The organism is Deltaproteobacteria bacterium (genome assembly GCA_021737785.1).
In the GTDB taxonomy this organism is placed as follows: Bacteria; Desulfobacterota; DSM-4660; order Desulfatiglandales; family Desulfatiglandaceae; genus AUK324.
Map to the genome: position 1 here is coordinate 57,672 of JAIPDI010000006.1, position 57,671 is coordinate 115,342.

Below are 57,671 nucleotides of genomic sequence, written 5' to 3' on the forward strand. Positions count from 1 at the left end.
TTCCCTTTACTCAGGCCGGACACATCAAATCCAGCGTCGTTAATGACCTGAATATCCGAGGGATGAATCTTGACGTGGATCTCCTTCTGGTCGCCCACCTTTTTGAATGCCTCCCGCAACACCCGGAAGATGGTGGCATGATCTACAGAGACTTCATGACACACGATTTTTCTGGCTATCCTGAGGCCAAGTTCCACTGCCTCCCTTTCAGCATCCTGATAAAGTTCTTTTTTGGCAGCGTCGAGTTCCGCCAAAACCATGCGTAACGCCTTTAGGGTTTCTTTCAATTTTTCGTTTTGGGCTTCCTCGCCGACCTTCTGTCCCTCCACAAAACCTTTTGCATAGGCCTGTTTGCTGATCTCCTCTGATCTTGCCTCAATCGTCTCGATGGGATCTTCCGTATCTGTATCCTCATCCTCAGCCGGATCAAACATCGAAGAAAACCCCGGCGCTTCAGACATGGCCCCAAAATTGAATCTGAATCCATCTTTCTCTGGCGTATCTGACTCCAGGTCTTTGGACGGGCCCACCGGCAGGCTGGGAAAATTGTAGGAATCGGTTCCGTGCTCATCAACCCATCGGCTGTCGTTAACAGTTCTATACAATGAGCTGTTCTCCTTTCCGACCACTGATAACCACCTCACCCTGGTCTTCCATCTCCTGGATGATCCTGGTTATGGCATGCTGGGCATCTTCCACATCCTTCATCCTGACCGCCCCCAACATTTCGATCTCTTCGGTGACCATCTGAGCGGCCCGTTCAGACATGTTTGAGAAAATCTTTTGCTTTACTTCATCGGACGCAGCCTTTAAGGAAATCGCCAGTTCTTTGGACTCGACCTTTCTCAGAACCTTTTGCAGACCCTTGTTGTCAACCAGTATCAGGTCTTCAAATGTAAACATTCTTTGCTTGATCTGTGCTGCCAGTTCTGGATCAAATTCCTCGATTTCATCCAGGATCACTTCACCGGACATGGCATCGATCTGATTCAATATGTCTGCCATGAGCCCGGCCCCGCCTTTCACATGGCTCATGGAATCTTCGTTTTCCCTTAATACATCAGCGAAGATCTTTCCGATCTCATCCAGCATTCCGGCGCCGACCTTATCCAGGGTGGCGATCCTTCTCCCCACATCGGCCTTGATTTGGTCGGATAAATTGGACAGCACCGCGCTGGCCACCTCCGGGTTGACATGTACCAGGATCATAGCGATGGTCTGAGGGTGTTCCTCTCTCACCAGTTCAAGGAGATGGTCCGGTTCCAGGGCTCTCAAGGCGGAAAGGTCGGAGGTCTTTCCGGTGGGAACATCTGGCGCTTTTTCATCTGGTTCTGACGCGGGTGCCACGGGCGGGCGGCCGAGCCGCGGCGTCTTTATCCGTTCCGAAAGCTGAAGAAACTCCTCTGCGACCTTCTCCACCAGATCGGGAGATATTTCTCCCATCTGGGCGAGATGGTCTCTTACCAGCTTTCGCTCCTCGTCTTCCAGCCTGCCTAGGATTTTTTCCGACATAACATTTCCAGCAGACTGAATGAGTATTGCCGCCTTGATCGAGCCTGGCAGGTTTTTAGGGTCCATAAGCACCTGTTAATTTAAAATTTTGAATAATTAGAAACTATCGGAGCTGAGTCGTCTACGCCTTTTCTTCGCTCAACCAGCGGCGCACCAATTTGAGGGAATTCTCTTCATCCGAGGCGATCAAATTTACCGCCTTATCCTTGCTGGACGGGCTTGTTCCATATTCGTTTTCTATCTCCGAAAGGGTCTTGGGAAGCTGCACCAACATCCTCTGTTTCGGTTCGGTACCGGCGGTAAGCCACCGCAACAGGGGTCTCACCACAAACAGGAAAATGCAGAAGAGGAGCGTAACCAGAAAAATGACTTTTGCAGAAGGACCATATTGTTTTGCATATGCAAACCAACGGCCTGCGGATTCATCCTGTTCCCCTTCTCCCCACTCAGGATCAACCTTGCTGAATGGGATGTTGATCACTTCAATTTCGTCCCCCCGGTTGGAATCGAAATTCACCGCCCTCTTGACGATTTTCTGAAGCTTGGTCATCTCCTCATCAGATCTCGGCGAATATTTCCACTCGCCTTTCCCGTCCTTCCCCTCACTATAGGTACTCACGCCGTCAACCATCACGGCAGTCGATACCCTGACGATCTTTGGATAGGGTTCCACTGTGTGACTTGTCACCTTGCTGATCTCATAGTTGACGGTTCGTTCCTTTTTATTGAACGTCTCGCCGCCGGAGGATCGTGACTTTTTTTCCTGGGCCAGCGCCGCCTGTCCCTCTGTGGTATTGGAGAGAAAGCCAGGCACCCCTTTTATGCCCACTTCGGCGTCACCTGTGCTTTCATTGAGGATCTGTTCGCTTCGAACCGCCTTATCATCGGGATGATATCTCTCTTCAGTCTTCTCCTGTTTTCTGAAGTCCAAAGCGCAAGATATTCTGGCTATGGCCTTGCCTGGGCCCAAGGCTGTTTCCAGCATGGTGCGCACGCGGCTCTCCAGACCTTTTTCCATCTTTTCCTGCAATGCCAGTTGATCGGAATTTATCGGTCCCTCCGAAGCGCGATCCTTCCGTCCGGCCAGCATTTTCCCGTAATTGTCAACCACCGTCACATTTTCCGTTTTGAGACCGGAAACGCTCGATGATACCAGATGGACGATGGCTTGAACCTGGCCGTTATTCAACGTCCTGCCCGGCGCCAGTTTGAGTATGACCGATGCCGTCGCCGGCTCCTGATCTTCTACAAACAGCGATTTTGAGCCCATTACGATGTGGATTCTCGATCCCTGGACCTCATCAAATCTATCTATGGTTCGAGAAAGTTCTCCCTGCAACGCCCTTTGGTAGTTCACATTTTGAACGAACTCGCTCATCCCCAGTTTGGCATTATCGAAAATTTCAAAACCGACACCGCTGCCGAGAGGAAGGCCCTGGGACGCCAATTCAAGTCTGATTTCATATAGCTGGTCGCTCGGCACAAGAATGGCATCCCGGTTGGTCGAAACCTTGTAGGGGATCTTTTTTTCCTTCAATCGGGTCAGTATGGCCCCCGCATCCTCGGGGGTTAAATTGGAGTATAGAGGTTGAAAATCCGACTCCCCCGACCAGGTGAGCAAAAATACAAAGCCCACTATGGTGATGGATATCAAGGCCAACAGGGTAAACATCTTGGCGGGCGTCATACTCCCGAGCAGTGTCTTCAATTGCGCGGAAATCTCGTTAATGGCCATCTTTATCCTCTGCGCTATCTCTATTTAGTACCCGAACGGAAACCCGAAAAATCAAGAAACAGTAAACCATGAGAAGAGGTTCTGTTAATGTAAAATTTGTTCCATCAATTTTCACTTTTCATTTCTTGAATATTCAATGGTGCCTGAACGGTGTTTTCGTTCAGGCACTGCTATTTAGACCTGTGTTCGCATAATTTCCTGATAGGCGGCAATGACCTTGTTGCGCACCTGCATCATTAACTTGAAGGAAATGCTGGCTTTCTCCATGGCAATCATTGTCTTGTGAATATCGGTTTCTTTGCCCGAAGCAAAATCGCTGATGGCGGTGTCAGCCGTCTTTCGGAGCCGGTCTGTCCCATCTATGGCCTCTGAAAGCATACTCCCGAAGGACGCACCTTGAGAAGGTACAGGCTGCTTTCCGTATACTCCCAGGGGAATGGTTGTCTCCAGCCGATTCTTGATGGTGATATCATTCATAATCTGCTACCTCCCGATCTCCAGTGCCTTTAATGCCATATCCTTGGTGGCTTTGATCGCGGTGACATTGGCCTCGTAGCTTCGAGTGGCCGACATCATATTTACCATCTCTTCCATGAGGTTGATCCTGGGCACCTGTATATATCCTTTGTTGTCTGCATCCGGGTGCTGAGGGTCATGTTTTGAGATCGGCGGCCGGGGGTCCTCTATTATTTCGGAAACCTGAACCCCCGCCAATTTACCGGACATGGATGATTGAAGCGCATTTCCGAATGAACCGGGTAACGACTTGCTTTCAAAAACCACGTCTTTTCTTCGATAGGGTCCGCCGCCCTGGGTCCGGGTCGTATTGATATTCGCCAGATTAGTGGTGGCGATATTCATTCGAAGCCGTTGGGCAGTCATGCCCGAAGCACTGATGCGAAATGCATTCAAATAGTTCATATCTATGTACCTCCCTTGATAACTTCTTCCAATCCTCTGAATTTCCGGGAAATAATCTGTGTTAAAGCGTCATAGAGCAGATTATTCTCAGACAAATTGGCCATCTCCCTGTCGATATCGACGGAATTGCCATCCCCCCTCAAAGAAAACGCCGCTTCTGTCGCACGGCCAATCTTTCCGGACATCTCCGAGGAACGATTTTTCGAAAGGTGCGCATCGTCTGTCCTTTTCAAGGGGGGGGCCTCCCCCGTATCCGTGGATTTGGCCATCTCCTCTTCAACCATGAGATCAAAGGCCTTGTAGTTGGGCGTATCCTTATTGGCGATATTGGATACGATGAGATGATGCTTCATGGACCTCAGGTCCAAGGCCTTTTCGATAATGGGGAATGCCCCTTTGAAAAGTCTTCCCGATTCCATCGTCTGTCCCTCCTGTTCTCACGAATCCATAAATTGTGTCCGCAGGCAACCTGCCGCATTCCGGCAGCACTGATGGATATACCGAACACCGGACTCTTTAATTTCTCCGTCCTCTTATTAATCCATGGACCCAGGCAGGCCTTCCTCCTTGTACTCTCGCAATTTATTGCGCAATGTCCTGATGCTGATACCCAGCATCTCTGCCGCATGGGTCCGGTTATCATCCACTTCCCTTAATGTCCGGAATATCAATTCCCTTTCCATCTCCCTCACTGTCTGGCCAGGCCTTATCTGATTTGACCGAGGTCCTATATCTGCCGCACCTTCCGGAAACAGATGTTCAGGTAGGATCGTATCCTCTTCCGTTAAAAGAACGGCCCGCTCGATCGTATTCTCCAGTTCCCTGACGTTTCCTTTCCATGCAAGGCCCATCAGCAATGAAAGTGCCGAATCGGATATCCCTTTTACCGGCCTTGCGTAGAGTGATCCGTATTTTTCCATGAAGTGTCGGGTCAGAAGGGGGATATCCCCCTTTCGCTCCCGCAACGGGGGGATGGTGACGGGGATAACATTGACGCGATAAAACAAATCTTCCCTGAATTTCCCCTCTTTCACCGCACTTTTGAGGTCCCTGTTGCTAATGGCAATAACTCTCACATCTATGGGAATGGCCCTGTTCCCGCCGACCCGGTCCACCGCCCTTTCCTGGAGCACCCGTAGCAATTTGGCCTGAATCGGCATGGGCATTTCACTGATTTCATCCAGAACGATCGTCCCCTGGTTGGCAAGCTCAAATTTACCTCTTTTTTTATTGATGGCCCCGGTAAACGACCCCTTTTCATGACCGAACAACTCGCTTTCGGCCAGACCTTCGGGGAGCGAAGCGCAGTTTATGGCGACATAAGGTCTGTCATCCCCCCCACAGTGTCTGTGAATAAATGAGGCCAAGACCTCCTTCCCGGTGCCACTTTCTCCCTGGATAAGCACAGTGGCTTTACTCGGCGCAATATCCTTTGCCAGTTTCAAGATCTTTAACAACTTCGGATCCGTGGTCACCATCGTCTTGGATGGCGCATCCATCTTCTGGTACAGGCGGTCGGGACTGACCCGCATCTGACCATTTGATTTTTTGCAGGCATTCTTGACCACCATCTCTAATGTTTCCGGGGAAAACGGCTTCAATATATAATCTGAGGCCCCCCGTTGCATCGCTTCCACTGCATTTTCAATCGTTCCATCGGCTGTGGTCATGATAACGGGCACATGGGGAGACACCCTTTTCAGCTCGATCAGGACTTCTATCCCGGACATTTTCGGCAACTTCATGTCGGCGATTACCAGACTGAAGTTACCCTTTCCGAATTCGTCGAGGGCCTGCAGGCCGTTTGTTGCAGACACTACCGAGTACCCATTACTGCTCAGTGCGCGGGTCAGCGATGACCGCATGTCAGCTTCATTATCGACAATCAGTATGGGATGCGACATTCAATTGCTCCTTGTCCTGCCCGCCCCCGTCGAGAACCCAGGCCCTGCATCGGACAACTCCTTTCTACACGATAGATGATCGCCGATCTCGTCATACTCAATGGGCGTCACGAAAATACGTCTAAGATTGTCCAATACCGAGGTATTCCGGAGAGGCACGCAGATCAAATCTGCAAGACCCATGCCGTCATTTTGTACGGACAAGGCTGGAAAGAATAGGTGCTTGAACAGTGGCAATGTTTCTGCTCACGGCTGTTTGATTTGACTTCAGCGGATTCTCTTCTTCAAGGAGTGAGGCACCCCCAGCCCAGCATAGACGGAGGCCCAAGGAAGCCCCTGGGGGGCGAAAAGCAACCATACTCAGAGGGCAGGTTGGATTGGAAAGGTTGGAAAACCGGAAGAATGGGGAGGTATTCCGCGGCTCCCCCCTCCGCTGTTCCCGCCCGTTGTCCTTGCCGGAATGATTCACCTTATTCGAGTCCCACTGGAAGGGGTGGGTTTCAGGAAAAATACGGTGAAGCTCGGCGGGCGCCATGTCAATTTGTGACTGTCGGGCGTCACTTCCTTGACAGGCCTTTGATCAAATTAATCTATTGAGAGAGTGGTTCCAAGAGGTTATGTCTCTTTATTTTTTCCACAAGCGTTGTCCTGTTGAGCTGGAGCAGCTTTGCAGCCTGATTCTTTACCCAATTCGTGCGCTTCAACGATTCTAGGATAAGGGCTCTTTCGTACTCCGTCACCGCGGAATTCAGGTTAATCCCATCTTCTGACATGGATATGTTCGCCGGTTCGGAGCAATGCGTTTCTTTCATGAGCTTCTGAGAAAGATCCTGGGATTCAATCCATCCTCCCTCTTTCAGTACCACCATCCGCTCCACAGCGTTTTTAAGCTCTCTCACGTTTCCGGGCCATGAATAACTCTGCATCGCCTTCAGGGCATCCTCAGAAACCCCTTCGACCCTCCTGCCGTTCTTTTTGTTGAACTCATGGAGAAAATGAGAGATCAGAAGCGGGATGTCGGACTTTCGTTCACGCAACGCAGGGACCTTTATTGGAACAACATAGAGCCGGTAAAACAGGTCTTCTCGAAATTTCCTCTTCACCACCAGTGATTCCAGGTCCGCGTGGGTCGCAGCGATGATTCTTACGTCAGCGTGCAGGGTTTTTGAGCCTCCCACCTGTTCAAATTCTCTTTCTTCCAACACCCTCAGGATCTTTACCTGCAGGTTGGTGCTCATATCCCCGATCTCATCTAAGAAGACGGTCCCACCTTTCGCCAACTCGAATTTTCCGGGTTTGTTTGAACTCGCACCTGTAAACGCACCCCGAACATGGCCGAACAGCTCACTCTCCAGGAGATTTTCCGGAATAGCGCCGCAATTTATGGTAATCAGCGACCTCTCCCGTCGATTGGACCTGCTATGAATCGCGCGCGCAACCATCCCCTTGCCGGTCCCGCTCTCTCCGGTAATGACCACGGTACTTTCGCTGTCAGCCACCTTCTCGATAAGGCTGTATATGGTGCACATCTCCTTGCTGCAGCCGATAATGTCACCATATTTATGAGAGCGCGCAGGATCATCCGCCGCTTGGCATGCAGCGGTTGCCGGGGGTGGATGTCCTGAGTCCTTCACCTTCAATGCTGCGTTCAGCAATTGTGTCCCTCCCGTTTGGCTGGGTGTCTAAATTATTTCGTCATTATCGTCCGCTATGTTCCTTGGGGAACACTCCGCCGCACTTAAGTCGATCATCCCGATTATCGATGCCTTTGCAGATTCAAGCATTGACCGGGGAAGCGCATACCCTGTCTTCCGGCCATGGAAAAAATGCCTGCCCAGAGGGCTTCCGTGTTAATCTCAGCAAACCCCGTGCCAGATGCGACCCAGGACCTCAAAAAAATAAATTTGATAGTGATTAGAATAATATGGAGAGATTAGGAAGACTCAAAGAATGCCTGCTTTAAGGCCGGATTTTTGCAGAACGAGAAACCGATGCAGGTGCCCTTTCTGCACAAAAGCAAGCCTGCTTACACATCAGTGGCAAACCCTGAGGCCAACACACAGAAATTAATATCCGATAAAAATCCTTTCAATTTGGTGAGTTAGGCACGAAGACCAAGGGATTTTCGGCTTTCGCCCTATCCGGCTGAGGATGAAAAAAGGTAGAAACAAAGATTGGGATACCCCAGGGGGGGGGGGCATTTGCAATCTGCAATTATACATTCGCATTTTGCAAGGCGTTCTGAGGGATCCCATATTTGGCGATCTTTCGATATAAGGTGCTCAGATTTATGCCGAGCAGCCGGGATGCATCGGGTTTACTTCCCTTTGTTTCAGCCAATGCCCTTCTGATGAGGGCGACCTCGTTCTCTTCCAGATTAAAGTTTCCTGCTCTGGCATTAACATCTCTACCTGAACCTCTGACAACAGGGGGTAGATCATCCATCCCGATGGTCTCGGCTACTCCAAGGGCGAATGCCCTCTCAACGGCATTCTCGAGTTCTCTTACATTTCCCGGCCAGTCGTACTCCAAAAAGAGACTCAAGGCTTCAGGAGATATTTTTTTCACGATCTTTCTCTTGTTCGTTTCTCCGAATCTGTTGATAAAATGATTGACCAGGGGGGGGATGTCTTCTTTTCGCTCTCTCAGTGGAGGGATCTGAATAGATACCACATTCAGGCGGTAATAGAGGTCGCGCCTTAGCTTTCCGGTCTCCAGTGCCTCACTGATGTCTTTGTTGGTGGCCGCAATGACCCGGGTATCCACATATGTTTCCCGGGTATCCCCGACAGGCCGTATCTTCCTTTCCTGTAGGGCCCGGAGGAGCTTAACTTGTAAAGGGGGGGGCATTTCAGCGATTTCATCCAGAAAAATAGCGCCTCCTTCAGCGGCCTTCATAAGTCCCTCTTTGTTGCGGATAGCCCCTGTAAAGGCGCCTTTTACATGGCCAAAGAGTTCGGTTTCCAGCAGACCTTCAACCAGGGCGCCACAATTTATGGAAATAAACGGGCCGTTTTTCCGGTTGCTGTTATTATGGATCACCTTGGCGAGGACTTCCTTCCCTGTCCCGCTTTCCCCCTGGATCAGAACCGTAGGGTCATCCATACTGATTCTGTCGATGATCTCATAGATGTCCTGCATCCCCGAACTCAACCCGATGATATCATCGTAGCGGTACCTTTCTTTCAATTTATATTTCAAATGGAGGTTTTCTTGTTTCAGCCTCTTCTTCTCTAAAATCCTGTCAATCAGCAGTTTCAGGCGATCCAGGTTGATCGGCTTCTGCAGATAGTCGTATCCGCCCAATTTCAGGGCCTTGATTGCACTCTCAATGGATCCATATCCGGTCACGATGATGACTTCGGTTTCGGACTGGATTTTTTTTACGGCCTTGAGTAGTTCAAGACCGCTCAGTTGGGGCATGTTGAGATCGGTAATAACCACGTCAAAATTGTCCTTTTGCGCCAGTTCAAGTGCGTTTCGTCCGTTTTCTGTAACGACGACGCCGTAGCCCCTTCGAGACAAATATGTCTTTACGATGGAAAGCATATCTTTCTCATCGTCCACAAAGAGGATTTTCGATTCCACATACTGTTGTTTCGTCATCTCTCTTTCGGCCATCATGCCCCGTTTCTCAAACCGCCTATCGTCATCGCAGCCATCCTAGGTTATTCGCTCAGTGTCCTGATCCGCTCCATTCGGGTGACTACCTCGGTAATCCGGATCCCATATTTTTCGTGGTCCACAATGACCGACCCCTTCGCGATCAGTTTGTTATTCGCATATATATTCAGGTCCTCGTTTTCAACATTCGACAGAATAACCGGGGCGCCGGGTGCAAGTTCGCTGACTCTGCCGATCGTCATCCGGGTCTTTCCCAATTCCACACTGATCTCAACCGGTATATTGAGAACAAATTCGAGATTGGGTGAAGCCTCCTGCAAACCAATTTCCTGCGCCCCAACCTGGGGGTGTGCACAGTCTTCGGCGGGTATTCGTCCTGAAACGCCTGCTTCCTGTCCAACAGCAGCCGCCTCTGCTAATGGCCCGGGCAGGGACGTCTCATCAACAGAGACCCCGGCATCATCTGCCTGGGCCTTGGCCTGAGCCACAATCTCATCGATTGTTGCGGAATTTAGTTCGTCATTGATCGAAGCCTTTGCATTTTCATCAATTTTCACACAGACCTGTACAAAGATATCATGTTCGTAGAATCTGAACGCAAACTGCTCATATCTGGCCATATTGAGGGTTTCGATTCTGAAGTCATCACCGATGGTAATGGAGGGCGGCGATATCTCACATTTCAATCCCGAGTCGCAGAAACCGGACTTGAGATTCCCTGCTACGATATTACACAGTTCCCCGATCACATCCTTGGTTTGTTCATCGCCGTCCACCTCTTCCAGGGGGATGCCCATCATTTTGGAAGCCACAATCCTCGAAAATGTCTTGCCTAACTGTATATTGACGCTACCCGCGACCTCCCCTGCGAAATTAACGGCCCCTACCGCTCGAACCCCTTCAATGTGCTGCCCGTCTTTTGAATCTGACAACTCCAGCTTCATGGACAGCATCAGATCAAACAACTCTATAACCGTATCTCCGGCAGATGAAATGATATCCAGTCTTTCAAACTTGTTGATATCGATACTTGTTAACTTTCTCAATGCCTCAGGGGGTGCATCTTCAGCGAGTTTCAAACATACTTCCACCAGAAAGTGGTGCTCCTGGTAGCGGAAAGCAAATCGTTCATATCTTGCCATATTGAGGGTCTCAATATCGAAGTTCTTCCCCAACGTCACCGTGGGGGAAGAGATAACGCAGGAAAGACCGCTGTCGTTCAAGGCTGACTTGAGGTTTCCACCCACGATATTGCACGTTTCAAGGATGACATCTTTTATCTCATTTTCTCCCTCGATCTCCTCTAAGTCCATCCCAAGCATTTCCGAGGTCATCAAGCGCGCGAAGGCATCTGTTGTTTCGACTTTTATGGCGCCGATAATCTCTCCGGCAACACTCACGGATCCTGCGATCCGGGGCGAGTCCCATCCTGAGAGATTTTCAGGATCGCACGGTTCAACCTCCATAGAGAGCATGGTATCAAATAAATCCATGACAGATGCGATCACCGGCCCCTTTATCTCAAATGTGGTAATCTCTTGCATAGGTTCCTTTTTCTGACAAAACAGTTTGGCCGCTTAAGGGTATTTCATAATTCGCGACCGATTCACCCATCCAACGGTTTAATTTCTTGCCCACGACCCTGCCATCTGTTCACTTTGGATTCCCTCAATCCCCGATAGGCATTCTATGAACCCTGATCTTCACCCAGACTATCGATTGATGGCTTTTTTCAGAGTCTCAGACGTAACGCTCCGACGATCTACTCCTTGATATATTCTTTGACCAGGCCCAGCATTATGCTTATTTTGGTTGGCTTTGACAGGACAGGATATCCATATTTCCTGACCTCGTCATCCAGCGCATCTTTCAACGGTCTCACTCCGAAAAAGCCGCTGATGTAGATCACTTTTATCGTGGGATCTTTCTCCCGAATCTTGCTTATAAGTTCCAACCCATTCATCTTAGGCATGACGATGTCTGTAAAAACAAGGTCCGGTTTGAATTTCAGATACGCCTTGTACCCTTTATCCCCATCCACAGCGACTCTCACATCATACCCTTCCATTTGAAAGACATCCCTGAGCGTCTCCTGTAAACCGAATTCATCTTCCACAACCAGTATTTTCTTTTTTGCGGAGCTGGATTTTAGATTATCCTTGCTTCGAACCAATTCTACAAGGGACCTGTCATCCACGGATTTTAGACTTTCATTCAATCGATTGAGCTTCTGCTGGAGCTGTCTTGCCTTGTCAGCGTTTCCAGGATTCAGATCCGGATGATATACCTTGCTCAGCAGGCGATAGCTCGATTTTATATAGGATATCGCCGATCTCTCGCCAAGTTCGGAACAGATCTCCCTGGCCTTTTCAAGGAGCCCAAGCGCAGACAGATCTCTTTCCAATACGTATAATTTCTTCATATTCAAGCCCCTGAAATAACGGATGATCAATAATCAAAAGGTATCCAACCCACTAAATAGTGCCTGAACGAAAACCCTGTTCAGGCACTATTGAATATTCAAGAATTGAAAATTGATGGAACAAAATTTACATTAACAGAACCTCTTCTCATAGTTCACTGTTTCTTGATTTTTCGGGTTTCCGTTCGGGTACTAAATATCAACTGCCCGAGAATGCGGGCATCCATTTAAAGCAGCCATGGGCTTATCGTTGATCGGATATCACACCACTATAGCAAGCCCATCGGGGTAAATCCTTTAATTGCTGAAAAATCTCTGCATGAATCATGCCCAAGCATGTATATCAAGCCCTTTGGTTCCATGGATAGGTACAGAACATATTAGAGAGAAAAGAAAGAGGGAAACAAGAATGGATGTCACTTCCCAGCGCGTGTTGAACCGACGATAGAGGCCCTTTAGCATATTTTCAAGAATGCAGCCTCCCACCCTCAATGGGCTCCGCGTCAAAACTTCGACGACATAAGGGCTGGGTTGACAGGCTGGGCACCTCTTGGCGGTATCATTGGGAAAGCCGGGAGTTATTCAAGTTGGGAGCATCTGAGCACCATTTGAATAACTCTCCACAAAAACACTCGACAATCAGAAATACAGGCACTAAACTGTAAACCAGTCTTGCGGCCGTTCACAATGACCTGGCTGAAACAACGACTCAATGCCAATATTTCAGCAGAAAGTTTGAAACGACATCAAATGCGGACCGAAGATATCATTAAAGGCCTGTTGAATCTTACTCGAATTTCAACTCAGAATGGCGAAGAGCAGATTGAAGAGGCTAAGATTATCGATGTCCTGGATGCCCTGCTCGCCTCAGATGATCTGGCTCTCACAGAGCTGATCCCCATATTGCTGTCGCTCTTTGCACAAAGCGGTTTTTCCATGGACCTGACGCCTCTCTTTGATAAATACGGGATAGGGAGTCAACAGGGGGAGACACTGCAGAAATTTCTTCTGATCACCCTCTCTATGCTAAAGGAAGAAAATCTTCCGCTCCCAGCCGATTGCAGCAAACAAGAAACTTTGCTGAAAAAGAGGTGGGGGGATCTGGCATCGACCGATATACTTGAGTTGGGAGATGGGATTTCACTGCAGATGAACCGTCTGAGAGAGGTCTTCAGGCGATATACCAGTCAGCTGCATGCGGTTCAACCAATCCGGAGCAAAGAAGCGCAAGGAGACTCTACGTCATCCCCCCCCCGGTTTCATCGGCAATTGAGGCTTCTTTTCCCAGCAAAACAAGAAGAGCTGATTCTGAAAAAACTTAAAGGAGACCCCTTGACCAAGACGGAACGAGAATATTACTCTCGGGTAGTAAAAAAGAAGTTGAAAATGTTGGCAGACAAGAACCTCCAGGAACTTGCGGCAAGGCTTATTGCGCGTTAGAATCTGCGCATCCATGATTCCAAATCAGGCAGGTTCCTCCAGGACCTCCGACATAATATTTTCCACGGACTCCCCGATTTTCCTCTGTAACAGAGTCACTTCTTCCTCATCAATGTCCAGGAACTCGATAGCTTTTTTATCCGCCGCGTAAAGCATATCATCAACCCCAATACCGTATCCACATCTTCTGGCCATAATATCGGCCAGGTGAACAACATACCCCAATGCGCCGCTTGACGAGATGGGGCGATGGTGAGTTGCCACAGATTTCATTAAAGTCAGGGGAAGGCCCCATTCCCCGAACATTTCAGCACACACCTCGGCATGGTTGATCCCCAAAATTATCTTTTCCGCTTGCAGGAGTGTATGAGACCCATCGCCCATAATCTCGTCAAATGCGGCTTTTCTTTCAAAAATATACGGGTCCAGCATAATCATACCGGCGTCATGAAGAATTCCGGCAGAAAATGCATCTTCGGCGAGTTCCGGACATTTCTTGGCGGCAAGTAGTTTTGAACCCACGGCAACAGCCAATGAATGACGCCACAGGATCCCTGAATCGAGACCATAGCCCCTCAGATTTTCTCCCAAAAAACCTCTGGCGCCCGCCATCGTAATAATTTCTCCCAGAATTTTATTCCCGAGGAGAACAGAGGCATGGTTTATGGAGGTCACCTTTCCGGACAGGCCATAATAAGCGGAGTTGGCGACTCTCAGTGCATTGGTCGTGATCCCCTGGTCCGTCTCGATCACCTCCGCCAATTCTCTCAATCCGGAGAAAGGGTTCGACATCACCATTTGCGCCTTGGCAATAACTTGAGCCACCGGCGGAATAAAACCCATCAGGCACATCCGGATTTTGCTGGTGAGCGCCCGTACTTTTGCAGGATCGTGTTCTGCAGGCGCGTGAACGCTCGGATCTCGAGGCGCTGAGACGTTATCATCAGGAACCATCGGGGAAGTCCCCTTTTCCTTCTCCTGGGGCCGGGCGAACCGGATCTGGCAATTACATTTTTTGCACTTAAACGCAACCGTCTTGCTCTGAGGCAATAATTCCTCGGGGATTTGATAGGTGGACTTACAGCCCGGGCAAACTATTCGCATTGAAATTTCCTTATCCCTGTTGTGAACACACAAGAGTCACCGCAACATCTTCTGAAAAAAAAGGTGTCGACATTTTATAGACCCCTTTTTGCCATGTCAATCGCCCATTTACCTAACCCTTTTTTTGTTCCGGCAAATGCGATAGCGATGCATAAGGCGGCACGAATATTGCTTCATTATATCACCTTGACTTTGTGATAAACAGGACATCGGATGTTGGGTTCATTCCAGCTAGATAGAGGAATATGTGGGCGGTTCCATATGATTTCCATCCAAAATCCGGCCGACCTAAAGGCGAAGAACGCCCATAACTTCAGATCTCTCGGAGGCATTTTTCTTGACACCCATGCATATCTCTCTTAAGCTTCATCTGCTGACGCTCAGGATGAGGGATATTCCTCCCGAATGTAAGAACTGGTTTTGGTGAATTCGAAATGAAAGATAACCGCGGCCATAGAAAAAAGACCAAAACAGCGACCGTCCCTGTTTTCCCATCTCACTCCTGCAGCCGCTTTGGCCGGCCAGGATTATGGATGCCTGTCTTTGCCTGTCTGATCCTTCTTGTCTTTACCGGAAATGCCGCTGCAATATCATTGAAACTCAAGTTGGAAATGCTGGGTTACAATGAAAATGAAATACGGGCGATTCTTTCCGGAAAAGAACGCCGGGCAGACATCGACAGGAAAATCCGGATGAAAATGTTGTGTCTTAATGTTCCCCCGCGCCCGTTGTCTGCGAATACGGTCAATTATGGGCTTGAAAAAGGTTACAAAGAGAGCGCCGTTACCCCGGATCTTGAAAAACAAATACCTTTGCCCGGCATTGAGGGGTTGCCCACAAAACGACCTAACCTTCAAGAGAGGGAGAAACAATATCTCCCCATCATCCGAACCGCGGCAAAAAATGCCCGTCTTGACGAAAGCCTCATTATGGCGGTGATCAAGGTGGAATCCAACTTTGATCCGGAGGCCGTCTCCCCCAAAGGCGCCATCGGCTTAATGCAGTTGGTGCCTTCCACCGCAGACTTTCTCGGAGTGACAAATCCTTTTAATCCCACACAAAATATCCATGGCGGGGCTAAGTACCTTTCTCAATGTATCGACACATTCCAGGACATGGAATTGGCCCTGGCCGCATACAATGCCGGACCGCATCTGGTCGGTCAATTAAAAAAGGTCCCTCCCTACCCCGAAACCCGGAATTTTATCAAAAATGTCTTTTTGTACAGAAAGATGTATGACGGATTGCTGTAATTAACTCCCATGCCCTCGCCCCCGAGTCTTTTTGCACCCCTGAAGAGGTCCCAACCTGTTTGCCATTTTTTGATATCTCCAGGTGATATCACCTTCTCGCCGTTAATACTTTTCCGTGACAGATGCGTCCCAAGCTTCGTGTAAAGCCTGGCCAAATCTCGCCCGTGAGGTTCATCCCGAGGTGAACCCCTTCGAACTTCTGGATGGGTAAAGCCATTCCTTGCCCCAAGGGCAACTTTTTCCCATATGCAAAGGATATCACAATTTATCTAACTAAATGGAATTATTCGACTTAAATCAAACGACGCCGCGTGGCATAAACTGTGCATCAGATCTCTACCCAAAGACAACTTCAGTGAAGGAGAACAGCCCATGACCCAAATGCTACTTCTCATCGCCGGACTGGCGATTTTTTCGCTCTTTATCGGAAATGTGGTGGGGGATCTATCCGACATGACCAACCTGAAGAGCTACCTCCTTGTTTTCGGGGGGACCCTGATTTGCGGCTTCATGGCATTTCCCCTCAAGACATTCAGAGGACTCTTGAAGAGCCTCCATCAGGTTTTCCGGCATGACGAAGGGGACAATAAGACCTTGCTGTATGAAATAGAAACACTTGCCCACGTCAGATGGCTGTACGGGATCAGAGAGCTGGAAAAAGAAGGGAAAAGGGCCGGCAACCATTTTCTTCGCAAAGGAATTGAATTTATAGTAGATGATTACCCCCGGGAGGAAATTGATGAGATCATGGATAGGGATTTTGACATCTATTTATCAGGGAAAATGGCACAGGTCAATATCCTGAACACCCTCGCAAAGCTTGCGCCGGCTATCGGTTTTGTGGGTACGATCATCGGTCTGATCAGCGTGCTCAATAACATGCAGAATCCAGACGAAATCGGTAAAGGGATGTCTCTTGCGTTGCTGACCACATTATATGGATCATTGCTCTCCCACTTTCTATTTGTCCCGCTGGCCAAGAAGCTTTCCGAATACACAAGAACCGAGTGCATTCAGCTCAGCATCATAAAGGAAGGGGTGATGGCAATTTCCGATAAGAAGAATCCCAAAGTCGTTTCTCATCATCTGCAGTCCTATCTGACAACTCATTCCCTTCAGGATGCACGGAGTCCTGACACATTGTCCCCTTCAGGAAACCTTCCTGAAAAATCTTTTTTCCAGAGACTGCTCATGAAAAAGGAAACCGGTTAACCGAGGTTTGAAGTGATGGACAATCAATTCCTCTTTTCCAGGCAAAGAGACACCACAAGAAGCGATATACTTAGGGCGGGTTCCGTTGAGGAAGACACGTTTTCATGGGGCCTGGCAGATCTTCTGATGCTTCTCCTGATCTTTTTTATATTCCTGTACGTCCAATCTTCAGGTCAGATACTTTCCGGCGCCCCCACTTCACCTTCTTCAACCGCCGCCGCATCTGTAGCGGCGGTTCATCCGGGGCCTATCCCCCTTCATCGGATGGAATCCCCCATCTTTACACCCATTTCCAACAAACCGAACGAGGTCCCCACCCTGAGGGATACACATCCCTCCAAACCCATGAACACAGCGCCGGTTGTTTCCAATTCGCCGGCAATTCCGGAACCACCGCAGAAACCTCTGGAAACGGAAATTTCCAGAGGATCATGGTCCGAAGGTTCCATGGAGGGCCTGCGCCAGGAGGCCCTAAGCGCCATACATGAAACCGAGGAATCGGCTTGCTCCATCAGATGGAACCAGAATAGGCTTGTCTTTGTTTTAGGCGAGCGATTCACCTTCCCTGTTGGCGAAGCGCATTTATTGGCGGACTTCGAGCCGACGCTGAACCAGATTGCCGGCCTTATCGCCGCCAAAAAAGAATACAGAGTCATGGTCTCAGGTCATACCGATGACACCCCCATCGCAACGGATCAGTTTCCCTCAAACTGGGAGCTGTCCGCGGCCCGGGCAATCACCGTTGCCAAATCCATCATTCGAAGCGGGGTTGATCCACGCCGGATAACCATCCAGGGATACGGCGAGTTTCGTCCCCTCCACGAAAATTCATCTCCTGAAAACAAAGAGGCGAATCGAAGAGTCGAGATCGCCCTGTTCAAGGAAGATTACAGAGAACAGGATTCTGAACCCCTCTATTGAGCTTTGCAGGTGAAACCGGTCCTGGGTCGTCGTTGCAGGGAAACTGTAATCTTGTTTCGGGACCTGTTGCGGGATAGCGGTCGAAGCGAAATGCAGATCCTGCAGGTTGCGTGACCCTCGGGCAACCCCTCCATCTATTCAATCGATAACCCGAAGACCATCCCTGTTCATTGCCATACCACCGGCGCAATAGTCCCTCACCTGTCAACGGCCGCTCGGCCCGATCAAACACCTCATATATGGCACACATTATATTTTTTTTATTTTTTTTAAATAGTACTAAAGTTTTAATCCCTGACTCCCGATAACAGGATAAGAGGGATAAAAGGTTCAGTCGAAAACAGAATAGGAAGAGGAGGTTTGCCATGATTGATTCTGCAGCCGCAGGAATGAGCCTGAATGAACAGCAACTGAATCATCAGAATGTCGTCAAGGCCCAGGTCCACTTTGTTCAGGAAAATAATAAACTTAAGGAAAACCGTCCGGTTGAAGCTGCTGAAAACAGCCCTGAGCCCGATATGAAGGGGGAGGGGGAGACACGGACAAAAACAGTCATAGATGAAAATAACATGGTCGTCGTGGAGAAATATAATGAAGAGGGGGAGTTGGTAAACAAGACCCCGCCGGGGTATGTCCCCCTCAGCGAACTGCTTTAACACCAGCGCAAAGTCTCTTTTTTAGAATCCGCATCAATGACCGTATGCCCTGCGGGTGAAGGCCGGCCAATTGATCCTCTAACTCATGCACCTGCAGGGATTTCTTTGTCCTGAAGAAGCCTTCCCCGAACAGCTCTTCTTGGAGTTCTCCCGGTAGCCCTGCTGATCATAACCGCTGTTGCACTGCAAAATTTTCCCACTGAATTCAAATGTCGGACGTTGGACGTCCGGATCGTCAATACTATGCCCCTCTCGCGCCGGAAACCCAACCGGAATCGTCCAGACGTCACCTCTTTATGGAGCCGTAAAAACCATCTCTTCGTGCAATTCCAGACAGTTAATCCCAATGTGCACGGCTCGGATCTCAAAAATAGCGTATGGATGTCTTCCAAACGCTTTTTTGCATGGATATTGCATAATTCTAAAGATCAGGAGACGCATAAACCGCATGGCACCGGGGACGAGGATGAACGGGACTCACACGGCCTTAAGAAATCGACACCTTGTACCGATACATCAGATAAGGGCCGCAAGAGAATCCACTGTTGATTGATTTTGAGAAAGGATAACAATAACCATGTATCTTACCGCCAAAAACGGCTTGAGCATTCATGACATCCAACAGATTTTCTTCGAAGATCAGTGTCTTTTTGACAAGACCATCGCAGCCCTGAAACAAAGAAAATACATTGACAAATTGAATGCCGGTCAACCTCAACATCCCTTAACTGCACCATATGATGGCGAAGGCCGCCAGAGGCTATAATTCAGCAGGGGGGCTTTGAAACGTCATCTATGTTTCGCTCCCCCCACCGGCATGGCTATATGTTGCCGGTCCCTGCGGATGAATCCGCGAGTGCAGCAAAAAATGGCGGTCACACTCAAGCGACTGTTCAGATTCAGATAAAGTTATGCGGCGGTGTTGACGATAATATGGGAGGTACGATTCCATCTGAAAAGAGGATAGAGCAATGTTAACTCTTCCATTTATAGAAAAAGCTATCGACTTTCTTTCCACTAAACATGGATGCGACAGAAATCTGTTGGGGTATGTAGGCACATGGGAATTTCCTGCCAGAGAAAAAAAACTGGTCTTATTTAACATAGAAGATCCGGCCAGCCCATTGTTTAGGTCCACTGTGGCTTATGAGATCATGTATGCACATTTGGGCGGATGATATAGCGCTTTCTGATTTTGCACTAACCCATCGAATTAATAACCTATTTTTCGTTTCCTAAAATATGCCGCCTTGGCCGGTTAGGCCTTGGCGGCAGATTTTATCGTCCACAAAGCATCCCCCGCTCTTGGCGTTGCACAAAAATCTGCATAAATTTGAGTTTGACAACGGTCTTCCGATTTCCTATGTTATTTATATTGAGGAAAAATAGAAAAGATTTACCCCCCAAGAACCGTGGCAGACGCGTCGTTTTCAGCGTTGATTAACGTCAAAGCAGGAATCAAAGAGAGCGTTCCGTCGTCGATTCTCAAATCCCTTTGAATGGGTTTCCCGAAAATGGTCGTTGCAGACGCCTTGATGCCGATAGATAGTTTTCTCCCTGTGCCCATAGGGGCTGATAATCGTCCGGGCATGGAATATCGATATCTCCCGGCCCGATCCAGGGAGCCGGTGGTATTTGAGGTGTGTTCCCCTGCCCAATCATCGTTCGTTTACGGATCCGACGGACAGGAAGTGATCACCCCCAAAAGGGGGCAGTTCATAGACTGCTATATTTGATCTCCCGCGTCATCCGCCCGGAGAATTTTCGAGGCGTGTTTTAGGCCCTTATTTCCTGGTCTTCTGTCATGAAAAACAAGAAAATATGGCCATCCTTCCACTGCGCGCTTAGCCCTCCGTCATTCCGGCACGTTTCTAGCCGGAATCCAGAAATACGGCGGAGTGGATTCCGGCTAAGGGCATGCCGGAATGACGGGACAGTACTCAGGCGTTTTGGTTGCGGGTATCCGCTTTAGCAAACTCCCGGGGTAGAAATCCTTACACATACCCTCTCGACAGGTTCTTCGTCAAACTTCGGTGTTAATCGCCCCTGAAGGTTTGGCGTGTTGGGTTGGGAGAAATAATCTGACGACGTTACCCGTAGCTTCCGGGTGACTGAGTTCAATTCGTCCCCTGTGGGCTTCGATGATCTTTCTGGCCAGGGGAAATCCCAAACCTTGGTCAAAGGACTTTCCGGAAAGATTCGAATCCAACAGGAGGTTTCGGATCGTCTCCAGAATAGGGGCCCCATCATCGGAAATGGTCAGGGCCACTTCATTCGTTAAAGCAGACGGCCGTATGGATAACACTATCTGACCGCCGGTTTGATCGATCGCCTCTGCCGCGTTTTTGATAAACTGCCGCATTACCTTTATCATGCCATCCCTGTCCATCGGAATCTTCAAGGTTTCACGATAAAAATCTCTAATGACCCTGACGTCCCTTTCGCGAAACAGATCCGCAAGCTCATCGACGACCTCATTAACGAGAGGAATCAGGTCCCTTTCGGAAAAAGAGGGTTCATAGATCTGTGAATAATCGACAATTTCCCTGAGAATCCGCTCTAACCGTTCGGATTCCTTTGCAATAATTTTAGCGTATTCTTGGGCGCGATTTCTTTCGGAGGCATGGCGCGACAGTCTTTCGGCAAAGCCCCCAATGGCCAGAAGCGGATTGCGAATCTCATGGGCGACCGCGTCCAAAGTGTTGTTGAGGGTCTCCTGGCGGCCAAGGTCAGCCGCTTGCGAAATCTCGACCAGCGACTGATCGTAGGACTTGACCTTTGCAACGAGCCCCTGGATCGACGTATCCAACGAAGCCGTGAGCCTGGCTAAGGCGAGGTTTGCCTTTTCCATGACGGCAATGATATCCTTTTCCGAATCAATCTCTATTCTGAGTTGTTCTCCCAGTTCTTCCACCTTGCCGAAAGTCATCGACAGGATGTCGTCCACCTGGTCCTTATCGAGAAAAAAAAGTTCCCGGGCCACTTTGTGGAGCTCGTACAGGGTGTCTGTCGACCCAAAAACGATTTCTGTCGCCCTCCTCGCCAACTCCACGATCCTGCACAGGGTCGGCCTGTCCGACGACAGGGCCTCATCCCCGAAATATCTCTGGCACTCCACCAGGTCTTCAGAAAACCGCCATCGCTGAAGGACAAGCGCCCCCACCTTTCGATGGTGAATCCCGAACTTTTCCTCCTCCGATGAAATAAGTGCCTCCAGGGGTTCATCTCCCCTGAAAAACGTTTCCTCCGGGTCGGATATGGCACTGTGGAGCATGAGCTGACCGACCTCCAGGAGCAGACCACCGACAAAGGCCTCTTCCGGGCGCAAATCAACCAGCCTCGCAGTCGAGGTGAGTTCCTGAGCAATCAATGCCCTGTAGAGGGAGGTCTTCCAGAAGCTGTTGTAATCCACACCGCCTTTCCGGTCAGCTGGAAAGGTATCTCGGAGGGAAAGGGTTAATGCCATGAGGCGCACACGCTTGAAACCCAACAATACAATGGCTTGAGGGATGGATGTGACCCGAGCCGGCCGGGAAAAAAACGCACTCCCCGTCAGTTTGAGAAGCCTCGTGGCCAGGGCAGGGTCCTTTTCAATAATGTCAGCCAGGTCCCGTGCGCCCTTTCGGTCGTCTGTGGCCAGTTCGACTAACCGAACGGCGAGAGGAGACAGCCCTGGAACGCCATCACTTTGTACGATCTTCTTAAGCAATTTTGCCTTGCGCTGATCTCTCATAGTTATATTATACCATAATGGGTTTCAATTTACCAAAGGGTTTCTTTCCGGGGCATCCGGGTAACATTGAGATCACTCGCGGGAAACAGTTTAATGAACTACGGTGAAGGAGAACAAAATTTTCGAAGAAAGGAGAAGTCAGGGTACAGAAAAAACGACGCTTCAGCCGGGTTCGTTTTGGAATTGAGGCTCAACTGATGGTGGATAAAAGCGTCAATGGAACCGGCGAGGTGATGGATCTCGGTGTTGGTGGATGCCTTCTCGGGATTACTGCAGATCTGAAGCCGGGCACCGCCTTTTCCCTGAGATTTGTTCTAGGCAGTGCTGACGCGGGGCCTGAGTCAATTCCGATGAAATATCGGGCAAAACTCACCTCAATGACTTGAAAAATTGGCATACCTCCTTCCTGGCACATTTTATGCTTACAAATATCATGCATCTTGATGGTTTTAACGGAACCTTTTCTCGGGGCCAAGACCCAACATGCCCGGAACAGTCATAATATAGGTTCCATGGATAAAAGGGCCTGTGAGAAAAATTGACAGCGCGTTGCATGGATGAACCGCTCTTCATTGAAATTGAGGCATAAAGCGATGTCCCTTATCCTCAAGAGGGGTCACAAAAGGCGTATCGAGATCTTCCAGACGGAGCTGCATATTTCACATGTGTTATAAATCAATCAGCTGCAGCGGCGACGAACCTGCTTGAGGAGAGTTCCATTTCTTATGGATATTAGAATCTTACTCATCGCAATGGAGGAATGGGAGAGAAACGTATATTGTGAATCGATCAGACGGCTCGGGGTCACCGTGAATGCAGTTCCGTCGCTAAAAGGCCTGGATGCCGATGTGACGGATCTCTATTTCGATGGCGTCGTCATTGACATGCCCACGAAAATATATGCTCTTAAAAATGACAGGGAATTCATCTACAGTACACTAAGAAAATTTCCAGCAGCACATGTGAGCCTTGAAAAAGGAAGCAGGCAGATACGGGTGTTTTATCCCGGCCAGAAACCGGGCGCGACACTGCTCGATTTTATCAACGGCAAATGCCGGCCCTTCACGCCGCGCCGGCTGGGTTACCATATCAGAAAAGAGATCCATTTCAACGTCATCCTGTCCAAGGACAAGGCTTGTGGAATCTCAAATTCCGAAAAAACGGTAACCGTGGATGTATCTGAAAAAGGATGTTTTCTCTTTTCAGTCAACGACTGGGCCCCCGGCGACACGGCCTGGCTCACGGTTATGGAATTGACCGACAGAACGCCCATAAGTGCCGAGGTATGCCGCTGCGTTAAATGGGGTGAGGGGTTGCAGGTGCCCGGCATTGGCGTCAAATTCAAAGTTATTAAAGAATTGCAGACCAAAGAAATCTCGAAAAAGCTGTGGAGCTGAAAACCGGGGGTGGTCCCTCGGTCCATGACTCAGCCATCGGGCATCCCTCCACAGCAGAAAAATTCGAATTTCTTCTATTTAAAATCAGGAGGCTTAAATGGATGTCAGATATATCAATCCTTTTCTGGCTGCAGTGAAGGATGTTTTTGAAACCATGATAGAGGTATCTTTCAGCGTGGGGAAACCTTGTCTTAAGAAGGACGGGATACCTTCCCATGAGGTAAGCAGTATCATCGGGATATCAGGTGAGGTCACCGGATCTGTGGTGATCAATCTTTCGGAAAAGACTGCACTGCAGCTTGCCTCCGCATTGCTTGGCGAACAATTATCGGAGCTTGACGAGGATTGTGTGGATGCTATCGGAGAAATCGCAAATATGGTTGCCGGGAGTGCGAAGAACGGTTTTCCTGTCGCCAACACGTCACTTTCGGTTCCCACTGTGGTTATTGGAAAACATGAGGTAAATTATCCATCTTCCATTCCCATCATTTCTATTCCGTGTGAAACCAGTGAGGGAGAGTTCGGCGTCGATATCGCTCTCAAAGTTACCCATTAGCCTGAACGGAGTTTTCGTTCAGGCACGAGTTACCCTCAAATCATTGAGTTAACGGCATTGAGCCTAAAATTACAGCAAGCAAAGACAGTCGTCTTGCCTCTTGCTTGCTGTGATCCAAATCGCTTGACCATTTAGGACAGATTAGAAACCCTTGAAATCGTCATCATCCATCGGAATGGTCTCTTCGGGCCTGGCATCATTTTTCTTGCCCGGCGCGGAAAGCGCCTTCAGTTTATCTGATTTCTGTTGCCTCTTCTTTACGGCCGTCTTTGAGGACCGGACGTGTTCGGTTGACGAAGATCCTGCCGTTTTAGCCGAAGATGAGACCTTGGATTTCCGGATTGATTTTGCACCGACCATAGCAGACAATTCGGCGACAAACACCTGCATCTGTTCAGTCTGTGCACTCATCTCCTCAGAGGCGCTGGCAGACTCTTCCGCATTGGCAGCCACCTGCTGCACCACCTTGTCCATCTCAGTTACGGCCCTGTTGATTTCCTCAATCCCCTGGGCCTGCTCATTGGATGCAGCAGAAATCTCCTCCACCAGATGACCCACCTTCTTACCGATCTCCATGTTCTCGCTGAATGCCTCCTGGGTAGACTGGGTCAGTGAATTGCCGTTTCTGACGGCCTTGATGGTATTCTCAATCAGATTGGAGGTGTTTTTGGCTGCGTCTGCCGCCCTCAGTGCAAGGTTCCTGACCTCGTCGGCCACAACGGCAAACCCTGCCCCTGCTTCACCTGCACGTGCCGCCTCCACGGCGGCATTGAGAGCCAGCAGATTGGTCTGAAAGGCGATTTCATCGATGGTCTTGATGATTTTACCCGTCTCTTCACTGGACTTAGTGATCTCCTGGACGGCATCGGCCATATCGGTCATGTGTTGGTTCACCTTTTCCACGATCTGTCCGGCCTCGGTCATCATGGTCTTGGCCTCATTCGCATTATCCGCATTTTTCTTTGTCATGGAGGACATCTCTTCCAGTGAGGAAGAGGTCTCTTCGATGGAGGCCGCCTGCTCGGCCGCACCTTCTGCCAGGGACTGGCTGCCGGCCGACACCTGGTGTGCAGCAGAGGCCACCTGATCTGATCCATCGGTGAGCCCGACAATGATGTTTTCGATAGGCCTTGCAATGGATTTTGAAAAGATGAGGGTCAGTGGTATGATCAATAGTATGCAGGCCAGGTATATAACGCCAAGGAGTCGGATCATCTGCCAGGTATTTGCTTTGACAATGTCCTTGGGGAGGAGGACGGCAATGGCGCCGGTATTCCCTCCACTTCCGCCCAGGGGGAGGACTCCCTGAAAACAATCCCCCTTTTCCAGTTGAACATCATTGAGCAGGACCTCCTGATCGGAAAGGGTCCACGCATCTTTCTTTTTGATGGTATCCGGAAGTTGAAGGGCGGTGTAATCCGCATTATTACCGATGCTCAATCCCTTCCCGGTAAATATATTGATTTGGAGTCCTGTGAGGGCCGACATATCGGTGAGAAAATCCTTATCGAGTTTTCGAATCGCCGCTGAAAAACCGACCTGACTCTTAACAAGCCCATCCGATTTTGCGTCGTAGCCCTCGGCCATAACGGGAACAGCGCTCACCAGGCAGATGTAGCCTCCCATCTGTTCAAACTGTACGGATTCCTCCTTGGGAATCTTCTCTCCATAGTTCATCTTCATGTTCATTGTTGGCCGGGATTCAGATTCTTTCCAGGCATCCGGGGTTATCTGTTCTCCTCGTTTCAGGGAAAGGCCCCAGGACTTGCCCTTTGTACCTGGAAAATATCCGATGGCATATGTCTGATCGTCCCTCTCAAGTGCGAAAGACTTGAGATTTCCCATCGCATCATACATTCCCAATTCCCATACATCCGACATGCTGGCGATATTAAAGAGGGTAGAGACGATCTCCTGAAAGGTGTTCCGGGTGATGGAGCTGACATCTCCTTCTTGGTAATCGGAAAGAAACTTCATCTTTCCTCCCATACCATCAACCGTCGCAGCCTGCTGCGAATCAAGCAGAATATTTTTCTGTTTCACCTGCAGGTCTTTCCGGATGATGTTTATGGCGGTCTTGATCCGATCATACGCGGCCTCACTATTCTGTCGGTTAATGACGATTGAGACCGCAATCGTGGTAACGACCATTACCAGAACCACGATTGCCAGCGAAGTGAAAACCAATTTGGCATTGAGCTTCATTCTTCTCATTCTGTTCCTCTCCCCTCCTGTTTTACCTTTAAGCGTCGATCATTGCGCTAAATCTACAAGGGACCTGACCTCATTATCAATTCAGATTCACCCCCGTCATGTACAGGGTTGGCATCTGGACATCAGCACATAGGCCTTCATCACTAACCAAACGGGGCCTCGGATACGTCACAGGGATTGCGTTTCCCTTGAGGCGGACGACACCTCTTACAACGTCGGGCGTCTGGGATACGGTCAGAATGGCATTATCCTGGCCGTCTCTTGGATCATCAATATACCGACCCCCGAATCATTTACACCGCTTGTTCGGCTGATGGCCAGGCGGCTCAAAAGTTTTTAAAATCCGCATCATTCAGGGAAATCAGCTTTCTGTTTTCCTCCGTTTCAGAAACCGCCCGACCTCTTTTCTCGGTCCTTTTTCTGGATACGGCCCTCCCTCCTTTTGCCGACCTCTCCATCATAGCGGTTGTTGGGCCTTCTGAAACGGCTCCGGCACGCCTTCTTCCCGTTACCAGGGCGATCAACTCTCCCACATTCGCCCTCATTTGCTCTGCCTGAGCATTCATCTCTTCGGAGGCAGCCGCCGACTCTTCAGCATTGGCCGCATTCTGTTGGACCACCTTATCCATCTCCGTGACGGCAGTGTTTACCTGTTCGATCCCCTGGGCCTGTTCATTGGACGCCGCCGCAATCTCACCGGTCAAATGGGCCACCTTGGAAGCGCTCTCCGCCACCTTTGTGAACGCCTCATTGGTCTCCTGAACCATATCAGAACCGGCGTTGACCTTCTTCACAGTGCCTTCGATGAGGTTCGCCGTGTTCTTTGCAGCATCCGCAGCCCTCAGCGCCAGGTTCCTCACCTCGTCCGCAACCACGGCAAATCCGGCCCCAGCCTCACCGGCCCTTGCCGCCTCAACCGCGGCATTCAAGGCCAGTAGATTGGTCTGAAAAGCGATCTCGTCGATGGTCTTGACAATCTTAGATGTCTCTTCGCTCGCCCGGGAGATCCCTTCCATAGAATCGATCAGATGGTTCATAGATGTGTTCGCTTGCCCTACCACCTGATTGGCCTTTTTCATGAGACCGTCCGCCTGATTGGCATGGTCCGCATTCTGCTTGGTCATGGAGGATATCTCCTCCAGAGAGGAAGATGTCTCCTCGATGGAAGCTGCCTGTTCTGCCGAACCTTCGGCCAGAGACTGACTGGATGCGGAAATCTGAGAAGAGGCCGTTACAACCTGGTCCGTACTGCTTGAGATATTTGCAATGGCCTTTCTTAAAGAGCCGTTAATCGCCCTTATGATTAAAAACGCCGAGAGTATCAAAAAGACAATGGCAGTCAGGAGGACAATCACACTCACGACGTCGCTGGTTTGCCCGTATTTTTCAATACTGGCCTTGGTCAGTGCAACGATCTCTTCCGCGGTTTGTTGCGCCTGAATCCCTGTCTGCTTGAGCTTGGCCGACAGGTCCTGATTTTTTCCCCACTCTTTAAACAACACATCCCCAGCCTGTTCGATTACGGCCATGTCTTTTTCTGCCGCCTTCCAGATCTCATTAAACTCAGACGCGTTTATTGACTTCAAAACGGTATCGATGTTCCTTTTGAGCAGTTGGGTTTTGGCGTCAACCGTCTTTTTGACTTCATTAAATTGCTCGACATTCGAAAACAGGAGGAGATTCTGGATGTTCAACAATTTTTCGTTCCCCACCCCCAGGAAATCGCTGATCTCTTTTCGCGCCCCCGCTTTAGTTGAATCCAGGAATTCCCCCTGTGTAATCAGCATGGCGTCTTCCTGATCAATGGACCCGACGATCTTTTGAAGGGATGCATTCATCTGCTGAATGCTGGCCGCGAGTTCCGCTTTCGCCTTGTCCATGGATTCTATGTTTTGGACCACCTGTTCAAAGATCGCGCCATGAGCATGAATGATTGCGGTCACCGCATCCACCCGTTCCTTTATCTCAGGGTCAACGGCCCTGGCCTGCAGGCCCAACGCGGTTTTCTCAATAGCGCCAAGATGTTCCTTATATTCTGTGAGCAAGGCCTTGTCGTGGCGGTTTATAAACTGTTCTTCGATCAACATCATCCTGACAATCCCTGCTGAAGCGGCCTGGCTCTCTCTTCCGACAATGATATCCCGACCCTTGTTGGCATCGAGATACTTGTTGACCCCTGCGATGGCACCCATTCCCACGATGGCTAACACGGGCAAGATGATGACCTTGGCCCGAATGCTTGAAAATGTGACCCATTTCAAAAGTGACATAAAATCCCCCCGTAAATGGCAAGGCGCCCGCGTTCCCGGCATGGCGAATACGGTGCGCTTGCCACAATGGTTCTATTCGTAAATCCCGGCAAGCATGGCCACATCCTCACCCGGCACTTTGTACACATACGTTATTTTGGGTGAAGGGGTCTTTTCTCCCGGCTTGGGCCACATGTAGCTTACCCAACCTTCGCCCTTGTTCTTGGCCATATTGATGAATTCCGCGAAAAACAGTTTTCCGCCCGCATCCTTGGCCGCTATAAGATTCTTGCCGATGAGTTTGGGTTTGATGGGGTGGGCGATGTTGCAAGTCTTGTTCAGGTCCAGACAGAATACATAGGTATCCTTCCAAACAAATGGGCCATTCTTGTCGTTGATTGTTTCGAGAGCGGCATCCAACCCCTTTTCCTTTACCATCGCCGCCGCTTCTTTGCACTTAGCCACGCATTCGTCTTTTGTGGCCTGCTCCTCGGCAACAGCCAGCCCGCCCAGAAAAATACCCACGGATAATACAAATAACAGAGTAAAAATCCTTCTCATCATAACTTCTCCTTTTATTTTGCGTTAATATCCAACTTCCTTGTTTTCAGTGTGTTGTCTGCCTTCTTTAGTGTCCCCTCCTTTCCTCTCATTTTCTACTCACTTCCGCCAAGGCAATCGGCATTGACTTGATCTATCACAGCCCCAATCCCGATGCTGAAAAGGCGGCATTCAAAATGCCGGGGGTCATAGCAAACCAGTTTGAAACGGCTCAAAATCAACCTCTTTGATCCGGATGATCTCTTTGCCCCCATTTTCCCTTTCTCTTGATTTTCAGCGTCCTATTCTGCTGTTTCATTGGCGGTTCGGTCTTCAAGGCCCAAAAACGGCCTCTTCGAATTCCGATTGCCCTCAATCTTGAAAGCGAGTACTGACGCTACCAATCCTTCTGCATTCAGGGCATTTTTCTGATTCGCCGCATCTATTTCCACGGCCGCCTGATTAATTTGATCGATGCCTTGGGCCTGTTCCTTTGAGGCCTCGCTGATCTCGCTGACCAACTCGCCCACCCGGATCACGCTGCCGGCGACCTCGGAAAATGCCTTGTTGGTTTCAACCACCATGGCTGTCCCGTCATGAACCTTGTTGCCCGTGGTCTGGATCAACTCCGAGGTGCCCCTGGCGGCCTCGGCAGCACGCAAGGCAAGATTCCTGACCTCATCGGCCACCACGGCAAAGCCTGCCCCCGCCTCACCCGCCCTGGCCGCTTCGACCGCCGCATTCAGCGCCAACAAGTTGGTTTGAAACGCGATTTCATCGATGGTCTTGATGATCTTGGACATCTCGTCGCTTGCCTGGCTGATGGATTCCATTGAGTCGGTCACGTTGGCCATGAATTTATTTGCCTTTTCAATGATCTTAGTGGCTTCATGCATCAGCTGATCTGCATGGGTTGCATTTTCAGCATTTTTCTTGGTTACCGCCCCCATCTCCTCCAGAGATGCGCTGGTTTCCTCCAGCGCAGAGGCCTGCCCGTTGGTTGCATCAGATAGCTTCTTGGCAGCAGTTAGGATATCCCCCAAGATGCTTCTGAAACTTTCGTTGACGCGGTTCATTCTGTTGGTGACATGACTTATCTCGTCCCGGTTTTTGACCTCCACCACCGACGTCAAATCGCCCTGTCTCATCTTCCCTGCCAGGTTGAGCAGCCTCTGGATCGGGCCATCAACTAAGCGGTGAAACACAAGATAGACCAACAGGATCATGACGATCAGCCCTGCGATTCCCACCATCAAGTTCATATTGCGGGCGGAAACGGCCGCGCCAAGTGCCTTTTCTGATGACGCGCGCACCAGCATTCCGCCCAATACCTTTCGCGAACTTCCGTGGCAGTGAAAACAGCGGGCATCATTGTGAATGGGGCGCAGAGTACTCAAAAACGGCACGCCATTGATCGATTCTTCAAGGGGTTCAATGGGGGCTTTTCCGGTTTCGATCATCCGGCTCACTATTTCGGCCCCCGATTGATGTCGCAGAACGGCATCCATGGACCGACCTGGCATACTTTGGTCCGTAGAAAAGGAGATCGTCCCTAGAAAGTCGTATATCATCACCTCAAGGCCGGAGATATTCTCCTTGAGCCGCTCAAACTGCTTTACCACGTTGTCATTATCGCCCACGGCCAATGAGTCAATCATACCCCCCTCAATAGCCGCAGCCAGCATTTCGGCATCATGCTCGATCTGGTCCTTTAGCGCCGCTGTCTGGTTTTGAACACTGGTGATGCTCATCACACCCACGACCAGGATCAGGAGCATCAATACAGCGGTCATGACTTTGATCCACAACTTTTCGCTGAAATATGAAAAAATCTTCATGGCTCCTCCAGGATCTGTTTGATAACCCGATCATCTCACATCCGTCCCCTGCCCGGCGATCCGGCGACAGGTTGGATTTGGGATCAGTGTGCGCCCCCATAGATCAGTGGCCTGAATTTGAACGCATCAACCCTTTCGGCACTGTGACATTTCTCGCAATCGCCAATCGACAGTCTTCCTTTTATGTCTTCCGAATCCTCGGTTTCACAATGAACACTGCCCGGCCCGTGGCAAACCTCGCAGCCGGCATCCTTAAGATGCGGGGTCTCCTTTTGAGATATGAAACCTCCTGGTTCGCCATATCCTGTGGTATGACACCTTAAACACCCCTTTATCTCGACTTCAGTCAAACCTTTCTTCATACGTTGGATACTCTTAAATGAAGAGGCCTTCTTAGTGTACGCTGCAAAGTTTTTGAATTCATTCTCGTGACAGTCCTTGCAAGCTGCTGAGCCGACATACACCTTGCCCTTATTATCGGTTGCGTACCCCCCCTCAATCCCAAAGAGAATCATGACGGTACAACCGATGACGGCGACGAAATACCTTAAAGGCGTTTCTTTGTTCACGGCACAACCTCCCTTCTTCGCATTAGACTTTCTATGCTTCTACGAGTGCTGCCGGACACCCTATCGTTGACTCGTCTGAATGTGAACGTGTATGGTTGTAAGAGATCACCACAGTGTATGAGCATTATCCGTGCCAAAGCATGATTTGCCTGACTTCTGCGCCAGGCCCGGGCTGGAGGCATATATTTATCTCGAAGACGGTATTGCGTTCGGGGAAAAGGGGAGATAAAGTCCCTCCGTATGGAACAATTATCCGATGAATTGAATGATTTTAGCCGAATGAACGCCATCGGATACAAAATGTGATAGGAAACCAGTTCGATACTTCGTCAATTTTTTGACTCGGACAGGAAAAAACATAATTTTATCAAGTTTTTCGGAGGGCTGATCATGACCCTAACCATATTAAATCCCGATAAACGGGTTTAATACGGGTTTAATACGGCAGGGCAACGATCCTCCACAATAACCGTTGCCCTGCCGTAAAGGAGCTTTTATCTCTGGTCACAGCTCCTCGACGTCTTGATCATCCATCGGGATAATCTCCCCAGGCGTCATCTTTTCCTTCTTCTTCGGGACGTCGAGGGCCTTGATCTTCCTCTTGTCTCCTGCTTCCATGGGAGGATTCAGGAAATCCGTTTTTACGGGACGGACCGCTACCACCTCAGTGGAGATTGCCTTCCCTCCCACCATGCCTACCAGTTGAGCGACATAGGCCTGCATCTGCTCTGCCTGGGCACTCATCTCCTCGGAGGCGCTGGCCGATTCCTCGGCATTGGCAGCCACCTGTTGAACCACCTTGTCCATTTCCGTGACCGCCTTGTTGATTTCCTCGATCCCTTGGGCCTGTTCATTGGACGCCGCCGAAATCTCATCCACCAGACCTCCTACCTTCCGGGAAATCTCCATGTTATCCCTAAAGGCCTCCTGAGTGGTATGGGTCAGTTCATTGCCGTTTTTGACCGCCTTGATGGTATTCTCGATCAGATCGGATGTGTTCCTGGCCGCATCCGCCGCCCTCAAGGCCAGGTTCCTCACCTCGTCCGCCACCACGGCAAACCCCGCGCCCGCCTCCCCGGCCCGTGCCGCCTCAACCGCGGCATTCAATGCCAGAAGATTGGTCTGGAAGGCGATCTCATCGATGGTCTTGATAATCTTGCCGGTCTCTTCGCTGGACCGGGTGATTTCTTCGATAGCGCTCAACATATCGCCCATGTGCTGGTTTACCTTGTCTACAATCTGTCCGGCCTCTCCCATCATGGTCCTGGCCTCATCGGCGTTCTCGGCATTTTTCTTTGTCATGGACGCCATTTCTTCAAGCGATGAAGAGGTCTCCTCGATGGAAGCCGCCTGTTCAGCCGCCCCCTCTGCAAGGGACTGGCTGCCGCTGGAGACCTGATGAGAGGCGGAAGCCACCTGATCTGAACCGTTGTTCAGCCCTTGGATAATCCGTCTGATGGGACCGGTGATGCTTCGGGTAAGGAACAAGGCAATTAACGCCCCTAAGATCACAGCCGCGATCAGGCCGACAACCATGATCCACGACGAACTTTTCAGCAGGTCCACAGCATCTGTTGCAACCTTCCCGGTCGCTTGCATACCGGCGCTTGTCATACTCCTGCAGGCATCAATCACCCCTTTTCCCGCAGCTTCCCCCTTGTTGCCGACATCCCGCATCATCTTCCAATTGCCCAGGAAGTCCACCATGGCCCCCCTGAAGGCGTTGCCGGCAGACTCGACCTGCTCAATTCGGTTAAGATCCACATCCCCCTCGGTGATCTTCCTCAGTTCTTCCAGCGTCAGTTTGATCTTGGGGAAATTGTTCAGTGCTTCTTCCATGATGGCGGGCTGCTCCAGGGCCTGGGCCTTAAAGACCTTCACCCTGGTGTCATTCTCCAGATCAATAATCGCATTGACCAGCATGATCTTTGTATTCCGATCATACATATCAGCGGCCAATTTCTTCTGCTGGCCTTCCAAAAAGGTTTCGCACTGCGCCACGTATTGACCAGCTGCCTGATCCATGGCATAGCGAAACTCCGAGAGGGTTCGGAAGTCCTTCAGGTATGATCTGATCACAGAGATAAAGTCCTCTGCCGCAGCCTCAATCTTGTCAACGCGCTGGAGATCTTCCGTATCGGGGGTGATCTTGCGCAGTTTGGAGGAAATTTCCGTTACTCCTCTGAATCCGATCTCCGCCTCCTGTATAAGCTTCGGATCCTGGGTGGCCTGGGCCTTGTAACTCATAATCCAGGCCGCGGCCCCCGCTTCTATGATGTCGTTAACCAGGCCGATCTTCTTCAGGCTTTCTTGGACGTTGACCGTGGACCCGCCGGGCTCTCCCAGCATCTTGTCATTCAAACCGTCCAAAAAATCATTGCAGGTCTTCATATACTCGGCAGCGACCGTTTCCATCTTCTGCCCCGCAAGAATCATCTCGCCGGTCGTCTCGATGTAATCCTCCATGTTCCGTGCATAGACCTGGGCGGCCGCCGCTATGTCATCGACCCGTTGGGTATCCTCGACGTCCTGCGTAATTGCCTTAAGTTCCTCCACATACGTATCGAGGCCTGCCAAAAGTTCGATGGCCACCTCCACAAGGGTCATGCTGTTGGTGGCCTGCCCCTTAAAGTTGATTTCGCGTGCCTTGACGCCGAGATTGGCGATCTCGTTTACAATCTCGACTCTCTTCTGTGCTCCGGCCAGATCGTCTTTGAAGGCCCGGTTCTGATCTGCGAGAAATTCATTGCAGATGCCCATGTATTTATCGGCAGAGGCGTCAAGGGCGGCCCTATTGTCCCGCATCCTGGCAACGATCTGACCCGTCTGATCAATAGATTCGCCATACGCATGTATCGCCGTTGTGGCGACCTCCAGATGTTCTCTCAAGCCCTTGAGGTGCTTCGATCTCTCTTCGAGCTGTCCGCCTTGTTCAATGGCGTTATGAGCGGCACGTAGCTCCTGCTGCGCCTCATCATAAAATATCTGATCCCCGGTAAAAATGTACCCCCGCATGGCATACATCAGACGGTTGGCAGCGGCGCGAAGCTCAGCGGCCATGTCCACTTCAGGGACATACTCTTCGGCCAGTTTGGTGCTTTCGGTCTCCACCGTCCCCATCTGTACGACACCTACACCGCCCAGGATTGCCGCGATCGCGATCAATATACCGAATCCCAAGGCGATCTTTGTACCCAATTTCATGTTGTTCAACAGCATCCCTCCGGATAAATTCGGTGTTAGTGTGATGTGCCTCTCATTCTAAGCGACCTGTCCCAGCATGGCGGCTTCTTCAGCGCTGAGCACCCTGTCAATATCCAGGAGGATCTTGACCCCGCCTTCAATCTTGGCCATCCCAAGGATGTAGTCGGTATTGAGCCGGGTACCAAAAGTCGGGGTCTCCTCGATGTCTTCCCTTTTGATGTTCAACACCTCGGATACGGAATCCACCACAATTCCGATCATGACCATCCCTGTCTCCCCCTGGATCTCCACTACGATGATGCAGGTCCGCTCTGTATAGTCGATCGCCTTCATCCCGAACCTGCGCCTCAGGTCCACCACGGGGATCACCTTCCCTCTCAGATTGATTACCCCTTTTACAAAATCCGGCGTCTGCGGCACCGAGGTGATCGGCATCATCCCGATGATCTCCTTGATCTTCAGGATGCCGATGCCGTACTCCTCATCCGCCAGCGTAAAGGTCAGAAATTTACCTTCTTTGTTGAGAACAGCGCCGGTTTCCATGTCCATTTTTCTTGCTGGTTCAGCCATTGTCCTTTCACTCCTTTCCTCTTTTCCATAACGTAGGCCACATCCCTTCTTGCATCTGTTTGGGATCGAGGGTTTAATCATGTAAAAGGGCTTTTGTGTTTTGTGTGATGTCAAAGCAAAGGGCGGGAACACTGCCCCTTGCTTCCTGTGCACCCGTTTATCTGATTAAAAGTCTTTAAAATCAGAATCATTTAGGGGGATCCGTTTCCTGGGTTCCTTTGTCTCGCGGAATGTCTGCTTTCTTTCCACTGAGCGTTTCCTGGAAGCCAAAAGAGCCCTTTTGTGCTGCTCGTCCGCTTCTTCGGTCATTGCCTGTTCCGAAGCCGCCGTGCCCTTCTTTCTTCCCCCTACAAGTGTCATTAATTCTCCCACATTCGCCTTCATCTGCTCGGCTTGGGCAGTCATCTCCTCAGAGGCAGCCGCCGACTCTTCAGCGTTAGCCGCATTCTGCTGGACCACCTTATCCATCTCCATCACTGCCGTGTTCACCTGTTCAATTCCCTGGGCCTGCTCGTTGGATGCCGCAGCAATCTCGCCGATCAACTGCCCAACCTTGGAAGCGCTCTCTGCCACCTGGGTGAACGCCTCATTGGTCTTCTGAACCATATCCGAACCATCCTTGACCTTCTTCACGGTTCCTTCAATGAGGTTGGCCGTGTTCCTGGCAGCATCCGCTGCCCTCAGCGCCAGGTTCCTCACCTCATCGGCCACCACGGCAAACCCGGCACCCGCTTCACCGGCTCTCGCCGCCTCCACCGCGGCATTCAGTGCAAGGAGATTCGTCTGAAAGGCGATCTCATCAATGGTCTTGATGATCTTGGATGTCTCTTCACTCGCCCGTGAGATCTCTTCCATGGAACCGGTCAGGTGGTTCATAGAGGTGTTTGCTTGTCCCACTACCTGATTGGCCTCCTTCATGAGACCGTCCGCCTGGTTGGCATGGTCCGCATTCTGCTTGGTCATGGAGGATATCTCCTCCAGGGACGACGAGGTCTCCTCTATGGAGGCCGCCTGTTCAGCCGAGCCTTCGGCCAGAGACTGGCTGGAGGCTGCGACCTGCCCGGATGCAGCCGCCACCTGATCAGCCCCGGAGGTAAGCCCTTCGGTTATCCGGTTGATAGGGTTGACAATGCTGCGCCGCGTAAAGACAAAAGAGGCGATGAGGGCAAGGATAACAATCGCCAAGGTGACGGCGCCTATTAACCACAATACCCGGTTGATGTTATCCATAATCTCTGATTTCTGTTTTTCGATTTGCAGGTTCAGTTTTTCCTGGGCCGTTTTCACCTCCCCATCCAGCAGTGTCTTCCTGGCCTGCACAGCTGTCTCGATGTCATCAATATAGAGACCTGTACCAATAACCCATCCCCATTCTTTGAAAAGCATGACAAATGAGAGTTTCGGTTGAGGTTTATCCGCTCCGTACTTCGGCCAGTAATAATCTACAAACCCCTCCCCTTTATCGCGGCAGACCTTCACAAACTCCACAAAGAGCTTTTTCCCGTTGGGGTCCTGGTTTTCTGAGAGATCTTTGCCGTTTAACTCGGGCTTATATGGATGCATGATCATGGTGGGGTGCATGTCGTTAATCCAGAAATAGTCCTTATTCTCAGGACCGAAACGAAGGGCCTCGATGATTTGGGCGGATTCGGATTTCAGTTTTGCCTCGGCTACCTCCAGGTATACACCTGACCCGATAACCCAATTCCAGGGCTTAAACAATTTGACAAATGAGAGTTTCGGTTGAGGTTTATCCGCTCCGTACTTCGGCCAGTAATAATCTACAAACCCCTCCCCCTTATCGCGGCAGACCTTCACAAACTCCACAAAGAGCTTTTTCCCGTTGGGGTCCTGGTTCCCGGAGAGATCCTTGCCGTCCAGATCAGGATTGTATGGATGCATGATCATGGTCGGGTGCATATCGTTAATCCAGAAATAGTCCTTATTCTCAGGACCGTACCTGAGGGCCTTTATCAGATCAATGGCCTTTTCCTGCTTTTCTTCGAGACTCATCCCCTCCTGTTTCTCAACGGCTTCCAGTATCCCGTAGGCCGTATTTACCGCATTCTGAAGCTGCCTCTGATAAACCCGCGCAAGTCTCTCAGTGTCATGCGCATCCTTGTATGCCTTTTCCAGAACGCCCATGACGGTCTGGACCTCGGACTTCAGATATTCCTTTTTTGTCGCCAGGGCATCCGCTCGAAAGTTTTCAAGCCTCGCCTTCCCCGCTGCCTCTATTGAGGCTATGTTGGCGGCGCCTAACGTTTCAATGTTGACAACGGCCATCTCCCCGCTCTTGTTTAATTGCCAAACGGCCATCAGGCCCACCACCCCAGCGGTCAGGACAAGGGCTATTGCAATCAATGCCATGATTTTTGTGCTGATTTTCATAATCATATCCCCCCATATGCTAAAGAACGTTCAAGCTTTTCATGTCACCCACCTTTCTCCGGTCAGTGACAGCTTTTAATGTCCTGGGAACACAACTACCTTTCTGGTTCCGAGTATCAGAGAAGGGGAGGATGAAAACTCAGATCAATCCATTTGAAGAAACAGCATAACCGTTCAATTCGGAGCCTTTTCTACCGCTGAGTTCCCGGGGACCCTCATTAATATTTCCCGGGCCTGCTACAATGTGTGAGTGGTAGTTTTCTGCACACGATCAACGTTCCTCCTTGTCAAGGCTTTCGGCACACCTTAATAACCGTCACGAACAAAATCGACCGCCGCGAGTCACAATAATACCGCGGTATCTGAAGGGCGCGTGGGTCCTTACACTCAGCTTCAACTATTAAGAGATGGTAACTTTCCTTCTTTTCACCACCTTATTAAAGGGCCATGGAATATGGTGTATGGGCATGATGGTAAGCACAATGCAGTAAGCGTGCCAGAGTGATTAGCAAAGAAATAGTGGTGCAATTCAGGTGGGTTGGCATCCCGATCAAGAAACCGGCATCATCAACCGAAAGAGTTGCTGGCCAGAGATCAGCTACCCGTCAAACTCTTGACTCCTACAAAAAAACCCGGTTCCGACCTCAAAATGACAGACGATTGCAGGCGAGCTTCATATCGAGATCTTCATCCCAAAGAATTCCCATCTTTCTGGCACATAGGGAATCAAACACATAGAATTCCGATCATATGCAAAAAGGTTCAATATATAAAAAAACGGGCAAGTTAGCTAAAGCCAACCTACCCGTTTTAATGACTTCTTACTGGTCGGGACGCGGGGATTTGAACCCCGGACCCCCTGAACCCCATTCAGGTGCGCTTCCAGGCTGCGCCACGTCCCGTATATTGGGGCTTATTCTATAACACCTGCCCCCGTTGTCAAGCGATAAAATGGATTCGGTCAAAAAGGTCCTTGTTACTTTTACCGGTAGAGGATATGATGGCCATCATTGGAACATCGTCCCGTTTTGATGATCCACTTTCCGGATGTGAGTCATGAGCCGTCTTGACTGTATCAGCAATCGGAATATCAAAATCATCGCTGCCTATGTCAAGAGCAGGATCGGCAGTTGCCAGTCCCTGTTCGATGGGCTGCGGTTCCCGGAAGACCAGTACCATTCCCTGGAAGATTTTTTCCTGAACGAAGATGAATGGACCACATACGATAACTTCGAACGCATCTTCAGAAAAGGGAAAGAGCTGGTTGGCGGGCCCGATTTCTTTTTCAAATGCGGCGCATCTTCAGCCAGTCTCCGTTCATGGGGACGCTTCCATTACTTTGTGCGGGTGTTCGCATCCCCTAATGACGGTTTCAGGCGGGTGCCCTTTTTCAACAAAAACTTCGACGATACCAAAGACATCGAGGTTATCCTCCCGCCTGTCTACAATCGCCGAACAAGAAAGATCAGGACCCTCCTGAAGGTCCGGTTGCACGACGATATCGATCCCCACCGAGATTATATAGGGGATCTTTACACGCGAGGCATTCTCTCCTCGATCCCGACTATCTGGGGACTGCCCCCGGCGGTCATTCGACAGATCATGACCCCATACAACCCCGAGATCCTTCTCAACACGGAACCCGAACTCATCCCCTACGCCCTGCATGCCAAGATAGAAAGCGGCTTCCTGACCCTGAAAGGAACGGAAACCGGCCCGCGTCTCAAGGTGGGGAAAAAGGTTCTGCTTGAGCCGGAAAGCGTTGGCGGGCAGGAGATTTTTTTGGGCAAATGGAGCGAAATCCCCACCGGTTTCAACCCATCCCCGGGAGATCAAAGACAGGCGATCCTCATTACAGAGACCTTTCAAGTCGGCAGTCGGATACTGCTCATGGCCGGGGATATCTATATGGCGCCTTATTTTGTCCTTGACGTGTCATATGATCGATTATCCATCTATAACCGTGTCCGCCAGATATTCAGGATGCGAAGCAACGAGGGAAGCTCCGGCCAGGATTTGATAGAGACCCTGAATCAGCTCAGAATAAGCATGAGCGCCAAGAATCGAGCCTACCTTGTGCTGGAAAAAACCAATGAAGAACTGACAGAGGCCAAGGCTCGCTTGGATGCGTACAACAAAGAACTCGAAAACAAGATTGAAGAACGGACTTCCCAACTTCGCAAGGCTCAGCAGGACCTTCTTCGGCTGAATTGCAATCTGGAAGAAAAGGTTCAAGCCCAGGTCATTGAGTTGGAAAAACATAATCAGCTGCGCCGGTACCTCTCCCCCAAACTTGCGGAGAAAATCTTGAACAGCGAAGATACGAGGTGGACACAACCCCAGAGAAAGATGATGACCGTGGTCTTCACCGATATCAGAGGATTCTCCTCTCTCACCGACAGCCTGGAACCGGAGGAATTGTTTCAGCTCTTGAACAGCTACCACTCGGAAATGATCCGGATTGTTCATGACTACGACGGGACATTGAACAAGATTGTGGGCGATGGTCTCCTCATCTTTTTTGGTGATCCGATTCCGATGGACGATCATGCAGACAGGGCCGTCCGCATGGCCATGGACATGCAGAGAAAGGTTGCCGAGCTGTCGGATGAATGGGACCGGTACGGGCACCGATTGGGCGTGGGAATCGGCATCAACAGCGGGTTCGCAACCGTGGGCAATATCGGGTCAGACGCCTACAGTGATTACACGGTGATCGGCAACCAAGTCAATGTGGCCTCTCGCCTGGAAACCATTGCCGGGCCCGGACAGATCCTGATCAGTCAAAGGACCTATCACGCGCTTAAGGACACCTTGGCGGTCCAAACAATGGGAGATATCGAGGTGAAAGGGATTCACACCCCTGTAAAGGCCTATTGCGTGGTATGGCAATGAGCGATCACTAATGGCCAGCTATTGGTATCCTATTCATACACCCTGAGACGCAGATTCCCCATGAAACTGCTCCCTGAAAAGGGGTCTCTATCGCTCAAAACAGGTCGTCCAGATCCGAGTCCCCTCCCCCCGGCATCCTCCCATGGGCCCGCATATACAGCTGGATCAACTCACTTTCCCGCTGGGTATACATCATATTTTCTTCCACATCGAACCAGGCGGCGGAACCTGCTGCGTCCAGTTCTTGCAGGAGGCGCTTTCTCAGATTCGATGTCCCTTTGATGGCCACCACATTCTTTTCAATGTCAAAGAGACGATACACGCCCTCTGTTTCCGGGACCTGTGCCAGGGTTTCCCGGTTGAAGGTGACCCTCCTTTCCGGGGGAGATGGGTTGCTTCCCAAAAAAAGACGAAGATCGCACTGGAGACATCTTCGGGCCTCTTTGATTGCCTGCGCATCGGTCAATCCGAGGGAAATCTCCCGGAATCCCTCCCGCCTGGATTCGAGGGCGATTTCCGCGACCTTTTCGCGCTCCCGGAGCGCAAATCCCTCATCCCTGCCCAGATATTGGGAAAGAACCTCCCGCTCATACAGGATCTCATCCAGATCCCCCGTACCGCCCAGCAACCTGTCGATGGACGAAGCGGCCTTACGGCCTGCGGCGATGGCATGGATGATCGCCCCGGACATGGCCACCACATCGCCTCCGGCATAAATCCCTTCCATCCCTGTGTCGAGGGTGTCCTGGTCCACCACGATAAGACCTCTCTTCACGGAGAGACGTCTGTCGCCTTCTGCAAACGACAGGTCAGCAGCCTGGCCGATGGCCATGATTACCTGGTCGCCTTCAATGATCCTGGTGGTGTCATCGAATATCGGACAAAATGTCCCTTTTTCATTGAGCACGCGCAAGCATCTGACCAGCTCTACGCCGGTGATCCGGTCACCCCTGCTCAGGATCTTCCGCGCCCCCCAGGAGGAGAGGATCTTAACCCCTTCGGCAAGAGCGCCCTCGATCTCCCCCGCGTGCGCGGGAATCTTGTCCCGGCCTTCCAGGCAGACCATGGTCACATTCTCGGCGCCACATCTCAGTGCCGTACGTGCTGCATCGACCGCCACATCCCCCCCGCCGATCACGATGACACGGTCCATCAGCTGGACACTTTTCCCCTCAGCAACCTTTGCAAGCAAATCAACCCCCCCCAGCACTCCGGGCAGATCTGATCCGTCGATCGAAACCCGCCGGCTCAGCTGGGCTCCGACAGCCAGAAACACAGCATCAAAGCCGACGCTCTTGAGCCGATCCAGATTGAAATCTTTTCCCAGAGACTCCCGGGTCCTGATTTCGATGCCGGTATCCAAAATATCCTGTATCTCCTTGTCCAAGACATCCCGGGGGAGGCGATAGGAAGGGATGCCGTAGCGCATCATGCCCCCGGCTGCCGGACGGGCCTCGAACACGGTCACCATATGGCCCTTTTTACGCAGATAAAAGGCGGCGGTCAGACCGGCCGGACCGGACCCCACGATGGCCGCCTTTTTCCCCGTATCCGGCGACGGTGCGCTGGAATTCTGCCAGAGCCCATTTTCCCCATCAGCAGCATATCGTTTCAATGCGCAGATCGACAGCGGGGCATTCACCTCTCCCCTGCGGCAGACATCCTCGCAGGGATGGATGCATACCCTCCCCAATATACCGGGGAACGGGACCTTTTCCCTGATCACGGCACGGGCCTCCTCCCGCCTCCCTGCGGCGATCAACCTCAGATATGCAGGGACATCCATGTGGACCGGACAGGCCGTCCTGCATGGGACCATGTCCGTCGCCCTTTTCCCGGGAAAGTACGCCTTGTCCATCAACGCCCCGGTAGGGCAGACCGCAACGCAGGCAGTACAGAACTTGCACCCGGACTCCTCCAAAGAGGGGGCTAAGGTGCCGATCTGGACCCGGTCATTTTCATCGTAAACAAACCCGATGGCTTCGATTCCCTTCAAATCACGGCATGCCCTGACGCATCGGGTACACCCGACACAGAGGGTGTAATCCCTCACGAACAGGGGATGATGATCAATAATGGGGAGGTCGGTGGGAATCCATCCGGGCGTGGAAGGGAGTATCCCGATATAATTGACCACATCCTGGAGTTCGCAGTGCCCGAATATTGTGCAGCATCTCTCGTTTTCCGGTACATTGGAGGAACACTGATCCCTGCTGCACCCCTCCTGCTGGGCGCAGGTAAGGCAGGCATGACGATGCCGTGCGAGGATGGCGGCCAGGTTTTCCTGCCGTCTGGTACGGATCCGGTCATTCTCGGTGACGACCGTCATCCCTTCCCTCACTCCGGTCCGACACGATGCCACCAGATCAGCCTCACCTGTCACCTCCACCACGCAGAGGCCGCATCCCTTGCCCAATTGACCGGGCATGGCGTTTTCAATCCTCCTGTCTCCCTGATAGACCATCCCGGCCGGAAGCGTTCCTTCGGCTGTCGGCAGGTCCGGATGATAACAAAGGACCGGGATATAGATATCCGCAGCCTTTGCCGCTTCCAGAATAGTGGCGCCCTCAGGGGCTTCAATCTCCCGCCCGTTTATGGTCAATTTCACTTGTGCCATAAGATTCTCCATGGCTGGTTCCTCACGGCATCACTTCTTTCTCCCCTTGCCCCTCTGGCAGAGGGCATAGCCGAACAGGGCCGCGCCCAAAGCACCGGCAATCTGGGGATCCCACCGGGTCTTCATAGGTCTGAGTTTGAGCAACGGCACCAACCGTTCCACAACCCCCCGGTTTTTCGCCATGCCGCCGGTAACGGCAAACTCGGGCGTCACGCCGAGCCTCTCCACCAGAGAAAAGATCCGTTCTGCCATGGCTCTGCAATAGCCGGCCAGTACCTGTTCCGTGGTCCATCCCTTTCGAAGCAACCCGACGGCCTCTGATCTGGCATAGACCACGCAGGTGTTCGATACGGCCTCCGGCTCCGGGCCTTTGTATTGAAACGATCGATCCCCCACCTCGTGGATGGGGACGCCCAAGAGGTCCGCAAACACCTCCATGCCCCGGCCGGTTCCGGCCGCACACTTGTCGTTCATCAAAAAGTTGGTCACCTTTCCCTGTTCATCGCATTGGATGGCCTTGATATCCTGTCCGCCTACGTCCAGGATCGTGCGCACCTCCGGACCATAGATAAGATTGGCTCCTCTGGAATGGCACGCAATCTCGGTAATGGACCGGTCAGAAAAGGGGACGTTGACCCGGCCGTAACCGGTCCCCACACAATAATCCATCCGGTCTTCGGGCATGTCGATGGCCTCAAGGACATCATTCAGCACATCTCGGGCGCTGTTGGAGCTGTCGGGTCCGGTCCTTTTACTGGAATAGGCAAAGATTTGCCCATCCGCCATTATGCAGGCCTGAGAACTCACAGAACCCACATCAAGCCCCACGGTGATAAATCCGGCATCTCTCCAGTCCATATCGGGATTCTTCCAGTTGGATGCGGGCCAACGCCAGAATTCCTGCTTTTTCTCTTCCGCCATCTCCTTGCTCTCCATTTATGAAATCGACTCTCGATGAATCGCCGAGGGATACTGGTCGGCGATGACCCCGTAACCTTAGAGTCTTTGTCTGTAACTTCTCTGCAACGTGCGAAGAAGTTTGCCCGTGGGGGTCTCTGCTTCCCGCCCAAGAGGCGGGACAAAAACCGAATACAGCTCCTGGGGACGGCAGCAGGGCTTTACAATACAGTCTGTTCCAGCCCCAAGTACAGGCTTTCATGGGACGGTATGTCCTTGCTGCCTTTTCGTAAACATTATTCGGAGCCTGGGGGCGGCCGCCGAACCATACGACCGCATTTTATTGCAGCTCTTGAGCAGAGACCCCCACGGGTGTCCAGAACGCTTCCGGGACTTGGGTGAAACCTTTTGGTTGCGGCTGTTAGGCCGCCTTGGTAATTAGTGTCTGACGAAAACCCGGAAATCCAAAAAGGGCGGACCCGGAAACTTGGTTTTATTAATTTCAACGCTATTCCATCAATTCTGAATTCGCAATTTCTCAATTCGCAATTGTGCCTGAATCACGCCAAGGCGTGATTTTCGTTCAGGCACTAATTATCAGGCCTCTTTCGCGGCCATTACGGCCGCCCCCACCGCAGCGCCGAATTCAGGCGCATCCGGGATACAGAGATGTTCCATCCTTAATTCGCGTTTCAAGGCGTCAACAAGTCCCGGATTACGGGCCGTACCCCCGAGCATGGCCACATCTTCATTGACGCCCACCTTTCGTATCATGGAGACAATACGGCCGCCGATTGCGTCATGAATCGCCCTGCTGATATCAGATTTATCGGTCTTGGCATGAATGAGTCCAACCACCTCGGATTCTGCAAAGATGACGCACTGTGCATTCATGGGGATCTTTTTGCCCGACTTCAAGGCGAGTTCGCCCATCTCCTCCAGACCCACTTTGAGGGCTCTGGCCATGGCCTCGATATAGGTCCCCGCGCCGGCCGCGCATCTCTCATTAATGGCAAAATCCACCACATTTCCCTCGTCATCAATCCTGGCGGCCCTCCCCTCTTCAGCGCCCACATCCATCACGGTTCGGGCGTCGGGATAAAAATAAATGGCCCCCTTTGCCATGGCCTGTATATCGTTTACCTTCATATCAGCAATCTTGACGGCCATTTTGCCCGATCCGGTTACGCCAATCTTCTGCAGCTCATCCCTTGTCGCGCCAGCCGCTTCCAAAGCCGTTTCAAGGGACGCTTTCACAGCCGTTTCCTGATCAGAACCGGTCGGGACAGCGCCCATGCCGATGATCTTCCCATCCTTCAAGATTATGCTCTTAGTGGTCCTGGCGCCGCAATCTATTCCTGCGGTTAACATTTTTCCAATCCCCCGTTATTGTTTAGGATTGCCGATCGAATGGTGCAGGGTTTCAAAGAAGGATTCAATCAATACTCCGAGGCAAAGATATCTGACCTTTTTTTGCTTATCATGGATCTGGGGGACCGCAAGGAACTTTTGCGAGTAACGGGCTTGCGGACCCTGAGAATAAAATGATGGAATATTGGAGGGGTTGAATATTGGGTGATAAAGCAGAAAGAGTCTTCAAAATGGGATACGTTCCTTATTCAGACCCAGTATTCCCCTGTTCCATAAATTCCACCATTCCAAGGTGTCATGGAATTTTTAAATTAACAAATAAGTGCTTTATTATCAAATAGTTTCTAACATTCTGAAAGACGATCTCTCATATTAACGGGCAAAGGCCCAAGGCGGCCTGATGGCCGCAACCAAAAAATCTTGGTGCAACTCCCGGAAATTTTCCCAGCATTTTGTTCGTGGGACGTCCCATCTTCGGCGTTGCCATACAAACTCCTCAAGAAGATGTTTCTTCCAAATTATACTAATACTCGTATTTTTTCATGCAAATACATGGCACACCCCATTTATCCCCGGGTTCATTATGATAAATAAATACTTAAACGTAACATATTTACCGCTGCCATTCAGGCTTAAACGCAATGGCATAAGATCCGGAAAGAGTGCTTTCCATCGCCATGGAAAAAGGAGGACAATGCAATTGATGGACTTTTTTGGGACAGACGATCTCAGGAGGCTGGCGGAAAGACAGGATATCCCCTGTATTTCCATTTTTATGACCACGCAGCGCACAGATGCGGAACAAAATCGAATTCGGTTCAAGAACCTGCTGGGAAAAGCAGGGAGGATGCTTGCCGCTGAAAACAAGGAAAACAGGGACATGGGTGAAGAGATGAAATCCGCCCGGAACTTGCTTGAAGACCTTCCCTTCTGGCAGCATCAGAGCGATGGACTCGCCCTGTTCATGGGGGATGGTATCTTCCAAACTTACCGACTTCCGTTGCCCTTCGAAGACCTGGCGGTTGTCTCCAACCGTTTCCATATAATGCCTCTGTTGCCCCTTGCCATGAACGACATGAAATTCTACATCCTGGCTTTGAGTCAAAAACATGTTCGGCTCTTCCGGTGCACACGTCAGGAAATAGAGAGGGTGGATTTGGAAGGGATGCCCGAAGATCTCGAAGATGCCCTCAAATACGATGACCTGGAAAGGCAGCTCCAATTCCATACAGGTGCAGCTGGAACCGGCGGAAGACGGCCTGCCATTTTTCACGGTCACGGGGTTGGAACTGATGACGCCAAGGACCGAATCATTCGATATTTCCAGCAAATAGATAAATGGGTCCATACCGTGATGCGCGAGGAGAACAGTCCCCTTATATTGTCGGGGGTGGAGTTTCTCCTGCCGCTGTATAAAGAGGTCAGTTCCTATCCCCGTCTTATGGAACAGGGCATTCTGGGCAATCCCGACGAGTTGGGAGAAACAGAGCTTCATAAAAAGGCATGGGATCTCGTGGCACCGCATATCAGAAAGGCCCAGGATGATGCCATTGCCAGGTACAAGGACAGCATCGGCACGGGAAAGACATCCAATGATCTTGAGGAGATTATCGCATCGGCGGCTCACGGACGAATAGGCGTCCTTTTCATTGCAGGGGATACCCAGAAGTGGGGTCGTTTTGATCCGGACAGCGGGATGATCGAATTTCACCAGGCGCAAGATTCCCAAAATGAAGATTTATTAAATCTGGCGGCCGTGCAGACCCTCACAAAAGGGGGGGACGTCTACGTGGTGAAACAAGAAGAAGTTCCTGACGACGCTGTCGCGGCTGCTCTGTTTCGCTATTAACTCTACAGTCCAAGTTCTCGTAATATATTGATTTTATTGAATGTATAAATTCCAGGCCGTCATTCCGGCGAAAGCCGGAATCCAGTGTCTTTTTGATAAGTTAAATGTTCTGGATGCCGGTCGAAGATCCCGTACTTGCGGGGATCAAGTCCGGCATGACGTGAGAATGGACTCTCAAGCTATTAAGTATTGCAAAAAAAAATGGGTCGAAGCATGACGGACCGGATCGTCGGCTACCTCAAAAACTGGGAAAGCTATGCACTGAGCCTTGGGATTCTGTTGAGTGCAGTGGTTTGCGGTATCATCCTTCATTATCTGCTCTTCAAGTTCATGGCGCGGGTATCCAGGGGATTTGGGACCATAACGGCTGCATCCATAGTGAAATATTGCCGTCCGCCATCCAGGCTTCTACTGCCGCTTCTGGTACTTCGATTGTCATTACCCCTTGCTGAAATGACTCCAGAGGTTCGGAATTTTGCGGACCATACCCTGGGGCTGGGCATCATTTTGGCGCTGGCCTGGTTAATGGTCAAGCTGGCCTATGTCGGAGAAGTGCTCATTCTCCATAGATTCGATACCACCGAAAAGGATAATCTCAGGGCCAGGAGGATGCAGACCCAGATCGTGGTCCTTCGCAGAATCGTGATCGCGGTAATCGTCGTTCTTGCCTTTGCCACCATATTGATGAGCTTTTCAAAGGTGCGGCAACTGGGTACGAGCATTTTGGCATCTGCGGGGATATTGGGGATCATCCTGGGGTTTGCAGCGCAGCGGTCCATTGCCACCCTCTTTGCAGGATTTCAGGTGGCCGTGGCCCAGCCGATCAGGCTTGACGATGTGGTGATTGTTGAAAACGAATGGGGGAGGATTGAAGAAATCACGCTTACCTATGTTGTGGTTCGGATCTGGGATTTGAGACGTCTGGTGGTGCCCGTCACTTACTTTCTGGAAAAACCTTTTCAGAATTGGACCCGGGTCTCCGCAAACCTCTTGGGCTCCGTATTTGTGTATGTGGATTATTCTGTGCCTGTCCAGGCCGTAAGGGAGGCGCTGCAGCGAATTGTTGAAAATTCGGAGCATTGGGATGGCAACGTTTGTGTCCTCCAGGTGACAGACGTCTCTGAACACACTTTGGAACTTAGGGCGCTCATGAGTGCCTCGGATTCATCAAGGGCCTGGGAATTGCGCTGCCAGGTAAGAGAACGCCTCGTGGAATTCATTCAGAAGACCTATCCGGAAGCGCTCCCCCTCCTGAGGACGGAACTGCGGGGGCCTCAGGAAATAGTGTCGAAGACTGCATAATCATGGACATCCGGTTATTGCGCTACGCCATCCTCCACGTGGAATACAGGATAAACCCCATTACGTCTCGACGTCGTCTCGCGTAAGATGACCTCATGAAAATTGAACCCTTCTTTTTCATAAATGCCATGTGTCTGAATTGGCAAACGATCATTTCTCGAATAATGAACTGGTCCGGAGGATAAGCAGATGCCTTCTCAAAGGCTGTTGGTCATCGGAGGGAATGCGGCAGGGATGACTGCGGCCGCAAAGGCCGCGCGGCTCAATAAGGAGCTGGAAATTACGGTATTTGAAAAGGGCCGCCACGTCTCCTATGCGGCCTGAGGAATTCCTTATCTTATCGGCCGGGTGGTCGATAGTCCCAGGCATCTGATAGCAAAAACTCCGGAAGCGTTATGGGAGGAACAGGGCGTTGTTGTAAAGGTGCTCCACCAGGTGGAAGAGATCGACCTGAAACAGACGAGGATACGTCTTCGAGAGCAGGACAATCCCGACACCTGGTGGGAAGCCTATGATATGCTTATGATCGCTACGGGCGCGCTCCCGATCAGGCCGCCGGTGGAAGGCATCGCCGCCAGAGGAATATTCGGAATTAACACCCTGCAGAGCGGTCTGGAGGTGATGGCGTTTATTGAAGAGAGAGGCCCGAAAAATGCTGTGGTTATCGGAGGGGGGTATATCGGTCTTGAGATGGCGGAAAATCTTATTTTGCGGGGGATGCACGTCAGTCTCATAGAAAGGGCCCCGGAGGTGATGGGGACCCTGGACCCGGACATGGGAACGCTGGTTTCAAAAGCGCTGATCGATATAGGGGTAAAGCTTTATAGAAAAGAAAGCCTTGAAGGCTTCGAGGTCAGCAAAAAACACGTTCAAAGCGTGGTAACCGACAAGAGGACATTGCCGGCCGACCTGGTTATCCTTGGCATGGGCGTAAAACCCAACGTTTCCCTTGCCAAAGAAGCAGGAATTAAACTTGGCCTGAGCGGGGCCGTCCAGGTGGATGATACCATGCGAACCAGCGACGACAATGTGTGGGCTGGAGGGGATTGCGCCGAATCCTTCCATCTGATCAGCAGACGGCCTGTAAACATCGCCCTGGGTACAGTGGCCAACAAGCACGGCCGGGTCGCCGGGACGAATATGAGCGGCGGGTACGCTGTTTTTCCGGGGTTGGTGGGGACCGCCGTCAGCAAGATATGCTCACTGGAAGTGGCCAGGACCGGTCTTCAGGAGAAAGAACTTCAGCAAACCGGGAGAGAATATGTGTCGGCGGTTATAGAAAGCACAACACGAGCAAGCTATTATCCGGATGCAGGCACAATTTCAGTGAAAATCCTGGCTGAAAAGGGGAACGGGAGGCTGCTTGGAGGTCAAATCGTTGGGAAGGAGGGTGCTGCCAAACGTATTGACATATTGGCAACGGCACTGCACGCCGGGATGACCGTGGAGGAAATCGCAGACCTCGATCTAAGCTACGCGCCTCCCTATTCCCCTTTGTGGGATCCGGTGGCCATCGGCGCTCGTATCGCTATGAAAAAACTGGCTGAACATCAGTGAAAGAACGTTTTGTCTCGGTTGACCCTTGGTCGTCAGCCGATATCATCATTGGAGGAGAATACCATGAAACAGATGACCGAGCAGAATCTTATCAACGCCTTCGGGGGAGAAAGCATGGCCAATATGCGATATCGTCATTTCGCAAAAAAGGCAGACGATGAGAAACGCGCGAATGTGGCGAGGCTGTTTCGCGCCATATCCCATGCCGAGTTTATCCACGCAGGCGATCACTACCGCGAGTTGAGACACCTTAACGATGGGTTTGTCGCTAACAGCATGGGGGCCTTCGGTCCCGGTGATACCCTGAAGAATCTGGAATTGGCCATCGCCGGCGAGACATTTGAGATAGAAGAGATGTATCCCGCCTATATGGAGATCGCAAAATTTCAAGAAGAAAAAGGCGCCTACAGGAGCTTTGAATGGTCCTACAAAACAGAAAAAATGCACAAGGCCCTGTTTGAAAAGGCAAAATCCGCAGTGGCAGAAGACCGGGACGCCGACCTGGGTCCCATCCAGGTATGCGAAGTGTGCGGGTACACCCTTGAGGGCGAAGCGCCGGATCAATGTCCGGTTTGCGGCGCGCAGAAAGAAAAGTTCAGCGCTTTCCAATGATTTTTTGGGTTCATAGGACACTGTTGAACGCCGTACATTCCGAGAACCGGTCGTCCTCCACCTTTACATTCCAGTGAACGGTATTATTTTATAGGGGAGTTTTTTGGATTTCGAAATAATGCCATGACACAGTTTTCTCGTTATCCATGTTTCATTTACGGATACGGGAACAGAGGAGGACTTTACATATGCAATACACTCAAGGAGATAAGAATTCGATGCTGCCGCGGGATATTTCAATACTTCCGCTGAGGAATACGGTAGCATATCCATTTTCGGTGATGCCCCTGATTGTGGGAGTTCGACGATCCGTCAAACTTATTGAAAAGGCAGCCGAAGGCGATGGAATCATTGGTCTTGTCGCATCAAGAGACGGGGCGATCGAGGAACCCAACCCCGGACAAACCTATGAAGTAGGAACCCTTGCAAAAATTGAGCGGATTGTCCAGGAATCCGGAGATAATCTGCAGATCGTGGTCAGGGGGATCGAACGTTTTCGAATCGACAACTGGCTTTCCACCACCCCATATCTCAGGGCGCATGCCGTGAAGGCGCCTGAGATAGTGGAACAGGACGTTGAGATGGACGCCCTGATGCGGAGTCTCGAGGAGGTAACGGAAGAAATAATAGAGGTTTCCCCGAATCTGCCTAAGGAGGTAGGTAAATTCCTCCGCCACATTAAAGATCCCGGCCAATTGGTGTATATTGTAGCGGCCACAGTAAACCTGGACGTAAAAAAGGGCCAGGCGCTGCTTGAACTGGATGGCATGAAGGACAAACTGCGGATGCTTGTTGCACATCTCTCCAGGGAAAAGGAAGTCATGAGCCTGAACAAGAAAATACGTTCCGAGGCCCACGAAGAGATGGACAAGGCCCAGAGAGACTATTACTTGCGCCAACAGCTCAAGGCGATTCAGAAAGAATTGGGGGAAAGCACCGAGGGTGCCTCGGCCTCCGATGAATACGCCGAGAAGCTAAAGGAGGCAGGATTGCCTCCAGAGGCCATGAAGGAGGCGGAGAGGGAACTTGCCCGCCTCTCCAACATGTCTTCCCAAGCCCCTGAGTACTCTATCATCAAGACGTATCTGGATTGGCTTCTGGAACTCCCTTGGACCAAAGCCAGCGAAGACCAGATGGATATTAAATCTGCGCGCACAATCCTGGATGAAGACCATTACGATCTTGAGGAGGTCAAAGAGCGGATTATTGAATATCTGGCGGTCCGCAAGCTGCTCGCGGAACGTTCGGACCAGGCCGGTGAAGAGAAAGACACTGAAGGGAAAATCGAGGGGATGGGCGCGATTCTGTGCTTTGCAGGGCCCCCGGGAGTCGGTAAGACCAGCCTGGGACAGAGTATTGCCCGGGCCCTGGGTCGACGCTTTACCAGAATGAGTCTGGGCGGCATGCGGGACGAGGCGGAAATCCGCGGTCATCGCAGGACCTATATCGGCGCCATGCCCGGCCGCATTATCCAGGCCATTAAGCGCGCCGGGACCCGCAATCCCGTCTTCATGCTGGATGAGGTGGACAAGGTCGGCAGCGACTGGCGAGGCGATCCAAGCAGCGCACTGTTAGAGGTGCTCGATCCCGCCCAAAACCATGCTTTTCGAGACCATTATCTGGATGTGGATTTTGACCTCAGTGACGTGATGTTTATCACCACGGCGAATCAGCTTGAAACGATTCCATCCCCTTTGCGGGATCGGATGGAGATTATCCAGCTGGATGGATATACGGAATACGAAAAACTTCATATTGCGCAGAGATTTCTCGTTTCACGGCAGTTGAAGGCCAACGGCCTCAGAGAGGAAGAGATGGATTTCGAGGATGAAGCCATTCGAAAGATCGTTCAGGATTACACCCGGGAAGCAGGTGTCCGAAATCTGGAGAGAAATATCGGGGCGGTATGCCGCAAAGGGGCGGTCGGAATCGCAGAAGGCCAAATCAAGCACATCCATGTGACTCCCGAGGTGGTCAGGTCATATCTTAAAAAGGAACGGTTTGAATCGGAACTGTCCGAAGTCATCGAAATACCCGGGATTGCCACAGGGTTGGCGGTTACCCCTGTGGGGGGCGACATTCTGTTTGTGGAGGCTACCCTTATGAACGGCAAAGGTCGGCTGACGTTGACGGGCCAGTTAGGGGACGTGATGAAGGAAAGCGCACAGATCGCCCACAGCTATGTTCGCTCCAAGATCAACACGTTGCAGCTGGACCTCTCTCTTTTCAAGACCGCCGATATCCACGTGCACGTGCCTGCGGGCGCCATACCCAAGGACGGTCCCTCTGCCGGGCTCGCCATGGTCACGGCGGTTATCAGCCTCTGCAGCGGCCGGCCCGTCCGGAGCGATGTGGGTCTTACCGGAGAGGTGACCCTTCGGGGCAGGGTTCTGCCGGTGGGGGGCATTAAGATGAAGCTGCTTGCTGCACATCGTGCAGGGCTCAAAACCGTGATTCTTCCGAAGCGCAATGAGAAGGATCTGGAAGAACTTCCTGAAGAGGTGAGGGAGGATCTGAACATTGTGCTGGTGGAAACCATAGACGAGGCCTTAGAGGAGGCCCTATGCTCTGAGAAAAAAGAGGTGGATCTGCATATGGTTGCCAACGGCTGATAAGACCCCTTGCGGTCTTCCATGAAAGGGTCCGGGAGCGTGCCTCCCGGGCTCTTTTTTTTCATACCGGGAAAATCATGAAAGAGCCCCTCTCGGGAGAGGGTTCCATGAAGAGTGATAGGGAATTCCCCTGATCGACAACCCGTTTGAGTAATGCCTTTAGCTTAACGATCTGAGGGTCACCACACCTTCTATCCCCCCGTATTCACATATTGACGGGGCTTAAGTTAAGGGTTGAGTTGTTGGCGATTGACGTTTCCCACTCTGCATGAGAACTCGGCAAAGAAGATATCTCCTTGCCGCTGAATACCTAGAGTCTGAACGGAAACCCGGGAAATCAAGAAACAGTCAATTGTGAGAATCCGTTTTGTTAAGCTTAAATTTATTCCATCAATTTTCAATATTGAAATCTTCAATATTCAATTGTGCCTGAATCACGCCAAGGCGTGATTTTCGTTCAGGCACTACCTGTTCTCTTGTTTCCGAATACACGATCCACCCTATTCCCCCGCTAATATTGTATCGATTAACCTAAACAGGGTTTCACTACCGTGGGTCGCCGATGAGCGATATGTGTCTATTTTGTTTCAGCTCTCGGAAAGAGATCCCCACGCGTTCGCGAGAATTACCCATAAACCAACTTCTCTGCAGGTTTTTCTGCAAGGCAGGATTACAGATTTTCAGGACGAACACGGGAGAACGACTGATGAGACTTATCGTTGTGGGAGGCGTTGCAGGCGGCGCCACTGCAGTGACACGCGCCAGAAGACTTTCCGAAACTGCGGACATTGTCCTGTTTGAACGCGGATTCTATGTGTCCTATGCCAATTGCGGATTGCCCTATTACATCGGAGGAGAAATCGAAAAGCGGGATGATCTGTTCATCGCCTCTCCGGAGCGGCTCAAGGCCAGATATCGTATTGACGTGAGAACCTCACAGGAGGTTATGGAGATAGACCGAAGCGTAAAGGAGGTTACGGTAAAGGACCACACCACCCAAGAGGTATTCAGGGAAGGTTATGACAAACTCATTCTCTCCCCCGGTGCCCGCCCGACAATGCCCCCGATTCCCGGCATAAACTCCGGCAAGGTCTTTACCTTGAGGGATCTGCCGAATTCGGACAGCATTAAGCACCACCTGGCCGGGAATAACATTAACTCCGCAGTGATAGTGGGAGGCGGATCCATCGGACTGGAATCGGCTGAAAATTTCAGCCGTCAGGGTGTGTCGGTGAGTATTGTAGAAATGGGCGATCAGGTGATGCCGGGCCTGGACTACGACATGGCGGTACTCATTCACCGGCACCTGCGGGATCAAGATATCGATCTTCATCTGGGGGAGAGTGTCGACCGGTTTCATGAACAGGAAGACCGCATCGTGGTCAGCACCGCGAAAGGCCTCAACATAACAACCGACCTGGTGTTGCTTTCCATCGGCGTAAGGCCGGAAAAGATCCTTGCAGAGAAATCGGGATTGTCCATAGGAGAGCGCGGGGGGATCGTGGTGGATGATACGATGCGCACCTCGGATCCGGACATTTATGCCATAGGTGACGCCATAGAGGTTCAGGATTTTGTCTCAGGCGAAAAGCGTCTGCTCGCTCTGGCAGGCCCGGCCAACCGGCAGGGAAGAATTGCGGCGGACAATGTAATGGGCCGTCAATCCCGATTTACGCCCGTTTTGGGAACAAACATAACCCGGGTTTTTGATTTGGTAGCGGCTTCCACGGGTAACAGCGAACGCTCCCTGATGAGAACAGGAACACCGTACAGGATGTCCTTCACCCATTCATATCATCACGCATCCTATTACCCCGGAAGCAGACTCCTTTCCATCAAATTGCTTTTCAACCCGGAAGGGGGAAAACTGCTCGGTGCGCAGGTGGTGGGGGAAGAGGGTGTGGACAAACGAATTGATATACTGGCTACGGCCTTGCGAGCCGGCATGTCGGTGTACGACCTGGAAGAGTTGGAGCTTGCCTATGCACCCCAGTTCGGCTCCGCCAAAGACCCTGTCAATATCGCGGGATTTGTATCCGCCAATATACTCAGGGGGGATGTGGAGGCGGTCCATTGGAACGAACTGGAAAGCTTGGATAAGGACCGATACGTGCTGCTGGATGTACGCACGTACGAGGAGGTGAAACAGACCGGAACCATCATGGACGCCGTACATATTCATATCGACGAATTGCGGGATCGACTGTTCGAACTCGATGCCGGCAAGGTCTACATTGCGTACTGCACGGTAAGCCTGAGAGGATACATCGCATGCCGGATTCTCGTTCAAAATGGCTTTAAGGCCAAGATTCTGAGCGGCGGCTTTGAAACGTGGTCACCGGTCCAGGAAGATAAGGAAGAGAGGAGCAGATAATGCGTCCGTCGCGCAAAAGAGTTTCCCTTTTCCCCACTTGATCGGATTTCGTATCACCGATCGTCCTATCTGCCATTATCCCCGTTTCAACAGGGAACGGGGTTCAGGAGGCAGGCGGATTGACTGCGAAAGAGAGTTCCAGGGGAGGCTATGTATGCAAATCTGGTTGAAAAGGGCGTATGAAGGGCCCGGTTCTCAGGACGGGACCAGAATCCTGGTAGATCGGCTGTGGCCCCGGGGTCTCAGCAAGGAAGCGGCCCATATCGACGTATGGCTCAAGGAGATAGCGCCGAGCGATACCCTCCGCAAATGGTTCGGTCACGACCCGGATAAATGGGAAGCCTTTAAGAGGCGTTACTATGGGGAATTGGAGGCTCCAGGGAATGAGGCGATTGACAAACTGGCAGAGATCGCTGCAAAAGGGAGGGTCACCCTTGTTTTCGCGGCCAAGGATGAGCGGTTTAACAATGCAGCGGCTTTAAAAGAATATCTGGAGGAAAGATTTCCTCACCGATCTGAAAACCCATACAAGGAGGATATGGCGACATGATGCCCATCGGCCCCTTGATGATCGAGCACAGGCTCATCGAAAGAATGATCACCTTAATGACCGAGCAACTCAACCAGCTGCAAAAGGATCACCGAATCGACGTTCGGTTTATTGAACAGGCAGTCCAATTCATGAAGGCCTATGCAGACCAGTGCCACCATGGAAAAGAGGAGGACATCCTTTTCAGGGAGCTACGGAATAAACCCATTACCCAGGAGCATGATCGAATCATTACAGAACTCATGGAGGAACACGAGTGGGGAAGAAACACCACAGGCCGGCTCGTGGAGGCCAATGAACGCTATGGAAAGGGGGAAGACAAAGCGCTCGGCACAATAGAAGCATGTCTTAAAGACCTGGTGGCCTTTTATCCCCAACACATCCGGAAGGAAGATAAGGGCTTTTTTATACCGGTCATGGACTATTTCACCGAAGAGGAGAAAGACGCCATGTTGAAGGAAGGGCAGGCCTTTGACAGCAATCTGATTCATCAAGAGTACGATCGCATGGTTTCCCAATTGGAAAATAACAAGGAAAGACAGTAAAAAAAACTTCAAACCAAAGGGATAGAAGGAGGTGTGTCATGGCTGTTTCGGAAAAATACGGGAAAATATCCATTCCCAAGATTGACGAGGATGAACCGGTATTTGTTCTCAGGGCCCAAGATAGGCTGGCTGAGCCCACTATCATCATGTACCAGACTTTGGCGCGATCCCACGGCGCATCCGTGACAGAAGGCATTCAGGCCCAGATAGATGCCTTCAGGGCCTGGACCGGTCAAAAGAAGCTGCCGGATTAGGTTCCAGAAAGGTCTTTCGCGGGAACTCCCCACGGTATAAGCCCTGTGGCACGTTCATGAAATACCTCGGTTGTATCAATAAAATACGTGGTTAACCCCATTTCCGGATCGAAAAGAAGCGCATAATTTGTCGATGTCCAGGCAGAGGAATGCGTCTCGCGGTCCGCTGTGAAGGCAAATCGAACCATCCGATGAGAAAAGAGAGAACACAGGGCAAGACAGGTGATGCCACATTATCCTACCGTATTTTTGTTCATGACAGAAAAAGAGA

The 57,671-nt window shown here is 51.0% G+C and carries 44 protein-coding genes, 1 tRNA gene and 2 pseudogenes (1 of these 47 only partly in view); 21 read left to right on the forward strand and 26 right to left on the reverse strand.

The window, feature by feature from the left end:
• The 11 genes from K9N21_04970 to K9N21_05020 all read right to left on the reverse strand — a co-directional run.
• Positions 1–605, reverse strand: the 5' portion of a protein-coding gene (locus K9N21_04970) for a hypothetical protein (GenBank protein MCF8143255.1). The gene continues 157 nt to the left of window position 1, outside the view; 605 of the gene's 762 nt are visible here — the first part of the coding sequence; it begins with the start codon at positions 603–605; its stop codon lies off the left edge, out of view.
• Positions 598–1,578 carry a flagellar motor switch protein FliG gene (gene fliG / locus K9N21_04975; GenBank protein ID MCF8143256.1) on the reverse strand — a complete coding sequence of 327 codons (981 nt, stop codon included), beginning with the start codon at positions 1,576–1,578 and terminating at the stop codon, positions 598–600. Before fliG ends, K9N21_04970 begins: the two co-directional genes overlap by 8 nt.
• A gap of 55 nt (positions 1,579–1,633) precedes the next feature.
• Positions 1,634–3,247: a flagellar M-ring protein FliF gene (fliF, locus tag K9N21_04980; GenBank protein MCF8143257.1), complete on the reverse strand. Its 1,614-nt coding sequence runs from the start codon at positions 3,245–3,247 to the stop codon at positions 1,634–1,636.
• Between the two features lie 174 nt (positions 3,248–3,421).
• The gene (gene fliE / locus K9N21_04985; protein MCF8143258.1) at positions 3,422–3,724 is read right to left on the reverse strand and encodes a flagellar hook-basal body complex protein FliE; all 303 of its coding nucleotides are present in this window, start codon (positions 3,722–3,724) and stop codon (positions 3,422–3,424) included.
• A gap of 6 nt (positions 3,725–3,730) precedes the next feature.
• Positions 3,731–4,168 (reverse strand): flagellar basal body rod protein FlgC, encoded by a 438-nt coding sequence (flgC, locus tag K9N21_04990; protein ID MCF8143259.1) that lies wholly within the window; start codon positions 4,166–4,168, stop codon positions 3,731–3,733.
• A 2-nt stretch (positions 4,169–4,170) separates the two neighbouring features.
• Positions 4,171–4,587, reverse strand: coding sequence for a flagellar basal body rod protein FlgB (gene flgB, locus K9N21_04995; protein ID MCF8143260.1), 417 nt, complete (start codon positions 4,585–4,587; stop codon positions 4,171–4,173).
• Between the two features lie 117 nt (positions 4,588–4,704).
• Positions 4,705–6,072 carry a sigma-54 dependent transcriptional regulator gene (locus K9N21_05000; GenBank protein MCF8143261.1) on the reverse strand — a complete coding sequence of 456 codons (1,368 nt, stop codon included), beginning with the start codon at positions 6,070–6,072 and terminating at the stop codon, positions 4,705–4,707.
• A 590-nt stretch (positions 6,073–6,662) separates the two neighbouring features.
• Positions 6,663–7,727: a sigma-54 dependent transcriptional regulator gene (locus K9N21_05005; protein MCF8143262.1), complete on the reverse strand. Its 1,065-nt coding sequence runs from the start codon at positions 7,725–7,727 to the stop codon at positions 6,663–6,665.
• 559 nt (positions 7,728–8,286) lie between these two features.
• Complete coding sequence (locus K9N21_05010) at positions 8,287–9,696, reverse strand: sigma-54 dependent transcriptional regulator (protein ID MCF8143263.1); 1,410 nt, start codon at positions 9,694–9,696, stop codon at positions 8,287–8,289.
• Between the two features lie 44 nt (positions 9,697–9,740).
• Positions 9,741–11,240, reverse strand: coding sequence for a chemotaxis protein CheX (locus K9N21_05015; GenBank protein MCF8143264.1), 1,500 nt, complete (start codon positions 11,238–11,240; stop codon positions 9,741–9,743).
• A 218-nt stretch (positions 11,241–11,458) separates the two neighbouring features.
• Positions 11,459–12,118, reverse strand: a complete 660-nt coding sequence (locus K9N21_05020; protein ID MCF8143265.1) for a response regulator — start codon at positions 12,116–12,118, stop codon at positions 11,459–11,461.
• A 735-nt stretch (positions 12,119–12,853) separates the two neighbouring features.
• Here K9N21_05020 and K9N21_05025 point away from each other — a divergent pair.
• Complete coding sequence (locus tag K9N21_05025; GenBank protein MCF8143266.1) at positions 12,854–13,558, forward strand: hypothetical protein; 705 nt, start codon at positions 12,854–12,856, stop codon at positions 13,556–13,558.
• 24 nt (positions 13,559–13,582) lie between these two features.
• Here the strand turns inward: K9N21_05025 and K9N21_05030 are convergent, their stop codons facing one another.
• Positions 13,583–14,512, reverse strand: a complete 930-nt coding sequence (locus K9N21_05030; protein MCF8143267.1) for an HDOD domain-containing protein — start codon at positions 14,510–14,512, stop codon at positions 13,583–13,585.
• A gap of 51 nt (positions 14,513–14,563) precedes the next feature.
• Positions 14,564–14,662, reverse strand: a pseudogene (locus K9N21_05035) (zinc-ribbon domain-containing protein).
• 533 nt (positions 14,663–15,195) lie between these two features.
• Here K9N21_05035 and K9N21_05040 point away from each other — a divergent pair.
• The 6 genes from K9N21_05040 to K9N21_05065 all read left to right on the forward strand — a co-directional run bounded on the left by K9N21_05040 (position 15,196) and on the right by K9N21_05065 (position 20,440).
• The gene (locus K9N21_05040; protein ID MCF8143268.1) at positions 15,196–15,915 is read left to right on the forward strand and encodes a lytic transglycosylase domain-containing protein; all 720 of its coding nucleotides are present in this window, start codon (positions 15,196–15,198) and stop codon (positions 15,913–15,915) included.
• Positions 15,916–16,287: 372 nt separating this feature from the next.
• Positions 16,288–17,127, forward strand: a complete 840-nt coding sequence (locus K9N21_05045) for a MotA/TolQ/ExbB proton channel family protein (GenBank protein ID MCF8143269.1) — start codon at positions 16,288–16,290, stop codon at positions 17,125–17,127.
• A gap of 15 nt (positions 17,128–17,142) precedes the next feature.
• A complete protein-coding gene (locus tag K9N21_05050) occupies positions 17,143–18,048 on the forward strand; it encodes a flagellar motor protein MotB (protein ID MCF8143270.1) in 906 nt (301 codons plus the stop codon).
• A 365-nt stretch (positions 18,049–18,413) separates the two neighbouring features.
• Positions 18,414–18,704, forward strand: coding sequence for a hypothetical protein (locus K9N21_05055; GenBank protein ID MCF8143271.1), 291 nt, complete (start codon positions 18,414–18,416; stop codon positions 18,702–18,704).
• 577 nt (positions 18,705–19,281) lie between these two features.
• Positions 19,282–19,470: a hypothetical protein gene (locus K9N21_05060; protein ID MCF8143272.1), complete on the forward strand. Its 189-nt coding sequence runs from the start codon at positions 19,282–19,284 to the stop codon at positions 19,468–19,470.
• Positions 19,471–20,239: 769 nt separating this feature from the next.
• The gene (locus K9N21_05065) at positions 20,240–20,440 is read left to right on the forward strand and encodes a hypothetical protein (GenBank protein MCF8143273.1); all 201 of its coding nucleotides are present in this window, start codon (positions 20,240–20,242) and stop codon (positions 20,438–20,440) included.
• A gap of 287 nt (positions 20,441–20,727) precedes the next feature.
• Here K9N21_05065 and K9N21_05070 read toward each other — a convergent pair whose 3' ends face one another.
• Positions 20,728–22,437, reverse strand: coding sequence for an HDOD domain-containing protein (locus tag K9N21_05070; protein MCF8143274.1), 1,710 nt, complete (start codon positions 22,435–22,437; stop codon positions 20,728–20,730).
• A gap of 197 nt (positions 22,438–22,634) precedes the next feature.
• Between K9N21_05070 and K9N21_05075 the strand changes: the two genes are divergently transcribed.
• The 3 genes from K9N21_05075 (at position 22,635) to K9N21_05085 (ending at position 24,390) form a co-directional block, all read left to right on the forward strand.
• Complete coding sequence (locus K9N21_05075; protein ID MCF8143275.1) at positions 22,635–22,823, forward strand: hypothetical protein; 189 nt, start codon at positions 22,635–22,637, stop codon at positions 22,821–22,823.
• 339 nt (positions 22,824–23,162) lie between these two features.
• Positions 23,163–23,834, forward strand: coding sequence for a PilZ domain-containing protein (locus K9N21_05080; GenBank protein ID MCF8143276.1), 672 nt, complete (start codon positions 23,163–23,165; stop codon positions 23,832–23,834).
• Between the two features lie 97 nt (positions 23,835–23,931).
• The gene (locus K9N21_05085; protein MCF8143277.1) at positions 23,932–24,390 is read left to right on the forward strand and encodes a chemotaxis protein CheX; all 459 of its coding nucleotides are present in this window, start codon (positions 23,932–23,934) and stop codon (positions 24,388–24,390) included.
• A gap of 141 nt (positions 24,391–24,531) precedes the next feature.
• Here the strand turns inward: K9N21_05085 and K9N21_05090 are convergent, their stop codons facing one another.
• From K9N21_05090 to K9N21_05130, 9 genes are all read right to left on the reverse strand, one after another.
• Complete coding sequence (locus tag K9N21_05090; protein MCF8143278.1) at positions 24,532–26,379, reverse strand: hypothetical protein; 1,848 nt, start codon at positions 26,377–26,379, stop codon at positions 24,532–24,534.
• A 551-nt stretch (positions 26,380–26,930) separates the two neighbouring features.
• Positions 26,931–28,796: a chemotaxis protein gene (locus K9N21_05095; protein ID MCF8143279.1), complete on the reverse strand. Its 1,866-nt coding sequence runs from the start codon at positions 28,794–28,796 to the stop codon at positions 26,931–26,933.
• A gap of 150 nt (positions 28,797–28,946) precedes the next feature.
• The gene (locus K9N21_05100; GenBank protein MCF8143280.1) at positions 28,947–29,414 is read right to left on the reverse strand and encodes a cache domain-containing protein; all 468 of its coding nucleotides are present in this window, start codon (positions 29,412–29,414) and stop codon (positions 28,947–28,949) included.
• Positions 29,415–29,695: 281 nt separating this feature from the next.
• Entirely contained in the window at positions 29,696–31,231 is a 1,536-nt protein-coding gene (locus K9N21_05105; protein ID MCF8143281.1) for a hypothetical protein, read from the reverse strand.
• Between the two features lie 83 nt (positions 31,232–31,314).
• The gene (locus tag K9N21_05110; protein MCF8143282.1) at positions 31,315–31,746 is read right to left on the reverse strand and encodes a cytochrome c family protein; all 432 of its coding nucleotides are present in this window, start codon (positions 31,744–31,746) and stop codon (positions 31,315–31,317) included.
• Positions 31,747–32,304: 558 nt separating this feature from the next.
• Complete coding sequence (locus K9N21_05115; protein MCF8143283.1) at positions 32,305–35,013, reverse strand: MCP four helix bundle domain-containing protein; 2,709 nt, start codon at positions 35,011–35,013, stop codon at positions 32,305–32,307.
• A 48-nt stretch (positions 35,014–35,061) separates the two neighbouring features.
• On the reverse strand, positions 35,062–35,574 hold the full coding sequence (locus tag K9N21_05120; protein ID MCF8143284.1) for a chemotaxis protein CheW: 513 nt from the start codon (positions 35,572–35,574) through the stop codon (positions 35,062–35,064).
• 165 nt (positions 35,575–35,739) lie between these two features.
• A complete protein-coding gene (locus K9N21_05125) occupies positions 35,740–36,960 on the reverse strand; it encodes a hypothetical protein (GenBank protein MCF8143285.1) in 1,221 nt (406 codons plus the stop codon).
• 1,830 nt (positions 36,961–38,790) lie between these two features.
• Positions 38,791–38,867: transfer RNA gene (locus K9N21_05130), tRNA-Pro, on the reverse strand.
• A 154-nt stretch (positions 38,868–39,021) separates the two neighbouring features.
• Between K9N21_05130 and K9N21_05135 the strand changes: the two genes are divergently transcribed.
• Positions 39,022–40,860 carry a hypothetical protein gene (locus K9N21_05135; GenBank protein MCF8143286.1) on the forward strand — a complete coding sequence of 613 codons (1,839 nt, stop codon included), beginning with the start codon at positions 39,022–39,024 and terminating at the stop codon, positions 40,858–40,860.
• Positions 40,861–40,954: 94 nt separating this feature from the next.
• Here K9N21_05135 and K9N21_05140 read toward each other — a convergent pair whose 3' ends face one another.
• From K9N21_05140 to K9N21_05150, 3 genes are all read right to left on the reverse strand, one after another.
• A complete protein-coding gene (locus K9N21_05140; protein MCF8143287.1) occupies positions 40,955–43,477 on the reverse strand; it encodes an FAD-dependent oxidoreductase in 2,523 nt (840 codons plus the stop codon).
• 30 nt (positions 43,478–43,507) lie between these two features.
• On the reverse strand, positions 43,508–44,398 hold the full coding sequence (gene bzdQ, locus K9N21_05145; protein MCF8143288.1) for a benzoyl-CoA reductase, bzd-type, subunit Q: 891 nt from the start codon (positions 44,396–44,398) through the stop codon (positions 43,508–43,510).
• Positions 44,399–44,971: 573 nt separating this feature from the next.
• The gene (locus tag K9N21_05150; GenBank protein ID MCF8143289.1) at positions 44,972–45,745 is read right to left on the reverse strand and encodes an acyl-CoA dehydratase activase; all 774 of its coding nucleotides are present in this window, start codon (positions 45,743–45,745) and stop codon (positions 44,972–44,974) included.
• 703 nt (positions 45,746–46,448) lie between these two features.
• Between K9N21_05150 and K9N21_05155 the strand changes: the two genes are divergently transcribed.
• The 10 genes and pseudogenes from K9N21_05155 to K9N21_05200 all read left to right on the forward strand — a co-directional run bounded on the left by K9N21_05155 (position 46,449) and on the right by K9N21_05200 (position 57,400).
• Complete coding sequence (locus tag K9N21_05155) at positions 46,449–47,594, forward strand: hypothetical protein (protein MCF8143290.1); 1,146 nt, start codon at positions 46,449–46,451, stop codon at positions 47,592–47,594.
• Positions 47,595–47,699: 105 nt separating this feature from the next.
• A pseudogene (locus K9N21_05160) lies at positions 47,700–47,753 on the forward strand (hypothetical protein).
• A 42-nt stretch (positions 47,754–47,795) separates the two neighbouring features.
• Positions 47,796–48,896 (forward strand): mechanosensitive ion channel family protein, encoded by a 1,101-nt coding sequence (locus K9N21_05165; protein MCF8143291.1) that lies wholly within the window; start codon positions 47,796–47,798, stop codon positions 48,894–48,896.
• 189 nt (positions 48,897–49,085) lie between these two features.
• Positions 49,086–50,453, forward strand: coding sequence for an FAD-dependent oxidoreductase (locus K9N21_05170; protein ID MCF8143292.1), 1,368 nt, complete (start codon positions 49,086–49,088; stop codon positions 50,451–50,453).
• 63 nt (positions 50,454–50,516) lie between these two features.
• Entirely contained in the window at positions 50,517–51,065 is a 549-nt protein-coding gene (locus K9N21_05175; GenBank protein ID MCF8143293.1) for a rubrerythrin family protein, read from the forward strand.
• Positions 51,066–51,253: 188 nt separating this feature from the next.
• Entirely contained in the window at positions 51,254–53,677 is a 2,424-nt protein-coding gene (gene lon / locus K9N21_05180) for an endopeptidase La (protein ID MCF8143294.1), read from the forward strand.
• 706 nt (positions 53,678–54,383) lie between these two features.
• The gene (locus K9N21_05185) at positions 54,384–56,051 is read left to right on the forward strand and encodes an FAD-dependent oxidoreductase (protein MCF8143295.1); all 1,668 of its coding nucleotides are present in this window, start codon (positions 54,384–54,386) and stop codon (positions 56,049–56,051) included.
• 154 nt (positions 56,052–56,205) lie between these two features.
• Positions 56,206–56,601 (forward strand): DUF488 domain-containing protein, encoded by a 396-nt coding sequence (locus tag K9N21_05190; GenBank protein MCF8143296.1) that lies wholly within the window; start codon positions 56,206–56,208, stop codon positions 56,599–56,601.
• Entirely contained in the window at positions 56,598–57,146 is a 549-nt protein-coding gene (locus tag K9N21_05195; GenBank protein ID MCF8143297.1) for a hemerythrin domain-containing protein, read from the forward strand. Before K9N21_05190 ends, K9N21_05195 begins: the two co-directional genes overlap by 4 nt.
• 38 nt (positions 57,147–57,184) lie before the next feature.
• Complete coding sequence (locus K9N21_05200) at positions 57,185–57,400, forward strand: hypothetical protein (protein MCF8143298.1); 216 nt, start codon at positions 57,185–57,187, stop codon at positions 57,398–57,400.
• Positions 57,401–57,671: the final 271 nt, after the last annotated feature.

Coding starts and splice junctions, on each gene's coding strand:
- K9N21_05140 (MCF8143287.1), bottom strand. CDS start 43,477: ATGGCACAAGTGAAATTGACCATAAACGGGCGGGAGATTGAAGCCCCT.
- K9N21_05075 (MCF8143275.1), top strand. CDS start 22,635: ATGGTGGATAAAAGCGTCAATGGAACCGGCGAGGTGATGGATCTCGGT.
- K9N21_05090 (MCF8143278.1), bottom strand. CDS start 26,379: ATGGGAGGAAAGATGAAGTTTCTTTCCGATTACCAAGAAGGAGATGTC.
- K9N21_05165 (MCF8143291.1), top strand. CDS start 47,796: ATGGGTCGAAGCATGACGGACCGGATCGTCGGCTACCTCAAAAACTGG.
- K9N21_05030 (MCF8143267.1), bottom strand. CDS start 14,512: ATGGTTCCTGATGATAACGTCTCAGCGCCTCGAGATCCGAGCGTTCAC.
- K9N21_05095 (MCF8143279.1), bottom strand. CDS start 28,796: ATGGGTGCCATCGCAGGGGTCAACAAGTATCTCGATGCCAACAAGGGT.
- K9N21_05105 (MCF8143281.1), bottom strand. CDS start 31,231: ATGAAGATTTTTTCATATTTCAGCGAAAAGTTGTGGATCAAAGTCATG.
- bzdQ (MCF8143288.1), bottom strand. CDS start 44,398: ATGGCGGAAGAGAAAAAGCAGGAATTCTGGCGTTGGCCCGCATCCAAC.
- K9N21_05055 (MCF8143271.1), top strand. CDS start 18,414: ATGATTGATTCTGCAGCCGCAGGAATGAGCCTGAATGAACAGCAACTG.
- K9N21_05150 (MCF8143289.1), bottom strand. CDS start 45,745: ATGTTAACCGCAGGAATAGATTGCGGCGCCAGGACCACTAAGAGCATA.
- fliF (MCF8143257.1), bottom strand. CDS start 3,247: ATGGCCATTAACGAGATTTCCGCGCAATTGAAGACACTGCTCGGGAGT.
- K9N21_05045 (MCF8143269.1), top strand. CDS start 16,288: ATGACCCAAATGCTACTTCTCATCGCCGGACTGGCGATTTTTTCGCTC.
- K9N21_05100 (MCF8143280.1), bottom strand. CDS start 29,414: ATGAGAAGGATTTTTACTCTGTTATTTGTATTATCCGTGGGTATTTTT.
- K9N21_05195 (MCF8143297.1), top strand. CDS start 56,598: ATGATGCCCATCGGCCCCTTGATGATCGAGCACAGGCTCATCGAAAGA.
- K9N21_05065 (MCF8143273.1), top strand. CDS start 20,240: ATGCCGATAGATAGTTTTCTCCCTGTGCCCATAGGGGCTGATAATCGT.
- K9N21_05200 (MCF8143298.1), top strand. CDS start 57,185: ATGGCTGTTTCGGAAAAATACGGGAAAATATCCATTCCCAAGATTGAC.
- K9N21_05110 (MCF8143282.1), bottom strand. CDS start 31,746: ATGATTCTCTTTGGGATTGAGGGGGGGTACGCAACCGATAATAAGGGC.
- K9N21_05125 (MCF8143285.1), bottom strand. CDS start 36,960: ATGCTTTTCAAAGAATGGGGATGGGTTATTGGTACAGGTCTCTATATT.
- K9N21_05190 (MCF8143296.1), top strand. CDS start 56,206: ATGCAAATCTGGTTGAAAAGGGCGTATGAAGGGCCCGGTTCTCAGGAC.
- K9N21_05010 (MCF8143263.1), bottom strand. CDS start 9,696: ATGATGGCCGAAAGAGAGATGACGAAACAACAGTATGTGGAATCGAAA.
- K9N21_05155 (MCF8143290.1), top strand. CDS start 46,449: ATGGACTTTTTTGGGACAGACGATCTCAGGAGGCTGGCGGAAAGACAG.
- K9N21_05085 (MCF8143277.1), top strand. CDS start 23,932: ATGGATGTCAGATATATCAATCCTTTTCTGGCTGCAGTGAAGGATGTT.
- K9N21_05070 (MCF8143274.1), bottom strand. CDS start 22,437: ATGAGAGATCAGCGCAAGGCAAAATTGCTTAAGAAGATCGTACAAAGT.
- K9N21_05060 (MCF8143272.1), top strand. CDS start 19,282: ATGTATCTTACCGCCAAAAACGGCTTGAGCATTCATGACATCCAACAG.
- K9N21_05050 (MCF8143270.1), top strand. CDS start 17,143: ATGGACAATCAATTCCTCTTTTCCAGGCAAAGAGACACCACAAGAAGC.
- K9N21_05185 (MCF8143295.1), top strand. CDS start 54,384: ATGAGACTTATCGTTGTGGGAGGCGTTGCAGGCGGCGCCACTGCAGTG.
- K9N21_05000 (MCF8143261.1), bottom strand. CDS start 6,072: ATGTCGCATCCCATACTGATTGTCGATAATGAAGCTGACATGCGGTCA.
- K9N21_05040 (MCF8143268.1), top strand. CDS start 15,196: ATGCCTGTCTTTGCCTGTCTGATCCTTCTTGTCTTTACCGGAAATGCC.
- K9N21_05175 (MCF8143293.1), top strand. CDS start 50,517: ATGAAACAGATGACCGAGCAGAATCTTATCAACGCCTTCGGGGGAGAA.
- K9N21_05135 (MCF8143286.1), top strand. CDS start 39,022: ATGAGCCGTCTTGACTGTATCAGCAATCGGAATATCAAAATCATCGCT.
- K9N21_05080 (MCF8143276.1), top strand. CDS start 23,163: ATGGATATTAGAATCTTACTCATCGCAATGGAGGAATGGGAGAGAAAC.
- K9N21_05015 (MCF8143264.1), bottom strand. CDS start 11,240: ATGCAAGAGATTACCACATTTGAGATAAAGGGGCCGGTGATCGCATCT.
- K9N21_05120 (MCF8143284.1), bottom strand. CDS start 35,574: ATGGCTGAACCAGCAAGAAAAATGGACATGGAAACCGGCGCTGTTCTC.
- fliE (MCF8143258.1), bottom strand. CDS start 3,724: ATGAATGATATCACCATCAAGAATCGGCTGGAGACAACCATTCCCCTG.
- K9N21_05020 (MCF8143265.1), bottom strand. CDS start 12,118: ATGAAGAAATTATACGTATTGGAAAGAGATCTGTCTGCGCTTGGGCTC.
- flgB (MCF8143260.1), bottom strand. CDS start 4,587: ATGGAATCGGGAAGACTTTTCAAAGGGGCATTCCCCATTATCGAAAAG.
- flgC (MCF8143259.1), bottom strand. CDS start 4,168: ATGAACTATTTGAATGCATTTCGCATCAGTGCTTCGGGCATGACTGCC.
- fliG (MCF8143256.1), bottom strand. CDS start 1,578: ATGGACCCTAAAAACCTGCCAGGCTCGATCAAGGCGGCAATACTCATT.
- lon (MCF8143294.1), top strand. CDS start 51,254: ATGCAATACACTCAAGGAGATAAGAATTCGATGCTGCCGCGGGATATT.